We start from the raw sequence: 56,523 nt of genomic DNA on the forward strand, positions 1-56,523 counted from the left end.
TGGACAGGGGCGAAGCGGCGGCCGCGTTCCCGGATCGCGGGGGCGGCGAACGCTGTCATGAGTGAACAGCGCTTACACTCGTGACAGTACGGGCCCGACATGTCAGGAGTCAAGATGGTCTTCATCCGTGACACCGAACTGGTGCTGCGTGCCGCCGTGGAGCTGGTCAACACGCTCCCCCACACCGAGGTGAGCGGCGTCGACACGCTCACGCGGCGGGCCGACCTCGAGGCGTTCGTCACGGCGCACGGGTACACCGGATCGCGCACGCGCGACGAGGACGAGCTGGCCCGGGTCCGCGGCATCCGGAGTCGCCTTCTGGAGCTGTGGCGGGTCGATCGCGACGGCGCCGTCCCGCTCGTGAACGCGATGCTCGCCGACGGGCGGACCCTCCCCCAGCTGGTGCGTCACGACGGGATGGACTGGCACATCCACGCGAGCGATCCCGACGAGCCGCTGGCGATGCGCATCCTCGTCGAGACCGCGCTGGCGTTCGTCGACGTGATCCGCGCCGACGAGTACGCCCGCGTGCGGGTGTGCGACGCCGACGACTGCGAAGGCGTCTACGTCGACTTCTCGAAGAACGGCTCGAAGCGCTACTGCGACGCCGGCAACTGCGGCAACCGCATGAACGTCATCGCGTACCGCAGGCGCAAGGCCGAGACCACCGCGTAGGCCCGCGTGTTCTCGCGCTGAGGTGTCACAGATGTACGCGAGACCCCGCCCGGCGCGTGCATCTGCGCCATAGTCACCGCCCCTGCGACGCCCGACCCTTCTCGCGCTGAGGTGTCGCAGATGTACGCGAGAGCCCGCGCGGCGCGTGCATCTGCGCCACCTCAACGCCCGGCGGTCTCGCGCAGGAAGTCCCGGATGGCGGATGCCGCCGCCTGCGGGGTCTCGTAGTGGATGAGGTGCCCGACGTCGGGGATCTCGACGAGCCGGGCGTCGGGGAACAGCGTCGCGAGGTGGCGCTCGGCCTCGATCGGGGTGATGTCGTCCTTCTCGGCCGCGATGAGCAGCGTGGGCTGCGTGATGCGCGGCGCGGACTCCCGGACGTCGTGCGAGACGCTCGTCACGAACGCCTCGTGCAGCACGTCGCGGTCGGCGAAGCGAGAGAAGTACTCGTCGTGCTGCTCATGCACGAACCGGCGCAGAGCGGGGTCGCGCGTCTTGGCCATCGCGTTGCTCATGACCCGGACGATGAGGCCGTTGCGCAGCAGGGCGTCGCCGAGGCGGCGGGGCAGTCTTGCCCCGGCGAGGTAGTAGAAGACGGCGAGGCGGGTGAGGATGCCGCGGGGTCCCTCGAGCGCGGGGGCGCCGATCGGGTTGACGAGGATCAGCTTCGGCGTCGCGAGCCCCTGTGCGACCGCGGCCGACGCGACGATCGAGCCGAACGAGTGCCCGAGCACGACGGCATCCGGAGCCACCGCCTCCACGAACGCGCGCAGCCAGCGGGCGTAGCCGTCGAGATCGTGCGGCTGCCCGGCGAACGGCGGCGTCTCGCCGAAGCCGGGCAGGTCGGGAGAGATGACGCGGATGCCGCGCAGGTGCGCGACGACGGGCTCGAGGCCGTGGTGCTCGCCGCGGAAGCCGTGCACGGCGACGATCGTCGGGCGGGGGTCGGCCGGAGCGGTGTCGGCGTCGTCGCCGTAGACCCAGTACGCGGTGCGGGCGCCGCCGATCTCGATCTCGCGGCGGGTGACCGGGACCTCGGCGAGGAGGGACACGTACGGGTTCGGCACGCGGTCGAGTTTATGTCGTGCGGCGGCGCGGTCCGGGGCGACGGCTCGCCGCGCCCGTGAGGGTTCCGGGTCCTGTCCTCCCCAGCCGTCGCCCCGCGCCTTCTGTCCACCGATTCGCGCGTCGCCGTCGCGGTGTCGGGGGCCGCCTCTACGGTGGGCCCATGACCACGTGGCAGGCCGAGCCGCTCCCTCTGTTCCAGACGCCCGAGTGGGCGCGGGTGGTGGGTGTGTTCGACCTCGAGACCACCGGCATCGACGTCGTCAGCGACCGCATCGTCACCGCGCACGTGGGCGTCCTCGACGTCGACGGTCAGGTCGTCGACGCGCGCGACTGGCTCGCCGACCCGGGCATCGAGATCCCGGCCGGGGCCGCCGCGATCCACGGCATCTCCACCGAACGGGCGCGGACGGAGGGCGCCCCCGCCGCCACGGTCGTGGCCGAGGTCGTCGAAGCGCTGTCGGCGCTGTTCGCCGCCGGCATCCCGGTCGTCGCCTACAACGCCCCGTTCGACTTCTCCCTGCTCAAGCACGAGGCGCTGCGGCACGGGATCGCTCCGATCGAGAAGCCCTCGCCGGTGCTCGACCCGCTCGTCATGGACAAGACCTACGACCGCTGGCGGCGCGGCAAGCGGACGCTGTCGGTGGTCGCGGCGCACTACGCGGTCCCGCTGGAGTCCGCCCACGAGGCCTGCGCCGACGCCGTCGCGGCCGGGCGCCTCGCCCTGGCCCTCGCCGAGAGGTTCGGGGCATGGATGCCGCCCACGGTCGACGAGCTGCACCTGCGGCAGGTCGCGTGGGCACGGGCGCAGGCGGCGAGCCTCACCGAGTACTTCGTCAAGATCGGGCGCCTGGACGCCACCTCCCCGCCGCTCGACGGCGCGTGGCCGATCCGCTGACGGGCTCCCGCCGCGCGGAGCCCGTTGCTCTCGCCGCGCGGAGCGCGGTGCCCCCGACGCGCCCCCACGCCATCCCCTGACGCGCTCCGGCTGCGCGCACCCCGGAACCCGCGCGTCACGCCGCGGAAACGTGCCGCCCCTACGGTGGCGTCAACGATCCGGGCGGCGGCCGCGTCCGCCTGCCCCCCCCCTCCTCCGAACGGACCCCCGCCCATGCGTCATACCCCGCCAGCCCGCCCTGCGCGACGCCCCGTCCTGCACCGCTCCCTCGTCACCGCCGGCGCCGCCCTGGTGGCGATGGGCCTGGTCTCGTCCTCGGTCATCCCCGCGTTCGCGGCCGACCCCGTCGACGGCGCGCGCACATCCGGCGATGCGATGTTCCCGAACGTCGGCAACGGCGGCTACGACGCGCTCGACTACGACATCGACATCGCCTGGACCCCGGATGCCGTGCAGACGGGCTCCGTGGTGGCCGGCTCCCTCGTCGCGACGTCGACGATGTCCGCCCGCGCAGCCGTGCCTCTCCGCAGCTTCTCGATGGACTTCGAGGGCCTCGAGATCGACTCCGTCACGGTGGACGGCGTCCCGGCGACCTGGCAGCGCGACGTCGACGTCGACGCCATCCGGCACAAGCTCATCGTGACCCCGGCCACCCCGGTCGACGGGGAGTTCCGCGTCACCGTCGCCTATCACGGCGTCCCCCAGGCGCACGTCGACGCGGACGGCTCCTACGAGGGCTGGAACGCCACGACCGACGGCGCGACGATGCTGGGGCAGCCGATCGGCAGCATGACCGGCTTCCCGCACAACAACACCCCCGGCGACAAGGCCACCTACTCGATCGCCGTCGACGTCCCCACGACGCTCGCCGACGCGACCGGCGCGGGAGCCGCCCCGGCCGCCGCCGTCAGCAACGGCGAGCTGGTCGCGAAGACGCCGACGAGCGACGGCGCCCGCACGACGTGGGAATGGCGGCAGACGCGGCAGATGGCATCCGAGCTCGTCATCATCTCGATCGGACGCTACGACGTCATCGAGTCGTCGGTGACGCTCGGCAGCGGCCGGACGATTCCCGCGTGGTCCTTCGTCGACTCGACATCCACCGCCGCGAACAAGGCGACCGTCACGACCGCGGTCGACCAGCTCGGTCCGATCATCCGCGATCTGGAGTCGATCTACGGCCCCTACCCCGGCGGCAGCGCCGGCGTCGTCGTCGACCGCGTCCCGCGTGGCATCAACTACGCGCTCGAGACGCAGGACCGCTCGTTCTTCCCGACCCGCATCGGCTTCAGCACCCTCGTGCACGAGCTGGCGCACCAGTGGTACGGCAACAACGTCTCGCCCACGACGTGGACGGACATCTGGATCGCGGAGGGCATGGCCACCTGGTCCGAGAGCTTCTACAGCGGCAGCGACGGGTTCGGCACCGGTCCGGCGTCGCGTGAGCAGCAGTTCGCGGCGTGGGAGGCCACTCCCGCCGACGACGAGGCCTGGACCATCGCCCCGGGCGCGCAGACCGACTCCGCGAGCCTGTACGGCTTCCAGACCTACGACCGCTCGGCGCAGTTCTGGGCGGCGCTGCGCGTCGCGATCGGCGACGACGCGTTCTTCACCCTGATCGAGCAGTGGCAGACCGACTTCGCCGGCACCAGCCGGACCGGGGCGGACCTGCTCGCCCTCGCCGAGGAGGTGTCCAGCCGCGACCTGACGGCGTTCTTCCAGGACTGGATCCTGGATGCCGACAAGCCGGCGTGGCCCGACGAGTTCGCTCTCTCGCTGTCCGCCGACACCACGGCGGCGCTCGAGCGCGGCGAGGTCACGACGTACACCCTGACCGCCGACAACACCGGTCTGGTCCCGCTCGCCACCTCGACGGCATCCGTCGACCTCTCCGCCGTCCTCGACCGCGCCTCGATCGATCCCGCGGCGCTGGACACGGCGCTGACGCTCGTCGGCGACGAGCTCACATGGACGATCCCCGCCGCAGCCCCGGGCGAGACCGCGTCGGTGTCGTTCCCTGTGACGGTGGACGACGACGCCTCGGGCGGGACCCTCTCGACGACGGCGGCCGCGAGCCTCGGCGGGACCTGCCTGTCGTGCGCCAGCGATCTCGCCGTGCAGGAGTACCCGGTGGACGCGCAGGCGCCCGTCATCGAGGGCGACGCCACGGTGGGCTCGACGCTGACCGCGACCACTCCCGGCTGGACCGCCGGCACCTCGTTCACGTACTCCTGGGCGATCGACGGGATCTCGATCCCGGATGCCACCGCCCCCACCTTCGTCCTCCCCGCTGCCGCCGAGGGGCGCACGGTGACGGTGACGGTCACGGGGTCGCTCGACGGGTACACCGCCCGGACGCGGACGAGCGCGCCGGTCGGTCCCGTCGCCGCGGCGGCGGTCCCCGGTCCGTCCCCGTCGGCGTCGGCATCTGCCTCTCCGTCACCCTCGCCCTCGGCGTCCGCGGTGGCGGTCCCCGGATCCGCGCGCGGGCAGCTCGGCGTCACCGGCACCGAGCTGCCGATCGTCGCGATCGTCGCGGCGGCCGGCGCGCTCGTCGCCGGTGCGGCGCTCTCGGTCGTCACCGTGCGCCGGCGACGTCTCGCACACCAGGCGGACTCGGCCTGATCCTCACGTGACGAACGCCCCCGCCCGCGTGTTCCCGGGCGGGGGCGTTTCGTCGTGGGAGGTGTCGGGAGTCGTCCTGACGGGCCGGTTTCCGGCGTCAGGACGCCGCCGATCCGATGTCGGAGGTCGCCGATAGCGTTCTGTCATGTCCCGCTTCGCCCGTCCCGCCGACCGGCCCTCGCCGGCGTTCCGGGAGTGCGACGGGGCGCCGTGGCCCGCCGACGACGAGCTGGATCTGGATGCCGAATGGGCAGCCCTGCACGACAGCGACGAGGTCGGATGGTGGGTCGACGGCGAACCGCACCCCTCGGTCTCTGCGACGTCGACGTGGGGGTTCCGACCGTCCGACGCGGTCTCCGCGCTCGACGCCCGGCTCGGACACCTGGAGTGCGTCACGGCAGACCGCCGGCGCGCGACCGCGGCGGAGTATCGCCTCATCCTGACGATCCTCGACGAGGCGGCCGCCGACCCGACGCCCTGGGTCGGTCCCGACCCGACCGTCGACCGCGCCTGGCTCGATCCCCGCGGGCGCACCGCGCGCGCCGTGCAGCGCGACCGCGTCGACCTGGCGGAGCGTGCGGCCGTGGCCGAGATCGCCGTCCGCCTGCATCTGTCGGAGCAGACTGTGCGCACCCGCGCCGGTCACGCCCGCACGCTCGCGGACGGCTGTCCGCGGATCTGGGCCGCCTTCGGCGAGGGACGGCTGTCGGAGAAGCACGCGACCGACGCGGCACGCACGGCGTCGACCCTGCCCGCCGGGGACCGCGACGCCCTCTCCCGCTTCGACGAGGAGGCCCTCGTCCCGGCCCTCACCCTCACGCCGGCGACGTTCGCCGTCGCGGCGCGGGCGATCCGCGAACGCGTGCACACGGAGTCCCTCGAAGAGCGGCATCGACGTGCGGCCCAGGATCGAGGGGTCTGGATGTCGGCGGAGCTCGACGGCATGGCATCCATCCATGCCCTGCTCCCCGCCGACCGGGCCCGCGCGGTGATGTCGCGGCTCGATCGGGCCGCCCGGCACGTGCACGCCGCGGAGGACGAGGAGCGGACGCTGGCGCAGCTCCGCACCGACGCGTTCGCCGACCTCGTGACGATGAGCGAGCCCGAGAGCCCCGCGGTCGGGGTCGACGTCGCGGGCAACGTCAAAGACGCCGACGGGCACGCCGTCGGAAACGCCGACGGGCACGCCGACGGTGACGCCGACCGTACGAGCGCACCCGCGCACACCGACGACCCCGGTCCGGCCGCGCCCGTCTCCGCGGCCCCCGACGCTGCACGACGGACCTTCCGGAACGCTCCCCCGGCGACGGTCGTCGTCACCGTCCCCGCGTTGACGCTGCTCGGACGCGGCGATGAGCCCGCGACGCTGGAGGGCTACGGCCCCATCGATCTCGAGACCGCGCGACGGCTCGCCGGATCGGCGACGTCGTGGGTCCGGCTGCTCACGCATCCCGTGTCCGGCGCCCCGCTGGTGCTGGACCGGACGACCTATCGCGTGCCGGTCGCCCTGCGCCGCTGGCTCGGTGTGACCTCCCCCACCTGCGTGTTCCCGGGGTGCGGACGGGCTGCAGGCGATTGCGACATCGACCATCGCACCGCCTGGGCCGACGGCGGGACGACGGACGACGACAACCTCGACCCGAAGTGCCGACATCATCACCGTCTTCGTCACGAGTCGCGGTGGGACATCACCCGGTCCCCCGGCGGCGAACCGGCGTGGACGTCCCCGCTCGGCGGCACCTATGGCTCCGACCCGCCCCCGTTCTGAGGCGGCCGCCCGCCGCGATCCCCTTGTGCCCTCGCGCGACCGTCGCACCACGGGCGAAGACGACGTCGGGCGTCCGCGGTGTTTCCCACCCGCAAAGCACGAAACCCCCCGTCCCGGAGGACGAGGGGCTTCGCGGAAGAGCGAGTCTTACTTGGAACCGAAGTTCTTGAAGCGCTGGTTGAACTTCTCGACGCGACCGGCGGAGTCCATGATGCGCTGCTTGCCCGTGTAGAAGGGGTGCGAAGCGGACGAGATCTCGACGTCGATGACGGGGTACTCGACACCGTCGAGCTCCACGGTCTTGTCGCTGCTCACCGTCGAACGGGTGAGGAAGGTCTCGCCCGAACCGAGGTCGCGGAACACGACGGCCTTGTACTCGGGGTGGATGTCAGTCTTCATGGGAGGTCCTTTGAGAAGTGGTGCCCTGGATTCTGCCAGGACGGTCAAAGTCTGCGGCGCCGACGGCACCAAACGTCGATTCTACCAGGCGATCGGCCCGATCACGACGCGCGGGCCGCGTACCGACCGGCCTCGTGCGTGAGGGCGATCTCGACGCCGAACGTCGCGGTCAGGTTCTCGGCCGTCAACGCCTCGGAAAGGGGCCCGGATGCCACGACCTCGCCGTCCCGCAGCAGCAGCACGTGCGTGAAGCCGACGGGGATCTCCTCCACGTGGTGGGTCACCATGACCATCGCCGGCGTGGTGGGCGCCTGCGCGTACCCGGACAGCAGCGACAGCAGCTCCTCGCGCGCACCCAGATCGAGGCTCGCGGTCGGCTCGTCGAGCAGCAACAGCTCGGGGTCGGTCATGACGGCGCGGGCGATCTGCACGCGCTTCTGCTCGCCGTCCGACAGCGTCCCGAACGTGCGATCGGCGAGGTGGTCCAGACGCCACTCGGCGAGGACGCGCAGCGCGCGTCGCTCGTCGATGTCCTCGTAGTCCTCGCGCCAACGGCCGACGACCGAGAACGCCGCGGTCAGCACGACGTCGAGCACCGTCTCCTCGGGCGGTACGCGGCGCGCCATCGCCGAGGAGGCGAACCCGATCCGCGGACGCAGCTCGAACACGTCGGTGCGACCGAGCCGCTCGCCCAGGATCGTCACCGCACCCGAGGTGGGGTGCAGCAGCGTGTCGGCGAGCTGCAGGACGGTCGTCTTGCCCGCGCCGTTCGGCCCGAGGACGACCCAGCGCTCGTCGTCGGAGACGGTCCAGTCGAGGTGGGAGACGATGTCCCGCGCGTTCCGGCGGACGACGACGTCGGAGAATTCCAGAACCTGCGGCATGCGTCCCAGCCTATCGGGCACCGTCCCGGAACAGCCGTCCGACGCGGCCGAAGCACCCGGCCGGAACCCTGGCCGGGACCCTGCCAGGACCCCCGCCGGAACCCCGCCGGGACCAGCCCCGCCGTACCGCCCTGCCCTATGCCTTCGCGTTCGCCGCGACCTCGGCGTACAGCGCCGCCGTGGTCTGTGCGATCGCGGCCCAGCTGAAGTCCTGAACGGCCCGCTCGCGCCCCGCCTCGCCGTAGCGCTGCGCGGTCGCGGCATCCGTCACGACCTCCGTGAGCACCCGGGCGAGGTCCGCGACGAACCGGTCGGGGTCGACGGGGGTTCCGGTGCCGTCCTGCACCTGCTCGATGGGGACGAGCCGGCCGGTCACGCCGTCCACCACGACCTCGGGGATGCCGCCGGTCGCGGTGCCGACGACGGCCGCGCCGCACGCCATGGCCTCCAGATTCACGATGCCGAGCGGCTCGTACACGGACGGGCAGACGAACGTCGTCGCCGAGGTGAGGATCGCGCACAGCTCGTTGCGCGGCAGCAGGCGGTCGATCCACACGACGCCCTCGCGGGTCTCCTGCAGCCCGCGCACCAGCTCCTCGACCTCCGCGAGGATCTGCGGGGTGTCCGGCGCGCCGGCACAGAGGATGAGCTGCACGTCGGCCGGCAGCTGCTCCGCCGCGCGCAGCAGGTACGGCAGACCCTTCTGCCGCGTGATGCGCCCGACGAACACGACGGACGGCCGCGACGGGTCGATCCCCACCGAGGACAGGAACGCGTCGTCGGACACCGGATGCCACGCCTCGGTGTCGATGCCGTTGTAGATCACCCGCACGGCGGCGGGATCGAGCGACGGGTAGCTGCGCAGGATGTCGGCGCGCATGCCCTCGCTCACCGCGACCACGGCGGCCGCGCCCTCGTAGGCGGTCTTCTCGATGTAGCTCGAGACGGCGTAGCCGCCGCCCAGCTGCTCGGCCTTCCACGGCCGCAGCGGCTCCAGGCTGTGCGCGGTGACGACGTGCGGGATGCCGTGGAGGAGCGACGCCAGGTGCCCGGCGAAGTTCGCGTACCAGGTGTGGGAGTGCACGACGTCGGCGCCGGCGACGTCCGACACGATCTGCAGGTCGGTGCCGAGCGTCTGGATCGCCCCGTTCGCCGACGCCAGCTCGGACGGCACGCCGTAGGAGGTCGTGTCGGCCTCGTCGCGATCCGCGCCGAAAGCCCGCACCTGCACCTCGGTGCCGTCCGCGCGCAGCGCGCGGACGAGCTCGGTGGCGTGCACGCCGGCCCCGCCGTAGATCTCCGGCGGGTACTCCTTGGTGACGATGTCGACGCGCATGAGACGAACCGTAGTACACGCTGTCAACCGACGCGCCGCATGTAGTCGCGGCCCCGAAGGACCCCTAATGTGTAGCCATGCCTGCAGCGCCGAAGGTCTTCGGAATCATCCTCGCCGGCGGCGAGGGAAAGCGACTCATGCCCTTGACGGCGGATCGCGCGAAACCCGCCGTCCCTTTCGGCGGCCAGTACCGCCTGATCGACTTCGCGATCTCCAACCTCATCAACTCGGGGCTGCGACAGCTCGTCGTCCTGACGCAGTACAAGTCGCACAGCCTCGACCGCCACGTCTCGCAGACCTGGCGCATGTCGCCGATGCTGGGCGCGTACGTCGCCTCGGTCCCGGCGCAGCAGCGCCTCGGCAAGCGGTGGTTCTCCGGTTCGGCGGACGCGATCCTGCAGAGCATGAACCTCATCCGCGACGAGAAGCCCGACATCGTCGTGGTGATCGGCGCGGACCACGTCTACCGCATGGACTTCGCGCAGATGCTCGACGCGCACATCGCCTCCGACGCGCGCGCCACGGTGGCCGGCATCCGTCAGCCCATCTCGCTGGCGAACCAGTTCGGCGTCATCGACACCGACCCGGCCGACCCGACGAAGATCCGCGAGTTCCTCGAGAAGCCGCAGAACCCCACGGGTCTGGCCGACGCGCCGCACGAGGTGCTCGCCTCGATGGGCAACTACATCTTCGACGCGGACGCGCTCGTCGAGGCGGTCACGCACGACGGCGAGCTGCCGACCTCCGCGCACGACATGGGCGGCGACATCGTCCCCTACTTCGTCAACCGCGGCGAGGCCGCCGTCTACGACTTCAACCGCAACGACGTCCCCGGCTCCACCGCGCGCGACCGCTCCTACTGGCGCGACGTCGGCACGATCGAGTCGTTCTACGACGCGCACATGGACCTGATCTCGACCCTGCCCATCTTCAACCTGTACAACACGGACTGGCCGATCTACTCGCAGACCGTCAACGCCCCGCCTGCGAAGTTCGTCCGCGACTCCGTCGGCCGCATCGGCAACGCGATCGACTCGATCGTCTCGCTCGGGTCGGTGCTGTCGGGCACGCACCTGGAGCGCAGCGTCGTCGGACCGTGGGCGCTGGCCGGCGGCGGCTCGACGATCACCGACTCCGTCCTCTTCGACGGCGTCCAGGTCGGGGCGGGCGCGCGCATCCACCGCGCCATCCTCGACAAGAACGTCGAACTCGCACCGGGCGCCACGATCGGCGTCGACCGCGAGCGCGACCTCGCCCGCGGCTTCACCGTGACCGACACCGGGATCACCGTCGTCGGCAAGGACGTGCGCGTCGACGCCTGACGAGGGATGCCACGAGGGCCGGTGATCCGTCGGGATCACCGGCCCTCGTCTGTCCGCGGCGGTGCGGCGATGCGATCGGGTATCGCGGCGGTGCGATCGGGTATCGCGGCGGTGCGATCGGGTATCGCGGCGGTGCGTGCGCGGGTCAGACGCCGACCCGCTGGAACGCGTCCTGGCTGATGCCCTGCTCGAGCACGAGCTTGGACCACTCGCGCGCCGTGTGCAGGCTGTGGTCGCGGTAGTTGCCGCAGCTGAAGGCGTCGGTCCCGGGGACGTCCTCCCACTCCACCTCGGTGGCGATCGCGCGCAGCGAGTCGGTCACGGCGGCGACGAGCGCGGCCACCTCCGGCTCGCCCCACATGATCACGTGGAAGCCGGTGCGGCATCCGAAGGGCGAGATGTCGATGAGCCCGTCGATCCGGTCGCGCAGCAGGCTCGCGAGCAGGTGCTCGATGGTGTGGATGCCGGCCGTGGGGATCTCGCCCTGGTTGGGCTGCACGAGACGCAGGTCGAAGTTCGAGATCACGTCGCCGCGGGGGCCGGACTCGGTCCCGATCAGGCGGACGTAGGGCGCCAGAACGGCGGTGTGGTCCAGGGTGAAGCTCTCGACGTCGGCCATGGTGGCGGTCTCCCTCAGTTGGTGCGGCGGCGGAGAAAGCCTACGCGGCGTACGGCGGCAGGGGGCGGGGCGGCGACCACGGGCGTCACGCGGCCCGCGTGTCGTGCGGCGGCGCGCTAGGGTCGAGCGCGTGCCCGCGCCCGTCCGCTTCCTCGTCGTGCTCGACGCCGACTCCACCCTGATCCGCAACGAGGTCATCGAGCTGCTGGCCGACGAGGCCGGCCGCGGTGCCGAGGTCGCCGCCGCCACCGAGGCCGCGATGCGCGGGGAGGTCGACTTCGCCGCCAGCCTCCGCTCGCGGGTCCAGGCCCTCGCGGGGGTCCCGGTCTCCGCCTTCGACCGCGCCGTCGCGCGCATCGAGCCGACCCCGGGCGTCCGCGAGCTGATCGACGCCGTGCACGAGCGCGGCGGACGCGTCGGCGTCGTGTCCGGCGGCTTCCACGAGGTGCTCGACACGGTCGCGCCCGAGCTCGGGGTCGACGTCTGGCGCGCCAACCGCCTCGCCGTCGCGGACGGTCGGCTGACCGGCGAGGTCGAGGGCGACATCGTGGATGCCGCCGCGAAGGCGCGCACGCTGGGGGAATGGGCCGCGGAGGCCGACGTGCTCCCGTCGCAGACCTTCGCGATCGGCGACGGCGCGAACGACCTGCAGATGATGGCGGTCGCGGGGCTCGGACTGGCGTTCAACGCCAAGCCCGCCGTGCGCGAGCGCGCGGACCTCGTCATCGGCCCGGTCGACCTGCGCGAGGTCATCGCCCTGCTCCCCCGCTGACGCGGGCCGGAACCGAAGCCCGACGGCGTTCAGCGGCCGGTGGAGGCGGTCCTGTCGAGACGGGCCTAGTCGATGTCGGAGGCCGGCTCTACGCTCGGGCCATGGACGTCATCCTCATCCCGGGCCTGTGGCTCGACGCCTCCTCATGGGACGCCGTCGTCCCCACCCTGACCGCCGCGGGCCATCGCGCGCACCCGATCACCCTCCCCGGTGCCGACGCCGGCGACATCGGCATCGCCGACTGGGTCGCCGCGGTCGTCGCCGAGATCGACCGCACCGAGGGCCCCGTCGTGCTCGTCGGGCATTCCGGCGGCGGCAACGTCGCCTGGGGTGCGGCCGACGCCCGCGCCGACCGTGTCGCCCGGGTCGTGTTCGTCGACACCGTGCCGCCGCCTCCGGGGGCGATGATCTCGGAGTTCCCCGTCGTGGACGGGCGCGTCCCCTTCCCCGGCTGGGACGCGTTCGACGAGCCCGACATCGCGGACATCGACGACGAGACCCGTCGGCGGATCGCCGCGGGCGCGGTGGACGTACCCGGACGCGTACCCACCGACGGCGTCGCCCTCACGGACGACCGGCGTCACGGCATCCCGGTGACGATCCTGTCGGGTCAGCTCGACGCGCAGACGCTCCCCGCGGTGCTCGCGGAATGGGGGCCGTTCGCCGAGGAGTTCGGCCGGGTCGCCGACGTCGAGGTCGTCCGGCTCGACTCGGGCCACTGGCCGCAGTTCTCGCAGCCCGAGAGCTTCGCCCGGACGCTCGCGGCAGCCGTGCGCTGACGCGCGCGGGAACCGCCGTCGGTCAGTGCCCCATCCCGAGGCCGCCGTCGACGGGGATGACGGCACCGGAGATGTAGGCGGCGTCGTCGCCGGCCAGCCACGTCACGACGCCGGCCACCTCATCGGGCGAGGCGAAGCGCCCGGCGGGGATGTTCTTCTTGTACTCGGCCTGCGTCTCCGGGGCCAGCTCGGCCGTCATATCGGTCTCGATGAACCCGGGCGCCACCACGTTCGCCGTGATGCCGCGTCCGCCGAGCTCGCGCGTGAGCGAGCGGGCGAACCCGACCAGCGCGCTCTTGGACGCGGCGTAGTTGATCTGCCCCGCCGACCCGTAGAGGCCCACGACGCTGGAGATGAGGATGACGCGGCCCCAGCGCGCCTTCAGCATGCCCTTCGAGGCGCGCTTGACGACGCGGAACGCGCCGCCGAGGTTCGTCGACACGACGCTGTCGAAGTCGTCCTCGCTCATGCGCAGGAGCAGGGTGTCCTTCGTGACGCCGGCGTTGGCGACGACGACGGCGATGGGACCGAGCTGCGCCTCCACCTCCGAGAACGCCGCGTCGACGGCGGCGGCGTCGGTGACGTCGGCGCGGACCGTCAGCGAGCCGGCGGGGCCCTCGCCCGAGCGCGCGGTCACGGCGACCTTCCACCCCTCGGCGACGAATCGCTCGGCGATGGCGCGGCCGATGCCGCGGTTACCTCCGGTGACGACGACGACACGGTCCTGTGACATGGGTGAGACTCCTGCGCTGCGAGGGACGGGACCGGCCCAGCCTACCGAGCCCGGCCGGCCCGCTTCGGGCCCCGGTGACCGGCCCGGATCGCGCCCGCCGCGACGTTTATCTCGATGGCGTCGGATTCCGTCTTCCGTGAGACGCTGGGAGGCGCCCGGTCGGGATGCCGGGCGTACCCTGGAAGGACTGTGAAGTCATCGCACCGCGCTCAGTCTGCGACGTCGCTCCCTCAAGCACCGAGGGAGGACGCCGACTCCCGTTTCACCAGGTACATGGTGATGATGGGCATCCGCATCGCGTGCTTCATCCTCATGGCGGTGGTGACCCCGTACGGCTGGTACACGTGGGTGTTCGCCGCCGGCGCGATCTTCCTGCCGTACCTGGCCGTGGTCACCGCGAGCGTCAGCCCCGACGCGCCCCGCGCGGCCGCCGAGAACCCCGAGCGGGTGCTCGAGGCCCCGTCGGCTGCACCGACGGCGCCGGTCTCGGACACGCCGACGGTCATCCGGATCTCCGAGACGCCGCGCGTGGAGCCGCCCCGGGACGAGCGCCCGTGAGCGACGCGACGGCCGAGTGCTCCCGCGCCGGCTGCCGCGACACCGCCGCCTGGGCGATCCTCTGGCGGAACCCCCGGATCCACACCCCCGACCGTCGCAAGACGTGGGTCGCCTGCGACGCGCACGTCGGCTACCTGCGGGAGTTCCTCGCCGCCCGCGACTTCCCCCTCGAGGTGCGCAGCCTGTCCTCGGACACGGATGCCGCTTCCTCCGGCACCGCCCCCGTCGCCCCCTCGCCCGCGGGGACCGTGTCATGAGTCGCCGCGACGCCCCCGCCGCCGTCCGGTGGAGCGCCTACATCGGGATCGCCGTGCTGTTCGCGATCGCCTGCGGCTTCCTCTCGCACTGGCAGTTCTCCCGGAACGAGGAGCGGTCCGCCGCCCTCCGCCTCGTCGCCGACAACTACGACCAGGAGCCCGTCGCCCTCGGCGACCTGCTCGCCCCCGGCGCGGAGCTGGACCCGCTCGACGAGTGGCGTCCCGTGCGTCTGAGCGGCCAGTACCTCGCCGACGAGGAGCTGCTCGTCCGCAACCGCGCCCACGGCGGGTCCGCGGCCTACGAGGTGCTCGTCCCCTTCCGCCAGGACGACGGCCGCGTCCTGCTCGTCGACCGCGGATGGCTGCCCCCGGGCGACCGCCAGTCCGAGCCGGACGCCATCCCGGCGCCGCCGTCCGGGAACGTCGACATCGTCGTGCGGGTGCGCCCGGGCGAGCCCGTGCCCGCCTCCGGCCGGACCGCCGAGGCGGGACAGGTCCCCACGATCAACCTGGGACTCGTGGCCGAGCAGACCGGTCCCCTCGAGCAGGGCGCTTACGGCCTGATCGTCTCGGAGGACCCCGCCGTCGCCGACATGCCGCTCACCATCGAGCCGCCCAGCGACGACCCCGGACCGCACCTGTCGTACGCGATCCAGTGGATCCTCTTCGCCGCCATGGGCTTCGCGTTCATCGCCTACGTCATCGTCAGCGAGCGCCGCATCCGCCGCGAGGAGGCGGAGGAGGCGCGGGAGGCTCACGCCCGCGGCGAGGAGGCCGCCCCGAAGGGCGACGCCGTCGCCGCCCACCGCCGTCGCCGCCGCGTCCGCGACCGCGACGCGGACGACGAGGACGCCCTGCTCGACGCCCGCTGAGCCGACGCCCCGGGACTCCGAAGGCGCGGGACTACGCCAGCGTGATCAGCTCGGCGTAGTCGCGACCCCAGATGTCTTCCACGCCGTCCGGCAGGATGAGCACGCGCTCGGGGTTCAGCGCCTCGACGGCACCCTCGTCGTGCGAGACGAGCACGACCGCGCCCTCGTAGTGCGCGAGCGCCCCGAGGATCTCCTCGCGCGAGGCGGGGTCGAGGTTGTTCGTGGGCTCGTCGAGGAGCAGCATGTTCGCCGACGACACGACGAGCGTCGCGAGCGACAGACGCGTCTTCTCGCCGCCGGAGAGGACGCCGGCGGGCTTGAGCACGTCGTCGCCGACGAACAGGAACGAGCCGAGCACCTTGCGCGCCTCGGTCGCGGTGATGTGCGGGGCCGCCGACATCATGTTGTCGAGGACGGACCGGTCGACGTCGAGGTTCTCGTGCTCCTGTGCGTAGTAGCCGATCTTCAGGCCGTGGCCCGGCTCGAGCTGGCCGGTGTCGGGCTGGTCCACGCCGGCGAGGATGCGCAGCAGCGTGGTCTTGCCCGCGCCGTTCAGGCCCAGGATGACCACGCGCGAGCCGCGGTCGATGGCCAGGTCCACGTCGGTGAAGATCTCGAGCGACCCGTACGACTTGGACAGACCGGACGCCATGAGCGGGGTCTTGCCGCACGGAGCGGGCTTGGGGAACCGCAGCTTGGCGACGCGCTCGTCCTGACGCACGTCGTCCAGGCCGGACAGCATCTTCTCGGCGCGCGCGACCATCTGGTGCGCGGCCGCCGCCTTGGACGCCTTCGCCCCGAACCGGGCGGCCTGCAGCTGCAGCGCAGAGGCCTTCTTCTCGACGTTGGCGCGCTCCTTCTTGCGGCGCTCCTCGTCGGCCACCCGCTGGCGCAGGTAGTTCTTCCAGTTCATGTTGTAGACGTCGATGACCTGCCGGTTGGCATCCAGGTAGAAGACCCGGTTGACGGTCTCGCCGACGAGCTCCACGTCGTGCGAGATGACGATGAGGCCGCCCTTGTAGCCCTTCAGGAACTCGCGCAGCCAGACGACGCTGTCGGCGTCGAGGTGGTTGGTCGGCTCGTCGAGGATCATCGTCTGCGCGTCCGAGAAGAGGATGCGCGCGAGCTCGATGCGTCGGCGCTGACCGCCCGAGAGGGTCTTGAGGGGCTGATCGAGGATCCGGTCCGGCAGCGAGAGGTTGTGGGCGATGGATGCCGCCTCCGCCTCGGCCGCGTACCCGCCCGCCGCTTCGAACTGTTCGGTGAGCCGGGCGTACTTCTTCATGGCCTTCGCGGCGACGGCGGGGTCGTCGTCCCCCATCGCCAGCGACGCCTCGTGCATGCCGAGCGCCAGGGAGCCCAGTCCGCGCGCGTCGAGGATGCGCGTGCGCGCGAGCATCTCGGGGTCGCCCGAGCGAGGGTCCTGCGGCAGGTAGCCGAGCTCGCCGCTCCGGTCGACGCCGCCGTTCGCGGGCAGCAGGTCGCCGGCGAGCACCTTGGTCAGGGTCGTCTTCCCGGCGCCGTTCCGGCCGACGAGACCGATCTTGTCGCCGTCCGAGACGCGGAAGGCGACGTCGGACATGAGGACGCGGGCGCCCACGCGGATCTCGAGGTCGTGCACGGAGAGCACAGCGAACGTCCGTTCTTGAGGCGGGAAGAGGGAGGTGGCCGATGGCCAATCACCCAGTATACGTCGCCGGTCGAACGCTTCCTGGGACCGTGTGCGGGTGCGCGCGGGAGAAGCCGCCCGATGACTGCTTCACCGTCGAGACAACCACCCGGCGTCTCACCCGCCGGGTTTGCAAACCTCGCCTGGCCGTGATCTAAACTAAGCCTATCCTTACTTCACCTCACAGGAGGCTCTCTGTGTCCCGACTCCGCGCGCTGACGGCTCTGACCGTCGGCTCCGCCCTCGTCCTCACCGGCTGCGCCGGCTCCGCCGGCAGCTCCGAGGGCGGCTCGAACGCCGACGCGGGCGCGGGCTTCCCCGTCACCATCGAGCACGCCTTCGGCACGACCACGATCGAGGCCAAGCCCGAGCGCGTCGCCACGGTCGCGTGGTCCAACCAGGAGGTCCCCCTGGCGCTCGGCGTCGTGCCCGTCGGCATGGCGAAGGCGACGTGGGGCGACGACGACGGCGACGGCATCCTCCCCTGGGTCGAGGACAAGCTGGAGGAGCTGGGCGGCGAGACGCCGGTCCTGTTCGACGAGACCGACGGCATCGACTTCGAGGCCGTGGCGGACACGCAGCCCGACGTCATCCTCGCGGCCTACTCGGGCCTGACGCAGGAGGACTACGACACGCTGTCCAAGATCGCCCCCGTCGTGGCCTACCCCGAGGCGCCCTGGAACACGACCCTCGACCAGATGATCCGCCTCAACAGCGAGGGCCTGGGAATGGCCGACGAGGGCGAGGCCCTCATCGAGGAGATCAAGACCGAGTCGCAGGCGGCGTTCGACGCGCACCCGGAGCTCGCCGAGGTGGCGCCGGTGTTCGCGTTCACCGACCCGACCGACCTCAGCTCGGTCACCTACTACACCGAGCACGACCCGCGCGCGGGCTACCTGTCCGAGTTCGGCATGCCGACCGCGGCGCAGGTCGAGACCGCGTCCGGCGAGACCGACGCGTTCTACACGGACATCAGCGCGGAGCAGGTCGACGCCTTCTCCGACGTGGGCCTGTGGATCACGTACGGCCCCGCGGACGGCTCGCTCCAGACCCAGCTGCAGGCCGACCCGCTGCTGTCGCAGGTCCCCGCCATCGCCGAAGGCCGCATCGCCGTCCTCGAGGACGGCACGCCGCTGGCCGCCTCCGCCAACCCGTCGCCCCTCTCCGTGAGCTGGGGCCTGAACGCCTACCTCGACGTCCTCAGCGCCGCGCTGCGCTGACCCGGACCGTCTCCGACCACGTCCCCGTGATGACCCGTACGCCCGTCGCCGACGCGCTCCCGGATGCCGCTGCCCTGCGGCGTCCGGCGGCCCGTCGACTCGTGTGGCTGCTGGTCCTCGCGGTGGGCGTGGTCCTGGCCGTCGTGGCATCCATCGCCTTCGGCACCCGCGACGTGTCGATCGGCGAGATCGTGTCGTCGTTCACCGGCGGGACCGGGGTCGGCGAGGCCGCGATCACCGCGCGTCTGCCGCGGACGGTCCTCGGTCTGCTCGTCGGGGCGGCGCTGGCCATGTCGGGGCTGACGCTGCAAGCGGTCACCCGCAATCCGCTCGCCGACCCGGGCATCCTCGGGGTGTCCGCCGGCGCGGCGTTGTTCGTCGTGTTCGGCATCGCCTTCTTCGGCGTCTCCAGCGCGCTCGGCTACATGGGCTTCGCGGTGGTCGGCGCCGCCGTCGCGGCGGTGTTCGTCTACACCGTCGGTTCGCTCGGTCGCGGCGGGGCGACGCCGCTGAAGCTCGCGCTGGCCGGCGCGGCCACGACGGCGGCCTTCGGGTCCCTGTCCAGCGCCATCCTCCTCCCCCGCATCGACCTGCTCGAGGTCTTCCGCTTCTGGCAGATCGGCGGAATCGGCGGCGCGACCTGGGACCGCATCCAGATCGCGCTCCCCGTCCTCCTCGTCGGCACCGTCATCGTCGTGCTGTGCGCGCGGGGCATGAACTCCCTCGCGCTCGGCGACGACGTCGCCACCGGGCTCGGCGAGCACGTCGCCCGCACGCGTCTGATCGCCACCGCCGGCGCCGTCGTCCTCGTGGGCGCCGCGACCGCGATCGCCGGCCCGATCGCCTTCGTCGGTCTCGTCATCCCGCACGTGTGCCGCCTGCTCATCGGGACGGACCACCGCTGGCTCGTGCCGTTCTCCGCCCTCGGCGGGGCGATCCTGCTGCTCGTCGCCGACGTCGTCGGTCGCGTCATCACGCGGCCGAGCGAGGTCGAGGTGGGCGTGCTGACCGCCGTCATCGGCGCCCCGTTCTTCATCTGGATCGTCCGCCGACAGAAGGTGCGCGAACTGTGACCGCCGTCCTCACCCCGCCGCCCGCCGCCGACGCCGCCCGTCCCGCCGCGGTGCACCGCCTCGTGCGCGGCCGTCGCGAGCGCACACGCCGCCGGATGCTCGTGTCCGCCGTGCTCGGCGTCGTCGTGCTGGCCGTGTTCGTCGTCTCGCTCATGGTCGGTCAGACCTTCTACACCCCGGACGAGGTCGTCCGCGTGCTGTTCGGGCAGACCGTGCCCGGCGCCTCCTTCACGATCGGCGAGCTCCGCCTCCCGCGCGCCACGCTCGGCGTGCTCTCCGGCCTCGCGTTCGGCATGGCCGGCGTCACGTTCCAGACGATGCTGCGCAACCCGCTGGCCTCGCCCGACATCATCGGCATCTCCTCCGGCGCGAGCGCCGCCGCGGTCGTCGCCATCATCTTCTTCTCGCTGTCGGATGCCGCGGTCTCCGTCGCCGCGCTCCTCGGCGCCCTCGGCGCCGCCACCGCGATCTACCTGCTGTCCCGCCGCGGCGGCTTCGCGGGCGCCCGCCTCGTGCTCATCGGCATCGGCGTGGCCGCCATGCTCGACGCGGTCACGACGTACTCGCTCGCCCGGGCGGCGAACTGGAACCTGCAGACCGCGATGCAGTGGCTCACGGGGAGCCTGAACAACGCGTCCTGGGAACGGGTCCTGCCGCTCGCGCTGGCGGCCGCGGTCATCGTCCCGTTGATGATCGGCAACACTCGCGGCCTGGCCGTCCTGCGCCTCGGCGACGACTCCGCCGCGGCGCTCGGCGTACGCGTGGAGCGCACGCGGGTCCTCCTCATCCTCGGGGCCGTCGTGCTGCTCGCCTTCGCCACCGCCGCCAGCGGCCCGATCGCGTTCGTCGCGTTCATGGCCGGCCCGATCGCCGCGCGGCTCATCGGCCCCGGCGGCTCCCTGCTGCTCCCCGCGGGGCTCGTCGGCGCGGCGCTCGTGCTGGTGTCGGACCTCATCGGTCAGTTCGCCTTCGACAACCGCTACCCGGTGGGCGTCGTCACCGGCGTCCTCGGCGCTCCGTACCTCATCTACCTGCTCATCAGGACCAACCGCTCCGGAGGCTCCCTGTGATCTCGCCTGCCGCCCACGGCATCCATCCCGGCCTCTCCCCCGCGACCGCCCGCGGAGGTGCGCGATGACCGCCGACCGCTCGCTCACCGCCGAAGGACTCACCCTCGCCTACGGCGACCGGACCATCGTCGACGGCCTCGACCTCGTCCTCCCCCCGGGCCGGATCACCGCGATCGTCGGCGCCAACGGCTGCGGCAAGTCCACCCTTCTGCGCGCGTTCGCGCGTCTGCTCCCGCCCCGCGCCGGCCGCATCGTCCTCGACGGCAAGGCGCTGCACGAGCGCCCCTCCAAGGAGGTGGCCCGCATCCTGGGCCTGCTCCCCCAGAGCCCGCTCGCCCCCGAGGGCATCGCCGTGGCCGATCTCGTGGGTCGCGGCCGTCACCCGCACCAGCGCGCGCTCGCCCGCTGGAGCGCTCGCGACTACGAGGTCGTCTCCGAGTCCCTCGCCGCGACCGGCATCACCGACCTCGCCGACCGGTCGATCGACGAGCTGTCCGGCGGTCAGCGGCAGCGCGTGTGGATCGCCATGGCGCTGGCGCAGGAGACCGACATCCTGCTCCTCGACGAGCCCACCACCTTCCTCGACGTCGCCCACCAGGTCGAGGTGCTCGACCTGCTGACCGACCTCAACCACGAGCGCGGCACCACGACCGTCATGGTGCTCCACGACATGAACCTCGCCGCGCGCTACGCCGACCACATCGTCGCCCTTCGCGAGGGGCGCGTCGTCGCCGCGGGCACCCCGAACGAGGTCATGACCTCCGAGATGATCGCGGAGGTCTTCGGCCTCGACTCGCTCGTCGTCCCCGATCCCGTGTCGGGGTCGCCGCTGATCCTGCCCCGCGGCCGCCACCACGTCACCCCGCGGCTGCACGCCGCCGAGACCCCCCGGGAGACCCACGATGCCCTCCAGCCGTGAGACCTCGCGCTTCTTCCGCGTCCGCGTCGCCCGCATCACCGACCTGACCCCGAGCTTCCGCCGCTTCACGTTCACCGGCGACGACCTCGACGAGTACGGCGACCCCGGCTTCGACCAGCGCATCAAGATCGTCTTCCCCACCGACGGCGTCGGCATCGACGCCATGCCCACGGGCGACGACTGGTGGACCGCCTGGCGGGAGCTGCCCGACGACGGCCGTCCGCCGTTCCGCACCTACACGACCCGGGCCGTCCGCCGCGACGTGCGCGAGGTCGACGTCGACATGGTCGCGCACGAGGTCCTCGGACCGGCCTCCGCCTGGATCGAGAACGCCCGTCCCGGCGACGAGGTCCTCATCTTCGCCCCCACCGTCGCCCTGACCGAGGTGAGCTTCGGCGTGGACTTCGTCCCGCCCGCCCACACCGGCGACTTCCTCCTCGCCGGCGACGAGACCGCGGCCCCCGCGATCGCCGTCATCCTGGAGCAGCTCCCCCGCGACGCGACCGGGACCGTTGTCCTCGAGGTGCCCACCCCCGGCGACCTCGACTACCTGCCGCGGCATCCCGGCTTCCGGTTCCACCTCGCCCCCCGCACCGGTGCCGACCGGCACGCGCACCTCGTCGCCGCGACGCAGGCCGCCGCCGCCGTCCTCACCCCCGAGGGACACGGCGCGGAGGTGGAGGAGGTCGACATCGACGCCGGCATGCTGTGGGAGGTGCCCCGCACCGCGAAGGGCGGCGCCGCGCTGAAGAAGGCGCCGCTGTACGCCTGGCTCGCCGGGGAGGCGTCGGCCATCAAGGCGCTGCGCCGCCACCTCGTCACCGAGCGCGGCGTCGACCGCCGTGCCGTCGCGTTCATGGGCTACTGGCGGACGGGGCGCCCCGAGGTCTGACCACGGACTCCGGATGCCACGGCCCCGAGGCCGCGGTCCGGTGTCGCGGTCCCGTCAGCGCCGGGCCAGCCGTCCGATGCGCTCGATCGCCTCGGTCAGCACCTCCGGCGCGCAGCCGACGTTGATGCGGACGTGTCCGATGCCCTCCACGCCGAACAACGGCCCGTGGTGCAGGGCGACGCCCGCCTCGCGGCGGATGTACGGCGCGGGGTTCTCGCCCCAGCCGTAGGCGGACACGTCGACCCAGGCGAGGAAGCCGGCATCCGGGATCCGATACCGCGCCAGCGGGAGGTGCTCCGCGAGCAGGTCGGCGAGCAGACGCCGGTTCTCGTCGAGCGCCGCGAGGAGGCCGTCCAGCCAGGCGTCGCTCTCGGCGCTGAACGCCGCACGATTCGCGATCACGCCGAAGAGCCCGGCGCGCCACTCCACCTCCCACGGCAGCGACCGGACGACCGCGGCGGTCTCGTCCGATCCCGTGACGATCACGGCGCACTTCAGCCCCGCGAGGTTGTAGGTCTTGCTCGCGCTGGTCACGGCGTAGCCCACCGCGGCGGCCTCGGGGGCGGCGTCGAGGAACGGCGTGAACACGGACGGCGCGTGGGTGAGCGGCGCGTGGATCTCGTCGCTGACGACGGTGGCACCGTACCGCGCGGCCAGGCGGGCCAGGGCGGCGAGCGATGCCCGGCTGTGGACGGTGCCCGTCGGGTTGTGGGGGTTGCACAGCAGGATCGACCGCGCCCCCGCGGCCAGCGCCGCCTCGATGCCCGGCAGGTCCAGCTCCCAGCCGTCGCCGTGGTCGAGCAGCGGGACGAGCTCCACGACCGCGCCCGCCTCCTCGACGGTGTCGAAGAACGGCGGGTACACCGGCGGCGTGACCACGACCCGGTCCCCGGGCCGCGTGACCGCCCGCAGCACCTCCACGACGCCCATCATGACGTCGCCCGTCCAGCGGATGCGCGCCGGATCCGGACGCCATCCCCAGCGCCGTTCCGCGTATGCGGCGAAGTCGAGGTCGATCCCCGGACGCGGCGGCGTGTACCCCGTGTCGCCGATCTCGACCGCCCGCGTCAGCGCCGCCGTGATGGCGGGCGCGAGCGGGAAGTCCGTCTCGGCGACGAACATCGGGATGACATCGTCCCCGTACGACTTCCACTTGGTGCTGGACCGCTGGCGCAGCAGCTCCAGCGGCAGGGCCTGCAGAGGGGGGACGCTCATCCTGCGAGCCTAACGAGGGACGATGGATGCCACCGGCCCCGACGTCAGACGGGGAAACACGAAAGCCCACCCCGAGCAGGGGCGGGCTTTGTGGTGAGACTTCTCAGATCGCGAAGCCGAGGGCGCGCATCATGTCGCGGCCGTCGTCGGTGATCCGCTCGGGGCCCCACGGCGGCATCCACACCCAGTTGATGCGGAAGCGGTCCACGACGTTGTCGAGGGCCTGCGCCGTCTGCTCCTCGAGCACATCGGTCAGCGGGCAGCCGGCCGAGGTGAGGGTCATGTGGATGACGAGGGCGTCGTTCTCGTCGTCCCACGCGAGATCGTAGATGAGCCCGAGGTCGACGACGTTGATCCCTAGCTCGGGATCCATGACGTCCTTCAAGGCCTCGGTGACCTCATCGTACTTCTCGGGAGCGAGTGTCGCGGTCATGGGACGATCCTACGCGTCGACCGGGGTACCGGCCTCGAGGAAGCGGTCGTAGCCCTCTTCCTCGAGTCGGTCGGCGAGCTCGGGGCCGCCCTCCTCGACGATCCGGCCCTTGACGACGACGTGGACGAAGTCGGGACGGATGTAGCGGAGGATGCGCGTGTAGTGCGTGATGAGCAGCACGCCCAGGTCGGTCTGCTCCTTGGCGCGGTTGACGCCCTCGGACACGATCTTCAGCGCGTCGACGTCGAGGCCGGAGTCGGTCTCGTCGAGCACGGCGATCTTCGGCTTGAGCAGCTCGAGCTGGAGGATCTCGTGGCGCTTCTTCTCGCCGCCGGAGAAGCCCTCGTTGACGTTGCGCTGCGCGAAGACGGGGTCCATGCGCAGGTTCGCCATCGACTCCTTGACGTCCTTGGTCCAGCCGCGGATCGCGGGGGCCTCGCCGTCGATCGCCGTCTTGGCGGTGCGGAGGAAGTTGGTGACGGTGACGCCGGGGATCTCGACCGGGTACTGCATCGCGAGGAAGAGGCCCGCGCGCGCCCGCTCGTCGACGCTCATCTCGAGGACGTCCTCACCGTCGAGGGTGATGGAGCCGCTCGTCACGGTGTACTTGGGGTGACCGGCGATCGTGTACGCCAGCGTCGACTTGCCGGAGCCGTTCGGGCCCATGATGGCGTGGGTCTCGCCGGTGCGCAGCGTCAGGGTGACGCCGTTGAGGATCGGGGTCGTGCCGTTATCCGTCTCGACCGTCACGTGGAGGTCGCGGATCTCGAGGACAGACATGGTGTTCCTTACTCGGTTGTTCGAAAAGCGTGGGGGGCGGCCGTCAGGCCGTCGCCTTGGTGACGGCGGGATCGATGAGCACGTCGTCTCCGTCGATCACGACCTCGTACACGGGCACCGGCTCGAAGGCCGGGAGGTTCAGCGGACGGCCGGTGCGCAGCGAGAACGCGGAGCCGTGAGCCCAGCACTCCAGCGTGTCGCCCTCGACGAAGCCGTCCGAGAGCGAGATGTCGCCGTGCGTGCAGACGTCGCCGATCGCGTGGACGTCGCCGTCGCCGTCGAGGACGACGGCGATCGCGACGCCGTCCACCTCGACACGGCGGGCCTCGTCCTGGACCAGCTCGCTCAGACCGCAGACGCGGGACACGCTCACGCCTCGGCTCCCTCGGCGAGCTCGCGCTCGATGGCCTCGACCAGCTCGGACTCCAGGTCCGGGATGCCGATGCGCTGCACGATCTCGCTCAGGAAGCCGAGCACGACCAGGCGACGGGCCTCGTCCTCGGCGATGCCGCGGGCCTGCAGATAGAACAGCTGCTCGTCGTCGAAGCGCCCGGTGGCGCTGGCGTGACCCGCGCCCTGGATGTCGCCCGTCTCGATCTCGAGGTTCGGGATCGAGTCCGCGCGCGCGCCGTCGGTGAGGACGAGGTTGCGGTTCGCCTCGTACGAGTCGGTGCCCGTGGCATCCGGTCCGATGAGGACGTCGCCGATCCACACGCTCCGGGCGCTCTCGCCCTGCAGCGCGCCCTTGTAGAGGACGTCGCCGACCGTGTGCGGACCCTTGTGGTGCAGGTACACCTGCGACTCGAGGTGCTGGCCGGAGTCGGAGAACGACAGGCCGTACAGACGCCCCTCGCTGCCCGCGCCCGAGAGCTCGACCGACGGGTTCACGCGGACGACCCCGCCGCCGAAGCTGACGACGACGTGGGTGAGCTTCGCGTCGCGGTCGACGCGCGCCTGGTGGGCGGCGGCGTGGACGGCGTCGTCGTCCCAGCGCTGCACGGACACGACCGTGAGGTCGGCGCCGTCGCGCACGAGGATCTCGACGTTCTGCGCGTACTGCGCCGAACCGGAGTGGTACAGCACGATCGTGCCGCGGCTGTGGTTCTTCGCTTCGATGACGAGGTGGGCCGTGGCACGGTCGCCGGTGCCGACGAGGTCGATGCGCAGCGGCTCGACCAGCTCCTCCTCCGCCTTCAGCTGGACGTGCAGGGCGTCGCCGGCGTGCTTGTACGCGATGGCGCTCGGCAGGTCCTCGGGCTTGAAGTGCTCTCCGCGCACGTCCGATCCCGAGACCAGGTGCGCCTGGGCGGCTCCGAGCTCGTACCGGATGCCGCCGCCCGCCGCGTCCTCGAAGAGAGGCGCGATGCGGTCGAGCGGCGTGTGCTTCCAGTTGACCTCGCGGCCGGTCGGCACACCGAAGTCGGTGGGCTCGAACGACCACGGGCGGTCCGAACGGGTCTGGACCGGGACGACGGGCGCGCTGGTGTCGCCCCATCCTCCGTCGGTGTGCGCGGTGCTCCCCGGCAGGGGGGTGGTGGTGGACGACATCTAGCCGACGGATCCTTCCATGCCCATCTCGATGAGCTTGTTGAGCTCGAGCGCGTACTCCATGGGCAGCTCGCGGGCGATGGGCTCGATGAAGCCGCGCACGATCATGGCCATGGCCTCGTCCTCGGGAAGACCCCGGGACTGCAGGTAGAACAGCTGCTCCTCGCTGACCTTCGACACCGTCGCCTCGTGTCCGAGCTGCACGTCGTCGACACGGATGTCGATCGCCGGGTAGGTGTCGGAGCGGGAGATGGTGTCGACCAGGAGGGCGTCGCAGCGGACGGTGTTGGCGGAGTGGTGCGCATTGGCATCCACGCGCACCTCGCCGCGGTAGCCGGCGCGGCCGCCGCCGCGGGCGATCGACTTCGAGACGATCGACGACTGGGTGTAGGGCGCCATGTGGACCATCTTGGCTCCGGCGTCCTGGTGCTGGCCGGGGCCGGCGAAGGCGACCGAGAGCGTCTCGCCCTTGGCGTGCTCGCCCATCAGGTAGATCGAGGGGTACTTCATCGTCACCTTGGAGCCGATGTTGCCGTCGACCCACTCCATGGTCGCGCCCTCGTGGGCGACGGCGCGCTTGGTGACGAGGTTGTAGACGTTGTTCGACCAGTTCTGGATCGTCGTGTAGCGCACGCGGGCGTTCTTCTTCACGATGATCTCGACGACGGCCGAGTGCAGCGAGTCGCTCTTGTAGATCGGCGCGGTGCAGCCCTCGATGTAGTGGACGTAGCTGTCCTCGTCCGCGATGATCAGGGTCCGCTCGAACTGGCCCATGTTCTCGGTGTTGATGCGGAAGTAGGCCTGCAGCGGGATCTCGACGTGCACGCCCTTGGGGACGTAGACGAAGGAGCCGCCCGACCACACGGCGGTGTTCAGCGCGGCGAACTTGTTGTCACCCGCGGGGATGACGGTGCCGAAGTACTCCTCGAAGAACTCGGGGTGCTCGCGCAGCGCCGTGTCGGTGTCCATGAAGATGACGCCCTGCTGCTCCAGGTCCTCGCGGATCTGGTGGTAGACGACCTCGGACTCGTACTGCGCGGCGACGCCGGCGACGAGGCGCTGACGCTCCGCCTCGGGGATGCCGAGCTTCTCGTACGTGTTGCGGATCTCTTCGGGGAGGTCCTCCCACGACTGCGCCTGCTTCTCGGTGGAGCGGACGAAGTACTTGATGTTGTCGAAGTCGATGTCGGAGAGGTCGGCGCCCCACGTCGGCATCGGCTTGCGACCGAAGAGCTGGTAGCCCTTCAGGCGGGTCTTGAGCATCCACTCGGGCTCGGACTTGAGAGCCGAGATCCCGCGGACCACGTCTTCATTGATGCCGCGCTGCGCGACGGCGCCGGCGGCATCAGTGTCGTGCCAGCCGAATTCGTAGACTCCCAGACCCTCGAGTTCTGGACGGTCGATGAGCACATCGGTCATGGTGGTCACTCTCCTTCTCGGGCCTCAACGGTGTCATCCGCCCCGGCATTCCGGACTCCGGTCGAAGTCCCAGGAATGTCGCTGGTGGGCCCGCTCGAAGACGCTGACGTCGCGCCTAGACTGTCACTGATGCGGAACGCGCGAGCGCCGCAGTTCCGGACCTTTCGATTCTACAGGCAACACCCGCCCCCGGCACGGCGACCATCCCCGCCGCGTGCCGGTCCGGGAGCCCGCCGCCAGGAGGCCGCGCGCATGTCCCCCGACACCTCCCCCACCCTCGCCGCCCGCGTCCGGGCGTGGCTCCCCGACCGGGTCGACCGCCGCGTCCGCGTCTTCGCCTGGCTCTCGTTCCTCGCCGAGGTCCTCATCATCGGCACAGGCGGCGCCGTCCGCCTGACCGGCTCCGGCCTGGGCTGCCCGACATGGCCGCGCTGCACCCCGGAGTCGATCGTCAACACCCCCGAGATGGGCATCCACGGGATCATCGAGTTCGGCAACCGCACCCTGACGGGTCTCGTCGGCATCCTCGCGCTCGTCGTCGTCGTGCTCGTGTGGCGGCTGCGCCGGGAGCGGCGCGCGCTCTTCGTCCTGGCGCTCGTCGTCCTCGGCGGCGTCGTCGCCCAGGCGCTCGTCGGCGGCGTCACCGTGCTCACGGGGCTCAACCCGTTCATCGTCGGCTTCCACTACGTGGCATCCGTCTCGCTGGTCGCCGTGTGCGCCGCGTTCCTGACGCTCATGTACCTGCCCGCCGGCCGGCGCCACCTCGCCGTGCCGCGCTGGTTCGCCGGACTGACCCACGCCACCACCGCGGTCCTCGCGGTCACGATCGTGTTCGGCGTCCTCACCACCGGTGCGGGACCGCACTCCGGCGACGACGCCTCCGTCCGCAACGGCTTCGACGCTCAGCTGCTCGAGCACGTGCACGCGTGGCCCGGATACGCCCTGTTCGCCCTCACCCTGGCGCTCGTCGTCGCCGCGTGGCGCCTGCGCCTGCCGGTGCGTCGCTGGGCGACGGCCCTGCTGGCCGTCGAGGTCGTGCAGATCGCGGTGGGGCTCTACCAGGCGCGCAACGGCCTCCCCGAGCTCGCCGTGGGCACGCACATGGTCCTCGCCGCCCTCACGGCCGCCGCGATGACCGTCGTCGTGCTGCGCCTCAAGGAGCCGGCGGCCGTCGTGGTCGAGGCGTCCCGCGCCCGCGAGAGCGTCGCGCGCGGCTGAGCTCACGTGCTCGGGGCTTCATAGACGATTCATCGGGCTCACCGAGGAATCGTCCGGACCCGTGCGAGACTGTGGGACTTCCGGTGCGACCGCGCCGGCCCCCTGAAGGAGTATTCGCATGCGCACTCGTCCCCGCCTGATCACCAGCATCCCGTTCTGGGTGCTCGTCGCAGGCTCCCTCGCCGCGCTCGGCGCCGGCCTCTGGAACGTGTTCCGGGGCATCGGCGCCATGGAGCAGGTGCTGACCAACCCCAACGCGACGGTCGTCGAGGTGTACGTCGGCCAGACGTGGGCGTCGGTCGGTGCCGGGCTCCTCGCCGCCGGCGTCGTGGGACTGTTCATCGCCCTCGCCCTGGGCGCGGCCTCCGTGTTCGCGCACCGGAACGACGTCGCCGTCGAGACGATCGACTGGAACAGCGACGACGAGACCGCGGACGAGCCGGCCACCTCGGTCTTCACCCCGGCCGCCACGGGTGCCGCCGCCGGTACGGCCGCCGCCGGCACCGTCGCGACGCCGACCGCGTCCGCCGAGCCCGCCCCGGTCGCCGTCGAGGATGCCGACGTCGAGACCTCCTCCGACACCCCGGCTCCCCCGCAGGCCGCAGCCGCCGCCCGCGAGGACGCCGCCGAGGACCCCTCGCGTCGCTGAGACCCCCGCTGCACGACGAAGCCGCCCGTCCCCTTCCGGGGCGGGCGGCTTTTCGTCGGTGACCTCGGCCCTCTGAGAAAGCCGCCCGTCCCCGTGCAGGGGCGGGCGGCTTCTCGTCGGTGACCTCAGCCCGGCGAGAGAGCCGCCCGTCCCCGTGCAGGGGCGGGCGGCTTCTCGTCGTGGCGGGAGGTCAGAACGGCAGCAGCGGGTCGACCGCGATGGCGACGAACAGGAGCGTGAGGTACGTGATCGACGCGTGGAAGACGCGCATCGGCCGCGGCTCGCCGCCGCGCACGGCACGCGCGTAGAGACGGTGCGACTCGTAGACGAACCAGCCGCCGAAGACGAGGGCCGACACCGAGTAGACGAGACCCATGGATGCCACCGGGATCAGCAGCAGCGAGCAGGCCACGGTCGCCCACGCGTAGAGGATGACCTGCAGGCCGACCTGCGAGCCGCTGCGGGTCGCGCCCAGCATCGGCACGTCGACGTCGTCGTACTGCTGCGCGTACTTCATCGACAGCGGCCAGTAGTGCGGGGGCGTCCAGAGGAACACGAGCGCGAAGAGGATGAACGGCGCCCAGGCGAGCGAGCCCGTCACCGCCGACCAGCCGATGAGGACCGGGAAGCAGCCGGCGATGCCGCCCCACACGATGTTCTGCTCGGTGCGGCGCTTGAGGATCATCGTGTAGATGACCACGTAGAAGAAGATCGCTCCGGCGGACAGCGCGGCGGCCAGCGGGTTGGTGAACGCCCACAGCCACAGCGTGGAGATCACCGCGAGGGTCCAGGCGAAGATGAGCGCGTTGCGCGGGGTGACCTCGCCCGTCACGAGCGGACGGTTCTCGGTGCGCTGCATGTGCGCGTCGATGTCGCGGTCGAGGTACATGTTGAACGCGGCGGCCGAGCCGGCGCTCAGCGAGCCGCCGACGACCGTGGCGAGGATCAGCCAGAGGTCGGGCAGGCCGCCCTGGGCCAGGATCATGACCGGGACCGTCGTGACCAGCAGCAGCTCGAGGACGCGCGGCTTCGTCAGCGCGACGTAGGCGCGGAGGGTGCGTCCGACGGAGCGGCGATCGGTCGTCACAGTCGCGTGCGACGTCGTCGAGATGTCCATCGTCCCCCGGGGTAGCGCGAGCAAATCCCTCCGATTCTATGCCATCGCCTCACCCGGCCCGGCCCGCTGCACCGACGTCGAGATACCGCCGACCCCGTCGCGCGACGGTCGCCGGGGCTCCGCGCGCGCGCCCGCACGGCAGCCCCGCGCGCACGAGGCGGCGCAGACGCCACGTTACCGCTCACATCCCCGACGGCACCACATCCTCCGCGACCTGTCCACCCCCCGTCACACGCGTGAAGCGCCCCCACCGATCTCGCTATGCTGGCCCTGAACGCGCGCCCTGCGCCGACCCCCTCCCCTCCCACCCCGACGGTGACGAGCGCGGGATTCGGACTCCTCCGGGCGCTGGCATCGAGAAAGGCGACCGTGTTGTCGGACTTCGAATGGGATGAGATCGATCGGCGCGCGGTGGACACTGCGCGCGTACTGGCCGCCGACGCGGTCGAGAAGGTGGGCAACGGCCACCCGGGGACCGCGATGTCCCTCGCGCCGGCCGCGTACCTGCTCTACCAGCGGGTGCTGCGCCACGACCCGGCCGACACCCACTGGCCCGGACGCGACCGCTTCATCCTCTCCGCCGGGCACTCGTCTCTCACGCAGTACGTGCAGCTCTACCTCGGCGGCTTCGGCCTCGAGCTGAAGGACCTCGAGGCGCTGCGCACGTGGGGATCCCTCACCCCCGGCCACCCCGAGTTCGGCCACACCGACGGCGTCGAGATCACGACCGGTCCGCTGGGCCAGGGCCTGGCCTCCTCCGTCGGCTTCGCCTACGCCGCCCGCTACGAGCGCGGCCTCTTCGACCCGGAGACCGCCGCGGGCGAGAGCCCCTTCGATCACTACGTCTATGTGATCGCGGGCGACGGCGACCTCCAGGAGGGCGTGACCTCCGAGGCGTCCTCCCTCGCCGGCCACCAGGAGCTCGGCAACCTCATCGCCATCTACGACTCCAACCAGATCTCCATCGAGGACGACACGAACGTCGCCTTCACCGAGGACGTCCAGAAGCGCTACGAGGCCTACGGCTGGCACGTGCAGACGGTCGACTGGAAGAAGACCGGCGAGTACGTCGAGGACGTCGCCGAGCTGCACCGCGCGATCGAGGCCGCCCAGGGCGAGACGAGCAAGCCCTCGCTCATCATCCTGAAGACGATCATCGGCTACCCCTCTCCCGGCAAGCAGAACACCGGCAAGATCCACGGCTCCGCCCTGGGCGCCGACGAGCTGCGCGCCACCAAGGAGGTGCTCGGCTTCGACCCCGAGAAGAGCTTCGACGTCGCCGAGGACGTGCTCTCGCACACCCGCGGGCTCGTCGAGCGCGGCGAGGCCGCGAAGGCCGCCTGGCAGGAGAAGTTCGACGCCTGGGCCGCCGCGCACCCGGAGCGCAAGCAGCTGTGGGACCGCATCCAGGCCCGCGAGCTCCCCGCCGACATCGCCGACGCGCTCCCCGCCTTCGAGGCCGGCAAGGACGTCTCGACCCGCGCCGCCTCGGGCACCGTCATCAACGCGCTGGCCGCGGAGCTCCCCGAGCTGTGGGGCGGATCGGCCGACCTGGCCGAGTCCAACCTGACGACGATCAAGGATGCCAAGTCCTTCATCCCCGCCGAGTGGTCGACCCACGAATGGTCGGGCGACCCCTACGGCCGCGTGCTCCACTTCGGCATCCGCGAGCACGCGATGGGCGCGATCCTGAACGGCATCGTCCTGCACGGACCGACCCGCCCCTTCGGCGGCACCTTCCTCATCTTCAGCGACTACATGCGCCCGCCGGTGCGTCTGGCCGCCCTGATGAACATCCCGACGATCTTCGTCTGGACGCACGACTCCGTCGCCCTCGGCGAGGACGGTCCCACGCACCAGCCGATCGAGCAGCTCGCGACCCTGCGCGCCATCCCGAACTTCGCCGTCGTCCGTCCCGCGGACGCGAACGAGACCTCGGTGGTCTGGCTCGAGATGCTGCGCCGCACCGCCGGCCCGGCCGGTATCGCACTCACCCGCCAGAACATCCCCGTGTTCGCACGTGGCGACGGCGAGGCGTCCGGGGACGAGTTCGCCTCCGCCGCGGGCGCCGCGAAGGGCGCGTACGTGCTCGCCGAGGCCGCGAACGGCGAGCCCGACGTCATCCTCATCGCCACCGGCTCCGAGGTGCAGCTGGCCGTCGAGGCCCGCGAGACCCTGGCCGGCGAGGGCGTGCACGCCCGCGTCGTGTCGGCCCCCTCGCTGGAGTGGTTCGCCGAGCAGGACGAGGCGTACCGCGAGTCGGTTCTGCCCGCTGCGGTGAAGGCGCGCGTGTCGGTCGAGGCCGGTTCGGCGCTCAGCTGGCAGCGCATCGTCGGCGACGCCGGCCGCTCGGTGTCCATCGAGCACTTCGGCGCCTCCGCCGACTACAAGACCCTGTTCCAGAAGTTCGGCATCACGGCCGAGGCCGTCGTCGACGCTGCGCGCGACTCGATCGCGGCGGCGAAGTAATCCCGAGGAGATCCACGTCATGAGCACTCCCACCCAGCAGCTCTCCGCCGAGGGCGTCAGCATCTGGCTCGACGACCTGTCGCGTCAGCGCATCCAGTCCGGCAACCTCGCCGAGCTCATCGAGCAGCGCGACGTCACCGGTGTGACGACCAACCCGACGATCTTCGCCGGCGCGCTCTCGAAGGGCGAGGCCTACGAGGGCCAGGTCCGCGAGCTCGCCGCGCAGAACGCCGAGGTCGACGAGGCCATCTTCTCGATCACGACCGACGACGTCCGCGACGCGTGCGACATCTTCCTGCCCGTCTTCGACAAGACCGACGGCGTCGACGGCCGCGTCTCGATCGAGGTCTCCCCCGACCTCGCGCACGACACCGAGGGCACCGTCGCGCAGGCGAAGGACCTTGCCGCGCGCGTCGACCGCAAGAACGTCCTCATCAAGATCCCGGCGACGAAGGCCGGCCTGCCCGCCATCACCGAGGTCATCGGCGCCGGCATCTCGGTGAACGTGACGCTCATCTTCAGCCTCGAGCGCTACGCCGAGGTCATCGACGCCTACCTCGCGGGCGTCGAGAAGGCCCGTGACGCCGGGCACGACATCTCGACCCTGCAGTCGGTGGCGTCCTTCTTCGTGTCCCGCGTGGACACCGAGGTCGACAAGCGCCTCGCGGCGCTCGACTCCGAGGAGGCCGCCGCGCTCAAGGGCCAGGCGGGCATCGCCAACGCCCGCCTGGCGTACGAGCTCTACGAGCAGAAGTTCGCCGAGGACCGCGCGAAGGAGCTGCTCGCCGCCGGTGCGACGGTGCAGCGTCCGCTGTGGGCCTCCACCGGCGTCAAGGACCCGGCGCTGCCCGACACCCTTTACGTCACCGAGCTCGTCGCGCCCGGCACCGTCAACACGATGCCGGAGAAGACCCTCGAGGCGACCTTCGACCACGCCGAGGTCGCGGGTGACACCATCACGGGCAACTACGCCGACGCGCACGAGGTGTTCGACCGCCTCGCCGCCGTGGGCGTCGACTTCGCCGACGTCACCCAGACGCTCGAGGACGAGGGCGTGGAGAAGTTCATCGCCTCGTGGCACGAGCTGCAGGACACCGTGAAGACCGCTCTGAACGCCGGAAGCGCACAGGCGGCGCAGTGAGCTTCGCCGTCAAGGTCACCGGCCACGTCAAGTCGGTCGTCGACGAGGAGTTGCCGGTCCTGACGGGCTCGCTCATCGCCTCCGGCATCACCGCGGGCGACGCCACGCTGTGGGGTCCCGCGGCCGAGGAGGAGGCGTCCCGCCGACTGGGGTGGGTGCAGGCGGTCTCCGTCTCGCGCCCCCTCGTCGCGGAGATCACCGCCCTGCGCGACGAGCTCGTCGCGCAGGGCGTGACCCGCGTCGTGCTCGCGGGCATGGGCGGCTCGTCGCTCGCCCCCGAGGTCATCGCGCAGACCGCGGGCGTCCCGCTCGTCATCCTCGACTCGACCGCCCCCGGGCAGGTGCTCGCCGCGATCGACGGCGACGCCGAGTCCGGCGGTCTCGCGCAGACCGTGCTCGTGGTCTCCAGCAAGTCCGGCTCCACCGTCGAGACCGACTCGGCTCGCCGGGCGTTCGAGGCGGCCTACCGCGACGTCGGGATCGACCCGGCCGGGCGCATCGTGGTCGTCACCGACCCGGGCTCGCCGCTCGAGACGTCCGCCCGCGAGGCGGGCTACCGCGTCTTCACCGCCGACCCGAACGTGGGGGGCCGGTACTCCGCGCTGACCGCCTTCGGGCTCGTGCCGACGGGCCTGGCCGGCGTCGACATCGACGCGCTCCTCGACGAGGCCGACGCGACCCTGCTCGAGGTGGCCATCGACTCCCCCGAGAACCCGGCCCTGGTCCTGGCGGCCGCGATCGCCGGCGGCGGCGCCCTCCGGCGCGACAAGCTGGGACTCGTCACCGACGGCACGCACATCATCGGCCTGCCCGACTGGATCGAGCAGCTCGTCGCCGAGTCGACGGGCAAGAACGGCACCGGCATCCTTCCCGTCGTCCTGCTCCCGGTCTCCCCCGAGCTCGAGGACGTCCCCGACGACCTCCGCATCGTGCGCCTGGTCGACGACGCCGAGCAGTTCCACCTGTTCGAGCGTCACCACGACGAGGTGCTCGTGAGCGGCTCGCTCGGCGCGCAGTTCATCGTCTGGGAGTACGCGACGGCGATCGCCGGGCGCCTGCTCGGCATCGACCCGTTCGACCAGCCCGACGTCGAGTCGGCCAAGGTCGCCGCCCGGGGTCTGCTCGACGCCCGGCCCGAGCCTGCACCGCCCGCGTTCGCGCGCGACGGCGTCGAGGTCCGCGTGTCGGACCCGGCCCTCGCGGCCGGCGGGACGCTCGCCTCGGTGCTCGACGCCCTCTGGGCTCGCATCCCGGCCGACGGGTACGTGAGCATCCAGGCCTACGTGAACCGCCTCGAGGTCCCGCAGCTGGCGGGCCTGCGCGAGCTGGTCGCCGCCGACGCCGGTCGTCCGACCACGTTCGGCTGGGGTCCCCGCTTCCTGCATTCGACCGGGCAGTACCACAAGGGCGGTCCCGCGACCGGCGTCTTCCTGCAGATCGTCGAGCGCACGGACGTCGACCTGGAGATCCCGGGTCGCCCCTTCACCTTCGGACAACTCATCCAGGCACAGGCCGCGGGCGACGCCGGCGTGCTGGCGGACGGCCACGGCCGCCCCGTCGTCACGCTCACGCTCACCGACCCGCAGGTCGACGTGCTCTCACTCTTCGAGGCGGCACAGTAATGGTCGTAGACATCTCCCCCGGGCACAATCCGCTCCGCGACCCCGACGACCGGCGTCTCAGCCGCATCGCCGGGCCCAGCGCCCTGGTCATCTTCGGCGTGACGGGCGACCTGTCGCGCAAGAAGCTCATGCCGGCGGTGTACGACCTGGCCAACCGCGGGCTGCTGCCGCCCGGGTTCGCCCTCGTCGGCTTCGCCCGCCGCGACTGGGAGGACCAGGACTTCGCGGAGGTCGTGTACCGCTCCGTCAAGCAGTACGCCCGCACGGAGTTCCGCGACGAGACGTGGCAGGAGCTGCTGCAGGGCATCCGCTTCGTGCAGGGCGAGTTCGACGACCCCGAGGCCTTCCAGCGGCTGCGCGAGACCGTCGACAAGCTCGACACCGAGCGCGGCACGATGGGCAACCACGCCTATTACCTCTCGATCCCGCCGAAGGCGTTCCCGCTCGTGACCACGCAGCTCAAGGCGTCGGGTCTCGTCGGCGAGAACGCGGACGACACCACCGGCTGGCGCCGCGTCGTCATCGAGAAGCCGTTCGGTCACGACCTCGCCTCCGCGCGCGAGCTCAACGAGACCGTCGAGAGCGCGTTCCCGGCCGACTCGATCTTCCGCATCGACCACTACCTCGGCAAGGAGACGGTGCAGAACATCCTCGCGCTGCGCTTCGCCAACGAGCTGTACGAGCCGATCTGGAACCGCAACTACGTCGACCACGTGCAGATCACGATGGCCGAGGACATCGGCGTGGGCGGACGAGCCGGCTACTACGACGGCATCGGCGCGGCCCGTGACGTCATCCAGAACCATCTGCTGCAGCTGCTCGCGCTCACGGCGATGGAGGAGCCCATCAGCTTCAATGCCGCCGACCTGCGCGCCGAGAAGGAGAAGGTCCTCGCCGCGGTGCGGCTGCCCGAGAACCTGGCCGAGGCCACGGCCCGCGGCCAGTACGCCGGCGGCTGGCAGGGCGGCGAGAAGGTGAACGGCTTCCTCGACGAGGACGGGATGGACCCCGCGTCGTCGACCGAGACCTTCGCGGCCATCAAGCTCGAGATCAACACGCGCCGGTGGTCCGGGGTGCCGTTCTACCTGCGCACGGGCAAGCGCCTCGGCCGCCGCGTGACCGAGGTCGCCGTCGTCTTCAAGCGCGCGCCGCAGCAGCTGTTCTCTCGCAGCCAGACGCAGGAGCTCGGGCAGAACGCGCTCGTCATCCGCGTCCAGCCCGACGAGGGCGTCACGATCCGCTTCGGCTCGAAGGTGCCGGGCGACGGCACGCAGGTGCGCGACGTCACCATGGACTTCGGCTACGGCCACGCCTTCACCGAGGCGAGCCCGGAGGCCTACGAGCGCCTCATCCTCGACGTCCTCCTCGGCGACCCGCCGCTCTTCCCCCGCCACGAGGAGGTCGAGCTCAGCTGGAAGATCCTCGATCCGATCGAGGAGTTCTGGTCGGCCGAGGGCGGACCGCTCGAACAGTATTCGCCCGGGTCGTGGGGGCCGGCATCCGCCGACGAGCTCCTCGCCCGCGACGGCCGCACCTGGAGGCGCCCGTGATCATCGATCTGCCCGACACCACCGTCAGCGCCATCTCGAAGCGCCTTGTCAGCGTCCGGGAGGAGGGCGGCGCGGTCGCCCTCGGCCGCGTGCTGACCCTCATCATCGTCACCCGTCACGGTGCCGAGGAGGAGGTCATCGAGGCCGCGAACGACGCGTCCCGGGAGCACCCGATGCGCGTGATCGCCGTGCTGTTCGGCGACGACGACGAGGAGCCGCGCCTGGATGCGCAGATCCGCGTCGGCGGCGACGCCGGAGCCAGCGAGGTCATCGTCCTCCGCGCGCACGGCGCGGCCGGCTCGAACGCCGAGAGCCTCGTCACCGGACTCCTCCTGCCCGACGCCCCCGTCGTGGCCTGGTGGCCCGCCGAGGCGCCCGCCGACCCGGCGGCCTCCCCCATCGGCCGCATCGCGCAGCGTCGCATCACCGACGCGTCGTCGCAGGCCGACCCGGCCGCATGGGTGAGCGACCTCGCCGGGCACTACTCCCCCGGTGACACCGACTTCGCGTGGACGCGCGTCACCCGGTGGCGCGAGCAGCTCGCCGCGGTGCTGGACCAGCCGCCGTTCGAGCCGGTCACCGCGGTCGAGGTGCGCGGCGCCGGCGACTCGCCGTCGACGGTCCTGCTCGCCGCCTGGCTGGGCCTGAAGCTCGAGGTGCCGGTGGACTACGCCTACCTCCCCGCCGACGAGTGGAGCAGCGGCATCAAGTCCGTGCGTCTGACCCGCCCGAGCGGCGACACGCTGCTCGAGCGGCCGGCGCCGGGCGTGGCGGTGCTGACCCAGCCCGGTCAGCCCACCCACGATCTCGCCTTCCCCCGCCGCACGCTGCGGGAGTGCCTGGCCGAGGAGCTCCGCCGGCTGGACCCCGACCTGCTCTACGGGCGGGTCATCACCGAGGGTCACGACCTTCTGGCCGCGTCGGCCGACAGGAGCTCCGATGTCTGAGAACGGCAAGCAGGTCATCATCAAGAGCGACAACGCGTCGCTCGCCGAGTACGTCGCCACCCGGTTCATGAACCGCGTGGTCAAGCGGGTCGCCGAGGGCAAGCGCATGCACGTCTGCCTCACCGGCGGGACGATGGGCGGCGCCGTGCTGCGCGCCGCCGCCCAGGACCCGCGCGTGGGCGACATCGACTGGTCGCAGGTGCACTTCTGGTTCGGGGACGAGCGCTTCGTCGAGCGTTCCTCCCCGGATCGCAACGACACGCAGGCGCGCGAGGCGCTGCTCGACCATCTCGACATCCCCGCCGCGAACATCCACACCGTCGCCTCGACCGACGACGGCATCGACCTGGATGCCGCGGCGATCGCCTACGCCGACGAGCTGGCCCAGTTCGCCCCCGGCGACCGCAGCGAGACCGGCCCCTGGCCGTCGTTCGACATCTGCTTCCTCGGCGTCGGCCCGGACGCGCACATCGCCTCCCTCTTCCCGGACCGTCCGGAGATCTCGGTGACGGACCGCGCGACGGTGCCCGTGCGCGAGTCGCCGAAACCGCCGAGCGAGCGCGTGTCGCTCACGCGGCCGGTCATCAACTCGTCCAAGCGCGTGTGGATGGTCATCGCCGGTGCCGACAAGGCCGCCGCCCTCGGGCTCGCCCTCGCCGGCGCGAGCTACCAGAGCGTGCCCGCGGCCGGGGCGAAGGGCCGCCGGCGCACGGCGTTCTTCGTCGACGAGGCCGCCGCGGACCAGGTGCCGCCGCAGCTCATCGACCGCGAGTACTGAACGCGCGACCGCGATCGAAGAGGGGGGATGGGTGCTGCGGCATCCATCCCCCCTTTTTTCCTTCCCCGGCCGTCATTGTGACCTTTTCGGCATTGTCGCCGCGCGACAGCCGACTTATCCTTCCCGCGGGGGGCATTTCCGGTCCGTCGGGATCACGGTTCCGACACCGACCGGCCGACGCAGTTGGGAGCGTTCGGATGCCATTTTTCGGTCGTCAACGAGAGATCTGGATCGCGCAGAGCATCATCGATTCGCGGGTGGGGGCCGCGTGCCTGTTCGTGGGAGGGCCCGGCGTCGGCAAGTCCGCACTGATGCGGCAGATCGCCGAGGAGCACGACACGGTCGTCGTGGTCGCCAGCCCGAACGAGCGGCTGTGGCCGTACTCCGGCCTGTCCGCGGTGGCCTCGGCGCTCGGCGGCGCACGCGGGGCGGCCGTCGACGGGCTGCTCGGCCGCGGGCGGGACTGGCCCGAGCATCTGCTCGCCGAGGAGCTCAGCCGCACGCTTCACCTCGTCCACGACGAGCCCTGCGTGCTGGTCGTCGATGACCTCGACGACATGGATGCCGCGAGCATCACGGTCCTGTCGTACGTCTTCGGCCGTCTGCGCGGCACCGGCATCAGCCTGCTGGCCACCGTCGGCCGGCTCGAGGGCCGCCACGCCTTCACGGGACTCGCGCACGCGGAGATCGCGCCGTTGGCGTTCGAGGAGTCCGTCGACCTCGCCCGCTCGCTGCTCGGCCCGGGAGCGGTCCGAGCCGTGCTGCACATCGTCGCGGCCTTCACCGGCGGCAATCCGGGGGTGATCGGGCGCGTGCGGCTCACGCCGGACGAGGCGTCCGGCGCGGAGCCCCTCCCCCTGCCCCTCCGCCTGAGCGACGAGGAGGGGGCGCGCGGGCGCCGCGGACGACGGTCGTCCCCCGCGGGCGTCGCGGGCGACGTGATGGACCTGCTGTCGATCGGGCCGGTGTTCGACCTCGATCGTCTGCGCGACGAGGCGGGCACGATGGACGCCGAGCTCGACGACCTCATCGAGAGCGGGGTCGTCGCGGTGCGGGGCGGCCTCGCGCGCATCGCCGACCCCGCCGAGAGGCTGCGGCTGCACGCCGCGCTGCCCGCGGAGGAGCGCAGGCGTCTGCACGCCCGGGCGGCGTCGGCCCACACGGTGGCGTCCCCCGCGACCCGCCGGTGGCATGAGAGCTTCCTCGCCCCCGCCGCCGGCGCGGGGGTCGCCCTCCTGGAGGCCGCCGCGGACCTGGCCCGACTCGGGGACCCCTCGTCCGCGGTGGAGTTCGCCGAGCGCGGCCTGCGGGACAGTCTGGACACGGACGGGCGGACCCGGTGCCTCGTCGACCTCGGCGATGCGCTGGTGCGGCACGGTCATTTCGTCCTCGGCCAGCACTACCTGCGGCGCGCCGACGACCCGGCCGACGCGCACGCCCGCGCCCGCGCGGCGCTCGCTCAGCTCCGGGCGACGGCCGTCGTGGACCACGTGGTGGACGACACCGTCGTCGACCACGCCCTCGGCGGCAGCAGCGCGGGGGACGCCGAGCGGATCCTCGCCGAGGCCGCCGGTCTGCGCATCGGCCGGGGCGAGCTCGATCAGGCCACCGAACGCGTCGCCGAGGCGCACGAACGCGGCGTCGCCTCGCTCGAGATCGCGCTCCTGACCCGCATCCTCGAGGAGACGGGATGCCTCCCCCCGCCGACGGACGCCGCGGGCTCCGCCGCGATCGCCACCCCGGTCGGACCGGATGCGCCGATCGAGGAGGCGCACCTCATGATCACCGTCCACGAGCTGGCCGAGGACTACGCCGCCGCGCGCCACCTGGCGTGGGCGCTGCTGGACCGGACGCCCCGGCTCCCCCCGCTCTGGCGCGAGCGCGTCCTGGCGAGGCTCGTGTCGACGGAGGTCCGTGCCGGCGACGCGTCCGCCGCCCGCGACGCCGTGTCCGCGTGGCGGCGCGAGTGGCTGCCGGGCCGTTCTCCCGACGCGGCGAGCGTGCTGCTGCTGGCGGGGGCCGCCGCGCTCGATCCGGACGGCGGCGACGTCGACGGCCTCGTCCGGCGCGGGCGGGCGCTGTGCCGACGGGAGGGGACGCCGGCCCTTCTCCCGGCCTTCGGGGTGATCGACGGCGGCCGGGCACTGGCCGACGGGCGGTACGCGGATGCGGTGCTCGCGCTGCAGGCCGCCCGCGACGCGTCGCCGTGCGACGACCCGTCGATGGTGCGCGTGGACGCGGATCTCATCGAGGCGCTGTGGCTCGACGGCCGCCGGGCGGAGGCCCGGGTCGAGCTGACGCGCTTGGAACGGGATGCCGCCCGCCACCCCCGCCGGTGGACCACTCTCGCCGTGGCTCGCGCCCGTGCCGTCTGCCGCTCCGCCGAGGCCGGATCGACCGCCTTCCGGGAGGCCGAGGACGTCTACCGCACGGACGACGCACCCGACGAGCATCTGCGCCTGATCGCCGCGCGGGAGCGCTGCCTGCCGTCCGAGTCCCGCCGGCCCGCGCCCGCCGCCCGGGCGCCGCACACGCGCAGCCTCACCGCGCAGGAGCAGGAGGTCGTCGTCCTCGTCGGCCGTGGCATGCGCAACCGCGAGATCGCGTCGACGCTCTTCGTGTCGCTGCGGACCGTCGAGCTGCGGCTGACGAACATTTACCGCAAGCTGGGGGTGTCGTCGCGGGTGCAGCTCGTGTCGCGGGTCAGCCGCACGGCCGCCGAGGAGTGATCGGGCGCGGCGTCAGCGGGTCGGCACGGCGGGCGACGGTGCGGACGGCGACGGTGCGGCCGGTACGGCGGGCGATGGCACCGGGCCGCCGGACGGCGGCGGGGCCGGCGCGGCGTCCGCGACGGCGGCGCGACGGTCGGGGCTCCGCCACCGGCCGTCGGAAGGACGCCCCGGCGCCGTGACCAGCGCCCGGAGGCACAGCACCGCATCCCACACCCGCATCGCGGGATAGAGCAGCATCGACGGCCGCGGCCGCTCGCGCGCGAGGACGCAGACGAAACCGGTCATCGTGAGGTCGACGAGCACGAAGCCCCCGGCGAGCGCCCCCGACGGGATCACCGCTGCGACGGCCGCCGCCCCCGCTCCCGCCGCGCCCGGCAGCATCGCCGCCGCGAGGGCGGCGAGCGCGTCGAGCGCGATCACGGGGAGCACGGCTGCCAGCACGACGCTGGAGACGACGGTCTCGACGGCGAACACGCCCACGGACGCCCAGAACACCCCGCGGCGGAGCCCGTGACGCCGCACGGTCTGCCAGAACCCCAGGCTCCAGCGGCGCACCTGCGCCGAGTAGTCGCGGAGGACCGCGGGGTCCTGGGTCTCCGCGATCGCGCACTCCGGGTGGAAGGCGATCCGGCCGAGGCGCTTGGCGTGCACCTCGAACGTCATGTTGAAGTCCTCGATGGACAGGCCCGGCGCGTCGATGTCCACGCGGTCCAGGATGTCGGTGCGGTACAGGCTCGCGAACCCGGGCACGATCGCCACGGCATCCGTCGCCCGGGCCGCCTGGCCGAACTTGTGCAGGTACTGGGTGCAGACGTACGTGCGCTCGCGGTACGCCGTGAGGAACGCGCCCATGCGGGTGGCGGGAGCGTCGGCCGCGGTGGTCGCGCGCCCCGCCACGGCCACGACGCCGTCGTCGGTGAACAGCGGCAACCCGGTCCGCAGGTAGTCGGGGCGGGGGCGGGAGTCGGCGTCCAGCAGCATGAGCAGCGGGAAGCGCTCGGCGATGCGGAACTGCTGCAGGCCCGCGCGGATGGCGCCGGCCTTGCCGCGGTTGGGGAAGAGATCCCACGCGGTCGCCCCCGCCGCGCGGGCGACCTCGACCGTCGCATCGTTCGAGCCGTCCGACACGACGAACACGTTCCGGGCGGGCACCAGACGACGGGCGGCGGCGACGGCGTCGGCGATGACCAGCTCCTCGTCGTGCGCCGCGATGAGGATCGCGACCTCGTCGGCGCGGTAGTACATCGACGGGGTGAGCAGCCCCGGCTCCCGCGTCTCGCGCAGCAGCCGGCACATGGCGGCGACGCCCCACACCAGCGTCGACACGCCGACCGTGCAGACCGCGACGAGCAGGGCGAGGCCGGCGGTCATGGCATCCCTCCCTTCCGATCACGACGACGGTACGCGACGCCCGGCGCCGCGCGACCACAGAGGCGGTTGCGGTTTCACGCACGTCCGGATGCGGTCTTCGGCAACCCGCACGATGTGCCGGCGGACGTTGACCGCCGGCCGGTGACGGGATCAATGTGAGCGGCGGGCCGTCACCCGAATCGGACGGCCCCGCCGCATACCACCCGATCGTCCGAGGGGGCGCTGCTTTCCCCCGCGCTCCCTCGGACCCCGCCAGAAGGATGAGCATGTCCACTCTCGATGTCCGCGCCGACGTTTCGATCGACGCCCTGCCGCCCACTCTGACCGTCCGTGAGGCGTTCGACTTCGACGTCGCGATCGTCGGCCTCGGCTACGTCGGGCTTCCGACCGCCCTCGCGTACTTCGCGGCGGGGTCGCGGGTGCTCGCGCTGGACGCCTCGCCGAAGCGGCTCCGGGTCATCGCGTCGCGGGCGGCCGACCTCATCGACTCCGACCGGGGCCGGCTCGAGGACGCGCTCCGCACCCCCAAGGGGTTCCGCCTGACCACCGACGCGACGGAGCTGTCGCGCGCCGCGGCCGTCATCGTCTGCGTCCCCACCCCCGTCGACCACCAGCAGGTGCCCGACCTCGTGCCGCTGCGGGCGGCGTGCGCCACCGTCGTCGCCGCCGCCCGTCCCGGTCAGCTCATCATGCTGACCTCGACCACCTACGTCGGCTGCACCCACGACCTCGTCGAGGAGCCGCTGCGCGCCCGCGGGCTGCACATCGGCAGCGACGTGTTCGTCACCTTCAGCGCCGAGCGCATCGACCCCGGCAACATCGGCATCGCTCAGGAGGCCGTGCCCCGGGTGGTCGGCGGCGCCACGCCGCAGTGCGAGGAGGAGGGGGCGAGACTGCTGTCGCGGTACGCCGCTCGGGTGCACCGCGTGTCGAGCCTCGCGACGGCCGAGATGACCAAGCTGCTCGAGAACACCTTCCGCGCCGTGAACATCGCGCTCGCCAACGAGTTCGCCGACATCTGCGGCGCGCTGGACGTGCCCATCACCGAGGTGATCGAGGCGGCGAGCACGAAGCCGTACGGGTTCATGGCGTTCTACCCCGGCCCGGGGGTCGGCGGGCACTGCATCCCGTGCGACCCGCACTACCTGCTGTGGCAGCTGCGCGCGCTCCGCGTCGACGCGGGCGTCATCACGCAGGCCATGACCCGCATCGCCGCCCGGCCCGGTCGCGTGGTCGACCGGGTCCGGGACGTCCTCGGGCGGGCGGGCAAGGGCACGCTCGGGGCGCGGGTGCTCGTCGTCGGGGTGACCTACAAGCCCGACGTGTCCGACCTGCGCGAGTCGCCCGCGCTGGAGATCATCGACGGCCTCCTCGACCTCGGCGCGGAGGTGCAGTACGTCGACACCCACGCCCCGCATGTCGATCTCGCCTCCGGCCGCGCCCGGGACTCCCTCGCCGACCCGGGCGTCTTCCACCCGGACGTCGTGCTCGTGCACACCCGCCACCAGGACGCCGACCTCACTTGGATCGAGGCCGACGCCGTCGTCCTCGACGGCACCTACCGCAGCGACGACCTCGTGGGACGGGTGCTGCTGTGACCGACGACGTCCTTCCCCCCGACGCGGACCCGGCTCCCGCCACCGCGCCCATCCCCACCTCGGAGGAGATCCGCATGAGAACCCTCGTCACCGGAGGCGCCGGCTTCGTCGGCAGTCACCTCGTCGAGCACCTGCTGCACCTGGGCGACGACGTCGTCGTCCTCGACGACCTGTCCACCGGGTCCGCGCGCAACCTGGCCGCGGTCGCCGACCACCCCCGACTGCAGATGATCCACGGGTCGATCCTGAACCCGCAGACCGTGCGCTCGGCGATGGCGACGTGCGACCGCGTGTTCCACCTCGCCGCCGCCGTGGGCGTGAAGCTCATCGTCGAGCAGCCGCTGCGCGGCCTGCGCATCAACATCCACGGCACCGAGAACGTGCTGACCGCCGCGATCGAGCAGGAGGCGTCGGTCCTCCTGGTGTCCACGAGCGAGGTCTACGGCAAGAACACCGCGGACCGCCTGCGCGAGGACTCGGACCGGATCCTCGGGGACCCGCTGCTGTCGCGGTGGACGTACGCCGGCGCCAAGGGCATCGACGAGGCCTTCGCGAAGGCGTATTGCGACCAGGAGGACCTCGATGTGTCGATCGTCCGCCTGTTCAACACGGTCGGGCCGCGGCAGACCGGTCGCTACGGCATGGTGTTCCCCAACCTCGTCGGACAGGCCCTGCGCGGTCAGCCGCTGACGGTGTTCGGCGACGGACGGCAGACCCGCTGCTTCTCCGCCGTCGAGGACGTCGTGCCGGCGATGGTCCGGATCGAGCGCGACCCCCGCGCCCGCGGCGAGGCGTACAACCTCGGCGGGGCGCGGGAGATCTCGATCCTCGACCTGGCGCAGGAGATCGTCCGCACGCTCGACAGCCGCAGCGAGATCTCGCTCATCCCCTATGCACAGGCCTACGCGCCCGGTTTCGAGGACATGCGCCGCCGCGTGCCCGACAACAGCAAGGCGCATGCGCTCGTCGGGTACGAGCCGCACACGTCCCTCACGACGACGATCATGCGCGTCGCCGCCGACCTGCTCTCGCGGGAACGGCTCGGATCGGATGCCATGCCGTTGGCCGGCGCCGGCGCGTTCCGGGGAGTGATCTGATGGAACAGCGTTCCCCCCGGGCCCGGATCGCCGCGTCCCGTTCCCCCGGCGCCCGGCTCGCCGCGGCGCTGGCCGCCGTCGCCGCGCTCGCCCTGAGCGTCGGCGGGCTCACCGTCCTCGCCCCCGAGCCCGCCGCGGCGGCGACGCGGACCGTCGTCAGCCTCACGTTCGACGATGCCAACGCCTCGCAGCTGAACGCCCTGCCCGCCCTGCGGAGCACCGGGCTGAAGGCGACGTTCTACGTCCCCTCGGGCTTCATCGGCGCCGCCGGGTACATGACCCGCGCGGACCTGACCGGGTTGAAGAACGCCGGGCACGAGATCGGCGGCCACACCGTCAACCACCCCGACCTCGCCCAGATCAGCGTCGACGAGGCGAGACGGCAGATCTGCACCGACCGCAAGAACCTCGCATCGTGGGGGTTCACGGTCCGCAGCTTCGCCTACCCCTTCGCCTCGAGCACGCCGCAGGTCGAGCAGGCGGTGGCCGACTGCGGATACAGCAGCGGACGACTGCTCGGCGACATCCGCAGCCGGTTCGGCTGCGACCAGTGCAGCTACGCGGAATCGATCCCGCCGGCCGATCCCCGCGCGCTCCGCGCCCTGGATCAGGTCGACAAGACCTGGACCCTCGCCGACCTGAAGCAGGGTGTGCTGAACGCCGAGCGCAACGGCGGCGGCTGGGTGCAGTACACCTTCCACGACGTCTGCGCGAACGCCTGCAGCGACCTGGCCGTCACCCCGACCGTGTTCGCCCAGTTCGCGGCGTGGCTGAAGGGCCGTCAAGCGGCCGGCACCGTGGTGCGGACCGTCGGCGACGTCGTCGGCGGGGCCGCGAAGCCGCTCGTCGACGGGCCGGCCGTGCCCGCCCCGACCGGATCGACCAACGGCGTCGTCAACCCCGGCCTGGAGACGCTCGGCGCCGACGGGCAGCCGAGCTGCTGGATGCGCGGCGGCTACGGGTCGAACTCCCCCGCCTTCTCCACCGGGGCGCCCGCCCACGGCGGGAGCGTCGCCAGCGGCATCACCATGACGGGGTACGCCGACGGGGACGCCAAGCTGCTGCCGCAGTTCGACCTGGGGCAGTGCTCCCCCACCGTCACCGCCGGCCGGACGTACGCCCTGCGCAGCTGGTACCAGTCCAGCGGGGTGACGCAGTTCGCGGTGTACCTGCGGTCGAGCACCGGTGCGTGGTCGTACTGGACGTCGAGCCCCTGGTTCGCCGCGTCGGCGGGCTGGAGCCAGGCGGACTGGACCACACCGGCGATCCCGTCCGGCTCGACGGGGATCAGCTTCGCGCTCACCATCTTCGGCAACGGCACGCTGCGCACGGACGACCTGGCCCTCTACGACAGCGCGGGCGCGCCACCCGTCGTCGCGGCCACGCAGACGGCGCCGCAGGCCCGGACGTCGGCGCCGGCCCCGAGCACGCAGGTGGAGGTCTTCCGACCCACCGAGAGTGACCTGACCGAGTGAGGAGGCGACTCGCCCGGACGGCGGCGGCATCCCTGGTGATGCTCGCCGCCGTTCCGGCGTCCGGGTGCGGGGCGACGCCGCGGGACCTCCCCGACACCGGCTACCCCTGGCACACGGACATCGTGGCCACGACCTTCTGGGTCGGCGAGGTGTTCGACCCGGCAGCCGACGACGGCAGCCAGCGCATCTCCGCGTACGACACGGACTGGCTCGAATCCTACGGCGGCTGCGACGGCGTCGAGGTCGACGGGGAGTGCCGCACGGAGCCGCGCACCGCCGAGGACGGCTTCTTCCCCACCCGTATGACCCCGCGCGAGAACCCGTTCTACCTCGATCTGCCGTTCGACGACGTCAACGACGACGAGGCGTTCGCCGCGCGTGGCGACGTCGTCCCCTGGGCGGGTGAGCCGGCGTACGCGGACGACGTCGACGACCGCTCCGTCAGCCTCATGAAGAACCGCTGGGTGGCGCTGCACAAGGACGGTCGGCTCTGCTACGCGCAGATCCAGGATGCCGGCCCCGGCGAGTACCGCGACGCGGCCTACGTCTTCGGCGACGACGACCGCCGCCCCGCCAACGCGCGCTACAACGGCGCGGGCCTGGACGTCTCCCCCGCGGTGAACGGCTGCCTCGGTTTCGCGGAGCTGAACGGCGAGGACGACCGGGTCGACTGGGCATTCGTCGACGAGCGCGACGTCCCGCCCGGTCCGTGGACCCGTGTCGTCACCCGGACCCCGGTGCGCTGACGCCGGAGACGGCGAAGGGGCTGGATGCCATGGCATCCAGCCCCTTCGAGATACGTCTTACTGACCGCGGCGCTCGCGCAGCTGCTGCAGGGCGTCGTCCAGCAGGGACGCCGCCTCCTCGTCCGTGCGACGCTCCTTCACGTACGCGAGGTGCGTCTTGTACGGCTCGGTCTTGGACAGCGCCGGCGGGTTGTTCTTGTCGCGCCCGGCCGGAAGGCCCGAGTGCGGGGAGTCGATCGTCTCGGGGATCTCGTCGTCGGGGATGCCGGCGGCGAAGTAGCGGACGGTCTCGTTGCCGAGGGCGTCCCAGTACGACACGGCGACGCGGTCGGCGTGGAAGCCGTGGTCCTGCTCGCCCATCGGACCGGCACCGACGCGGGTGCCGCGGATCGCGTTGCCACCAGTAGCCATGTCAGATCCCTGCGAACTTGGTGATGAGACCGAGGCCGACGATGGTGGTGAACCACACCAGCGCGAGCACGATCGTGAACCGGTTGAGGTTGCGCTCGGCGAGACCGGACGACCCGAGGGCCGAGGTCATGCCGCCGCCGAACATGTCGGACAGACCGCCGCCGCGCCCCTTGTGGAGCAGGATGAGCAGGGTCAGCAGCAGGCTGGTGATGCCGAGGAACACCTGCAGCACGAACTCGAGAATCTGCACTTCGAAGCCTTTCGCAGCGGTTCCGTCGGAACCGCACAAGCGTCAAGTATACGGGGGATGCACAGGAACGCCCGCGGCGCGACGCCGCGGGCGTTCCGGATCGGGATCGGTCAGACCCCGACGTGCTTCTGGTAGCGGATGATCGCGGCGAACTCGTCGACCACGAGGCTCGCGCCGCCGACGAGCGCGCCGTCGACGTCGGGCTCCCGCATGAAGCCGGCGATGTTGCCCGACTTCACCGATCCGCCGTAGAGGACGCGCGTGCGCGCGGCCGCGTCGGCGCCGAGCTTGTCGGCGACGACGGCGCGGAGCTTCGCGCAGACCTCCTGCGCCTGGTCCGGCGTGGCCGCCTGGCCCGAGCCGATGGCCCAGACCGGCTCGTACGCCACGACGACGTCGGCATCGGATGCCACGCCCTCGAGCGCGACCTCGAGCTGACCCACGGGCACGGCGCTGGCGCCGAACTTCTCGAGGTCCTCCGAGGTCTCGCCGACGCAGATGACCGGCACCAGACCGTGACGGAGGGCCGCCTGGGTCTTGGCGGCGACGACCTCGTCGGTCTCGTGGTGGAACTGACGACGCTCGGAGTGCCCGATGATGACGTACCGGGCGTCGAGCTTGGCCAGGAACTGACCCGAGATCTCACCGGTGTAGGCACCGGAGTCATGAGCCGACAGGTCCTGACCGCCGAGGGCGAACGGGATCTTGTCCGCGTCGACGAGCGTCTGGACGGTGCGCAGGTCGGTGAACGGCGGGAAGACCGCGACCTCGACGCTGTCGACGTCGTGCTGGGCCTCCTTCAGCGTCCAGTGCAGCTTCTGGACGAACGCGACCGCCTGCAGATGGTCGAGGTTCATCTTCCAGTTGCCGGCGATGAGGGGGGTTCTGGTCACTGCCATCCGAGGACCTCCAGTCCGGGGAGCTTCTTGCCTTCGAGGAACTCCAGGCTCGCGCCGCCGCCGGTCGAGATGTGACCGAAGGCGTCGTCCGCGAAGCCGAGCTGGCGCACGGCCGCCGCGGAGTCGCCGCCGCCGACGACACTCAGGCCGTCGACCTCGGTCAGCGCCTGCGCCACCGTCTTGGTGCCGGCCGCGAAGGCCTCCATCTCGAACACGCCCATCGGGCCGTTCCAGAAGACCGTCCGCGAGCCGCGGATGGCCTCGGCGAACTGCTCCGCCGTGCGGGGGCCGATGTCCAGGCCGAGGCCGGACGCGCCGAAGGCGGTGTCCTCGAGGGCATCGGCGTCGGCGACGACGTGCTCGGCGTCCGCCGAGAACGAGGCCGCGACGACCGCGTCGACCGGGAGGACGATCTCGACGCCGCGCTCCTTCGCCGTGGCGATGTAGCCCTTCACGGTGTCGATCTGGTCCTGCTCCAGCAGGCTCGCACCCACCTTGTGACCCTCGGCCACGAGGAAGGTGAACATCATGCCGCCGCCGACGAGGAGCTTGTCCACGCGCGGGAGCAGGTGCTCGATGACGCCCAGCTTGTCGCTGACCTTGGAGCCGCCGAGGACGACCGTGTACGGCCGCTCGGGGTTCTCGGTCAGGCGGTCGAGGACCTCGAGCTCCTTCTGGATGAGGAGTCCCGCGGCCGACGGCACGATCTGCGCGAGGTCGTAGACGCTGGCCTGCTTGCGGTGCACGACGCCGAAGCCGTCGGACACGAGCGCGTCGCCGAGGGCGGCGAGCTCGCGGGCGAACGCCTGGCGCTCGGCCTCGTCCTTCGAGGTCTCCCCTGCGTTGAAGCGGAGGTTCTCGATGACGGCGATCTCGCCGTCCTCCAGCGCCGCGACCGCGTCGCGGGCCGACTCGCCGACCGTGTCGCGCGCGAACGCGACCGGCTGGCCGAGGAGCTCGGAGAGGCGCTGCGCGACCGGCTCGAGGGAGTACTTCGGGTCGGGCGCCCCGTCGGGGCGGCCCAGGTGCGAGCACACGACCACACGCGCGCCGGCGTTGATCAGTGCGTTGAGGGTCGGCAGCGACGCGCGCACGCGGCCATCGTCCGTGATGATCCCGTCCTTCAGGGGGACGTTGAGATCACAACGGACGATGACACGCGTGCCGGCGAGCGACCCCAGCGAATCGAGGGTGCGCAGAGCCATGAAGGGTTACAGGCGCTCGGCGACGTACTCGGTGAGGTCGACGAGGCGGTTCGAGTAGCCCCACTCGTTGTCGTACCAGGACGACAGCTTCACCTGGTTGCCGATGACGCGCAGCAGACCGGCGTCGAAGATCGACGAGTGCGGGTCGGTGACGATGTCGCTCGAGACGATCTCGTCCTCGGTGTACTTGAGGATGCCCTTGAGCGGGCCCTCGGCGGCGGCCTTGTACGCGGCCTTGACCTCGTCGAGGGTGACCTCGCGCGAGGCCTCGACCGTCAGGTCGGTGATCGAGCCGGTGGGGATCGGCACGCGCAGCGCGAAGCCGTCGAGCTTGCCCTTGAGCTCGGGCAGGACGAGGCCGATGGCCTTGGCCGCACCGGTCGAGGTGGGGACGATGTTGACCGCGGCGGCGCGGGCACGGCGCAGGTCGCTGTGCGGGCCGTCCTGCAGGTTCTGGTCGGCGGTGTACGCGTGGACCGTGGTCATCAGACCGCGCTCGATGCCGAAGGCGTCGTTGAAGACCTTGGCCAGGGGCGCGAGGCAGTTGGTGGTGCACGACGCGTTCGAGATGATGACGTCGGTCTCGGGGTTGTACGTGTCCTCGTTCACGCCCATGACGATCGTGGCGTCGTCACCGGTCGCGGGGGCCGAGATGAGCACCTTCTTGGCGCCGCCGGCGATGTGCTTCTTCGCGTCCTCGGCCTTGGTGAAACGACCGGTCGACTCGATGACGATGTCGACGCCCAGCTCGCCCCAGGGGAGGTTGGCGGGGTCGCGCTCCTCGAAGACCTTGATGGTCTTGCCACCGACGGTGATCGAGTCCTCGTCGTACGAGACCTCCTGGTCGAGACGACCCGTGATGGAGTCGTACTTCAGCAGGTGGGCCAGCGTCTTGTTGTCGGTGAGGTCGTTGACCGCGACGATGTCGAGGTCAGCACCCTGCGCGAGAGCCGCGCGGAGGTAGTTGCGTCCGATACGGCCGAAGCCGTTGATTCCGATCTTGACGGTCACGGAATTTCTCCTGAATCAGTCATGCGCGAGAGTGCGCGAGAGTGCGATATTCGCGGGAGGGAACGGCGTCCCGGCGGGGTGTCCACCGGGACGCCCAGCCGTTTACGACAGTACCAGCAGACCCGACGTCTTCTCGCGGGCGGCGGCGAAGCGCTCCTGCGCGTCGGCCCAGTTCGCGATGTTCCAGAACGCCTTCACGTAGTCGGCGCGGACGTTCTTGTAGTCGAGGTAGTAGGCGTGCTCCCAGACGTCCAGGAGGAGCAGCGGAACGGTGCCCGCGACGATCTGACCCTGCTGGTCGAAGAACTGCTGGATGACCAGGTTCTCGCCGATCGAGTCCCAGAACAGGCCGGCCCAGCCGGAGCCCTGGACGCCGAGCGCGGCGGCGGTGAACTGCGCGCGGAACGCGTCGAACGAGCCGAACTGGTCGTCGATGGCCGACTCGAGGTCGCCGGTCGGCTTGTCGCCGCCGTTGGGCGAGAGGTTCGTCCAGAAGATCGAGTGGTTGGTGTGACCGCCGAGGTTGAACGCGAGGTCCTTCTGCAGGCGGTTGATGTTGGCGAAATCGTTCTTCTCGCGGGCCTCGGCGAGGAGGTCGAGGGTGGTGTTCGCCCCGTTGACGTACGTCTGGTGGTGCTTGCTGTGGTGCAGCTCCATGATGGTCGCGCTGATGTGCGGCTCCAGCGCGGAGTAGTCGTAGGGCAGTTCGGGCAGCGTGTACTTCGCCATGTTCTCTACTTCCGAATCGGCGCTGCACCGAGACCTCGGCGCAGCGAGGGTGACGTGTTCATCCTAGTGACGGCCAACGCACCGACCACGGGGTTGCTTCCCCGCATGACGGTGGTTAACGACGAATGGATGCCTCGGGCGGGAGGCATCCATTCGGGGAGGGCCGGGTCAGTCGGAGGCGCCGACGGGGACGGCCGCCTCGGTGCCGGGGATGCCCTCGACCTCCGCCTTCTTGTCGGCCATCGCCAGGAGTCGGCGGATGCGTCCGGCCACGGCGTCCTTGGTCAGGGGCGGGTCGGCGTGGTGGCCGAGCTCGTCGAGGCTCGCGTCGCGGTGCGCCAGGCGCAGCGCGCCGGCCTGCTGCAGGTGGTCGGGGACGTCGTCGCCGAGGATCTCCAGCGCCCGCTCGACGCGCGCGCATGCGGCGACGGCGGCCTGGGCGGAGCGGCGCAGGTTCGCGTCGTCGAAGTTGACGAGGCGGTTCACGCCCGCCCGCACCTCGCGGCGCTGACGCATCTGATCCCACTCGCCGGCGGTGCGACGGGCGCCCATCTCGTACAGGGCGCCGCGGATGGCCTCGCCGTCGCGCACCACGACGCGCGGGACGCCGCGCACCTCGCGGGCCTTGGCTGGGATGCCGATGCGGTGGCCGGCGCCGACGAGGGCCATCGCCGCCTCGGACGACGGGCAGGAGATCTCGAGCGCGGCCGAGCGGCCCGGGTCGCTGAGGGAGCCGGTCGCGAGGAACGCGCCGCGCCAGATGGCGGCGAGGTCGGGGCGGGAGCCGGTGGTCAGCTTGTTCGGCAGGCCGCGGACGGGTCGGCGACGCTGGTCGAGCAGACCGGTCTGACGGGCCAGGGTCTCCCCCGCCTCGATGACGCGGACGGCGTAGTGGCCGCCGGTGCGTCCGCCCGACCCCTGCACGTGGTGCAGCTCGGGACGGACGCCGTAGAGCTCCATGAGGTCGCGGGCGACGCGGCGCGCGAGGATGTCGGAGTCCAGCTCGGCCTCGACGGCGACGCGGTTGGCGATGGAGTGCAGGCCCCCCGAGAAGCGCAGGATCGCGGTCAGCTCCGCCACGCGGGCCGTCGGACGCGGGTCGCGTACGGTGGTCAGCTCGGCCTTCACGTCGGCGGTCAGGGGCACGGTACTCCTCGGGTCGGGGGGTGCGGGGGCAAGGGTACAGCCTACTCGCGACCGAGGTCCCGGTGAGCCACCCGCACGGCCACGCCCGGCACGTCCTCCAGTCGTGCAGCCAGTTCCCGCGTCATCACGACGGAGCGGTGCTTGCCCCCCGTGCAGCCGATCGCGATGACCGAATGGCGCTTGTTCTCGCGCTGGTACCCCTCGAGCACGGGACGTAGCGCCGCCGCGTACGCCTCGAGGAACGCCTCCGCGCCCTCCTGCCCCAGCACGTACTCGCGAACGCGCGGGTCCTCCCCCGTGAGCGGGCGCAGGTCCTCGCTCCAGAACGGGTTCGGCAGGAAGCGCATGTCGGCCACGAGGTCGACGTCCGGCGGCAGTCCGTACTTGAAGCCGAAGCTCATCATGGTGACGGTGTGGCGCGCCGCGCCCTCGTCGCCGAAGAGCGCCACGGTGCGCAGCGACAGCTGGTGCACGTTCGAGGTCGACGTGTCGATCACGACGTCCGCCGCCTCGCGGAGCGGCGCGAGCCGTTCGCGCTCTCGTCGGATGCCGTCCAGGATCGTGCCCTCGCCCTGCAGCGGGTGCGGGCGACGCACGGCCTCGAAGCGTCGCACGAGCACGTCGTCGGCGGCATCCAGGAACACCACGCGCACCTGCCGACCGCCCTGCAGGGTCCGCACCGCCTCGGGGAGGTCGCCGAAGAGGGTCCGCCCGCGGACGTCGACGACGACGGCGACGCGCGGCACCGCCCCGGCCGCCATCTCGGACAGCTCGAGCAGCGGGCGCAGCATGCGCGGCGGGAGGTTGTCGACCACGTACCAGTCGAGGTCCTCGAGGGCGTTGGCGACGGTGGACCGGCCGGCCCCCGACATGCCCGTGACGATCAGCACCTCGCCGGGGTCGTCGTTCGCCGACTCCATGGTTCCGCTCCTCTGGTCGAGTGCGCCCGCTCGGCGCTCCGTCGGGTGCGCGACGCCGCGTGCGCCGTTCCCGTCGTCGGAGTGCCCGTCGCGCGTGTCCGCGCCGTGTCAGCCTACCGAGACAGACGCTCGTGGATCGACTCGGCGAGCTTCGGTCCGATGCCGGGCAGGGCCGTGATCTCCTCGGGTGCGGCGTTCTTCAGAGCCGTGACCGAGCCGAAGTGGCGCAGCAGCGCCTTGATGCGGGCGTCGCCGAGGCCGGGCACCTCCGCCAGCACGCTGGAGATGTCGCGCTTGCGCTTCTTGCGCTGGTGGGTGATGGCGAACCGGTGCGCCTCGTCGCGGAGGCGTTGCAGCAGGTACAGCGCCTCCGACGTGCGCGGCAGGATGACGGGGTATTCCTCCCCCGGGAGCCAGACCTCCTCGAGGCGCTTCGCGATGCCGCAGAGGGCGATCTCCTCGTGTCCCGCGTCGGCGAGGGCGCGGGCGGCGGCGGCCACCTGCGGCTGCCCGCCGTCGACGACGAGCAGCTGCGGACGGTACGCGAAGCGGGGACGCTTGCGGGTCGTGACGACGTCGCCGTCGGCGGTGGCCGCGTCGCTCTCGGGGTCGGCGACGATGGCGCCGTGGATGGTCTCGGGCTCGTCCTCCTCATCCGGCCGGTCGAGGTACGCCAGCCGACGGGTGAGCACCTGGTAGAGCGAGTCCGTGTCGTCGGTCGTCTCGGCCACGCCGAACGAGCGGTACTGGTCCTTGCGCGGCAGACCGTCCTCGAACACGACCATGGATGCCACGACGTTGGTGCCCGCGAGATGGGAGACGTCGTAGCACTCGATGCGCAGCGGCGCCTCGGCGAGACCGAGCGCCTCCTGCAGGTCGGTGAGGGCCTGCGACCGGGCGACGTAGTCGCTGGTGCGACGGGTCTTGTGAAGCATGAGCGCCTGCTGCGCGTTGAGCGTCGCCGTCTTGAGCAGGTCCGCCTTGCGGCCGCGCTGGGCGACCTGCAGCGAGACGGGACGGCCGCGGCGCTCCCGCAGCCAGGCCTCGAGCTGCTCGGCGTCGTCGGGGAGCTCGGGGACGAGCACCTGCCGCGGGATGTCGGAGGCCGCGGCATCCCCGTAGGTGCGCTGCAGCACCTGATCGACGAGGTCGGCGCCGGAGATGTCGATCTCCTTCTCGATGGTCGTCGCCCGCACCCCGCGGACGCGGCCCCCGCGGACGACGAAGTGCTGCACCGTCGCGGCGAGCTCGTCCTCGGCGATGCCGAAGAGGTCGGCGTCGGTGTCGGAGGCCAGGACGAGCGCGCTCCGGCCCAGGACGGCGTCGATCGCCTGCAGCTTGTCGCGGTAGCGGGCGGCCGCCTCGTAGTCCATCGCGGCCGACGCCTCGTGCATGCGCGCGGTGAGGGCCTTGGCGAAGCGCTGGTCGCCCCCCGCCATGAACGCGACGAAGTCGTCGACGACCGCGCGGTGCTCCTCGATCGTGACCTTCATCGAGCACGGTCCGCCGCAGCGGCCGATCTGGCCCGGGAAGCACGGCCGCCCGGACTGCATCGCCTTCTTGTAGGAGGAGTCGCTGCAGGTGCGGATGGGGAAGACCTTGATCATCAGGTCGATCGTGTCGTGCACCGCCCAGACCTTCG

The 56,523-nt window shown here is 71.8% G+C and carries 52 protein-coding genes (1 of these 52 cut by a window edge); 28 read left to right on the top strand and 24 right to left on the bottom strand.

The genetic code is table 11. From position 1 onward, the window contains the following. Positions 1-114 precede the first annotated feature (114 nt). Positions 115-675, top strand: coding sequence for a CGNR zinc finger domain-containing protein (locus tag MRBLMI1_RS04755; protein WP_367727005.1), 561 nt, complete (start codon positions 115-117; stop codon positions 673-675). 161 nt (positions 676-836) lie between these two features. On the opposite strand, the gene MRBLMI1_RS04760 is transcribed toward MRBLMI1_RS04755, so the two are convergent. Beyond that, entirely contained in the window at positions 837-1,742 is a 906-nt protein-coding gene (locus MRBLMI1_RS04760; protein ID WP_367727006.1) for an alpha/beta fold hydrolase, read from the bottom strand. A 161-nt stretch (positions 1,743-1,903) separates the two neighbouring features. On the opposite strand from MRBLMI1_RS04760, the gene MRBLMI1_RS04765 reads away from it, so the two are divergent. The 3 genes from MRBLMI1_RS04765 (at position 1,904) to MRBLMI1_RS04775 (ending at position 7,031) form a co-directional block, all read left to right on the top strand. Next, entirely contained in the window at positions 1,904-2,638 is a 735-nt protein-coding gene (locus MRBLMI1_RS04765) for an exonuclease domain-containing protein (protein ID WP_367727007.1), read from the top strand. Between the two features lie 213 nt (positions 2,639-2,851). Next, complete coding sequence (locus tag MRBLMI1_RS04770) at positions 2,852-5,263, top strand: M1 family aminopeptidase (protein WP_367727008.1); 2,412 nt, start codon at positions 2,852-2,854, stop codon at positions 5,261-5,263. 145 nt (positions 5,264-5,408) lie between these two features. Then, a complete protein-coding gene (locus MRBLMI1_RS04775; protein ID WP_367727009.1) occupies positions 5,409-7,031 on the top strand; it encodes an HNH endonuclease signature motif containing protein in 1,623 nt (540 codons plus the stop codon). Positions 7,032-7,178: 147 nt separating this feature from the next. On the opposite strand, the gene MRBLMI1_RS04780 is transcribed toward MRBLMI1_RS04775, so the two are convergent. The 3 genes from MRBLMI1_RS04780 to glgA form a co-directional block, all read right to left on the bottom strand. Then, positions 7,179-7,430, bottom strand: a complete 252-nt coding sequence (locus MRBLMI1_RS04780; protein WP_367727010.1) for a type B 50S ribosomal protein L31 — start codon at positions 7,428-7,430, stop codon at positions 7,179-7,181. 101 nt (positions 7,431-7,531) lie between these two features. Next, entirely contained in the window at positions 7,532-8,314 is a 783-nt protein-coding gene (locus tag MRBLMI1_RS04785; protein ID WP_367727011.1) for an ABC transporter ATP-binding protein, read from the bottom strand. A 136-nt stretch (positions 8,315-8,450) separates the two neighbouring features. Next, entirely contained in the window at positions 8,451-9,650 is a 1,200-nt protein-coding gene (glgA, locus tag MRBLMI1_RS04790) for a glycogen synthase (RefSeq protein ID WP_367727012.1), read from the bottom strand. Between the two features lie 77 nt (positions 9,651-9,727). Between glgA and glgC the strand changes: the two genes are divergently transcribed. Next, entirely contained in the window at positions 9,728-10,972 is a 1,245-nt protein-coding gene (gene glgC, locus MRBLMI1_RS04795) for a glucose-1-phosphate adenylyltransferase (protein ID WP_367727013.1), read from the top strand. A gap of 145 nt (positions 10,973-11,117) precedes the next feature. Here the strand turns inward: glgC and MRBLMI1_RS04800 are convergent, their stop codons facing one another. Then, positions 11,118-11,591 (bottom strand): S-ribosylhomocysteine lyase, encoded by a 474-nt coding sequence (locus MRBLMI1_RS04800; protein WP_367727016.1) that lies wholly within the window; start codon positions 11,589-11,591, stop codon positions 11,118-11,120. Positions 11,592-11,721: 130 nt separating this feature from the next. On the opposite strand from MRBLMI1_RS04800, the gene serB reads away from it, so the two are divergent. Together serB and MRBLMI1_RS04810 are read left to right on the top strand one after the other, a co-directional pair. Beyond that, positions 11,722-12,363 (top strand): phosphoserine phosphatase SerB, encoded by a 642-nt coding sequence (gene serB, locus MRBLMI1_RS04805; RefSeq protein WP_367727019.1) that lies wholly within the window; start codon positions 11,722-11,724, stop codon positions 12,361-12,363. Positions 12,364-12,464: 101 nt separating this feature from the next. Continuing rightward, positions 12,465-13,142: an alpha/beta fold hydrolase gene (locus tag MRBLMI1_RS04810; RefSeq protein ID WP_367727025.1), complete on the top strand. Its 678-nt coding sequence runs from the start codon at positions 12,465-12,467 to the stop codon at positions 13,140-13,142. Between the two features lie 22 nt (positions 13,143-13,164). Here the strand turns inward: MRBLMI1_RS04810 and fabG are convergent, their stop codons facing one another. Next, entirely contained in the window at positions 13,165-13,875 is a 711-nt protein-coding gene (gene fabG / locus MRBLMI1_RS04815) for a 3-oxoacyl-ACP reductase FabG (RefSeq protein ID WP_367727026.1), read from the bottom strand. Positions 13,876-14,154: 279 nt separating this feature from the next. On the opposite strand from fabG, the gene MRBLMI1_RS16045 reads away from it, so the two are divergent. Genes MRBLMI1_RS16045 through MRBLMI1_RS04830 form a run of 3 tightly spaced genes read left to right on the top strand, consistent with a single transcriptional unit; the run spans position 14,155 to position 15,562 of the window. Continuing rightward, entirely contained in the window at positions 14,155-14,433 is a 279-nt protein-coding gene (locus MRBLMI1_RS16045; protein ID WP_387054593.1) for a DUF3099 domain-containing protein, read from the top strand. Then, on the top strand, positions 14,430-14,690 hold the full coding sequence (locus MRBLMI1_RS04825) for a hypothetical protein (protein ID WP_367727028.1): 261 nt from the start codon (positions 14,430-14,432) through the stop codon (positions 14,688-14,690). The genes MRBLMI1_RS16045 and MRBLMI1_RS04825 overlap by 4 nt, the downstream gene beginning before the upstream one ends. Beyond that, on the top strand, positions 14,687-15,562 hold the full coding sequence (locus tag MRBLMI1_RS04830) for an SURF1 family protein (protein ID WP_367727029.1): 876 nt from the start codon (positions 14,687-14,689) through the stop codon (positions 15,560-15,562). Before MRBLMI1_RS04825 ends, MRBLMI1_RS04830 begins: the two co-directional genes overlap by 4 nt. A 31-nt stretch (positions 15,563-15,593) precedes the next feature. Here MRBLMI1_RS04830 and MRBLMI1_RS04835 read toward each other — a convergent pair whose 3' ends face one another. Then, complete coding sequence (locus tag MRBLMI1_RS04835) at positions 15,594-17,192, bottom strand: ABC-F family ATP-binding cassette domain-containing protein (RefSeq protein WP_367727030.1); 1,599 nt, start codon at positions 17,190-17,192, stop codon at positions 15,594-15,596. A 236-nt stretch (positions 17,193-17,428) separates the two neighbouring features. Here MRBLMI1_RS04835 and MRBLMI1_RS04840 point away from each other — a divergent pair, with 236 nt between their 5' ends. From MRBLMI1_RS04840 to MRBLMI1_RS04860, 5 genes are all read left to right on the top strand, one after another. After that, positions 17,429-18,451, top strand: coding sequence for an iron-siderophore ABC transporter substrate-binding protein (locus MRBLMI1_RS04840; RefSeq protein WP_367727031.1), 1,023 nt, complete (start codon positions 17,429-17,431; stop codon positions 18,449-18,451). 29 nt (positions 18,452-18,480) lie between these two features. Further along, positions 18,481-19,524 carry a FecCD family ABC transporter permease gene (locus MRBLMI1_RS04845; protein ID WP_367727032.1) on the top strand — a complete coding sequence of 348 codons (1,044 nt, stop codon included), beginning with the start codon at positions 18,481-18,483 and terminating at the stop codon, positions 19,522-19,524. Next, positions 19,521-20,594, top strand: a complete 1,074-nt coding sequence (locus MRBLMI1_RS04850; protein ID WP_414685780.1) for a FecCD family ABC transporter permease — start codon at positions 19,521-19,523, stop codon at positions 20,592-20,594. Before MRBLMI1_RS04845 ends, MRBLMI1_RS04850 begins: the two co-directional genes overlap by 4 nt. 64 nt (positions 20,595-20,658) lie before the next feature. Continuing rightward, positions 20,659-21,513, top strand: a complete 855-nt coding sequence (locus MRBLMI1_RS04855) for an ABC transporter ATP-binding protein (RefSeq protein ID WP_367727034.1) — start codon at positions 20,659-20,661, stop codon at positions 21,511-21,513. After that, positions 21,497-22,405 carry a siderophore-interacting protein gene (locus MRBLMI1_RS04860; RefSeq protein ID WP_367727035.1) on the top strand — a complete coding sequence of 303 codons (909 nt, stop codon included), beginning with the start codon at positions 21,497-21,499 and terminating at the stop codon, positions 22,403-22,405. The genes MRBLMI1_RS04855 and MRBLMI1_RS04860 overlap by 17 nt, the downstream gene beginning before the upstream one ends. A 54-nt stretch (positions 22,406-22,459) precedes the next feature. Here MRBLMI1_RS04860 and MRBLMI1_RS04865 read toward each other — a convergent pair whose 3' ends face one another. From MRBLMI1_RS04865 to sufB, 6 genes are all read right to left on the bottom strand, one after another. Next, positions 22,460-23,620: a MalY/PatB family protein gene (locus tag MRBLMI1_RS04865; protein WP_367727036.1), complete on the bottom strand. Its 1,161-nt coding sequence runs from the start codon at positions 23,618-23,620 to the stop codon at positions 22,460-22,462. Positions 23,621-23,723: 103 nt separating this feature from the next. Further along, positions 23,724-24,053 (bottom strand): metal-sulfur cluster assembly factor, encoded by a 330-nt coding sequence (locus MRBLMI1_RS04870; RefSeq protein WP_013586729.1) that lies wholly within the window; start codon positions 24,051-24,053, stop codon positions 23,724-23,726. A gap of 9 nt (positions 24,054-24,062) precedes the next feature. Continuing rightward, complete coding sequence (sufC, locus tag MRBLMI1_RS04875) at positions 24,063-24,833, bottom strand: Fe-S cluster assembly ATPase SufC (RefSeq protein ID WP_367727037.1); 771 nt, start codon at positions 24,831-24,833, stop codon at positions 24,063-24,065. A 43-nt stretch (positions 24,834-24,876) separates the two neighbouring features. Continuing rightward, positions 24,877-25,206, bottom strand: a complete 330-nt coding sequence (locus MRBLMI1_RS04880) for a non-heme iron oxygenase ferredoxin subunit (RefSeq protein ID WP_367727038.1) — start codon at positions 25,204-25,206, stop codon at positions 24,877-24,879. Continuing rightward, positions 25,203-26,381, bottom strand: a complete 1,179-nt coding sequence (gene sufD, locus MRBLMI1_RS04885) for a Fe-S cluster assembly protein SufD (RefSeq protein ID WP_367727039.1) — start codon at positions 26,379-26,381, stop codon at positions 25,203-25,205. Before sufD ends, MRBLMI1_RS04880 begins: the two co-directional genes overlap by 4 nt. Further along, on the bottom strand, positions 26,382-27,800 hold the full coding sequence (sufB, locus tag MRBLMI1_RS04890) for a Fe-S cluster assembly protein SufB (protein ID WP_367727041.1): 1,419 nt from the start codon (positions 27,798-27,800) through the stop codon (positions 26,382-26,384). It abuts the gene before it with no gap. Between the two features lie 252 nt (positions 27,801-28,052). Between sufB and MRBLMI1_RS04895 the strand changes: the two genes are divergently transcribed. Further along, on the top strand, positions 28,053-29,018 hold the full coding sequence (locus MRBLMI1_RS04895) for a COX15/CtaA family protein (RefSeq protein WP_367727042.1): 966 nt from the start codon (positions 28,053-28,055) through the stop codon (positions 29,016-29,018). 118 nt (positions 29,019-29,136) lie between these two features. Next, positions 29,137-29,667 (top strand): dinucleotide-utilizing enzyme, encoded by a 531-nt coding sequence (locus MRBLMI1_RS04900; protein ID WP_367727043.1) that lies wholly within the window; start codon positions 29,137-29,139, stop codon positions 29,665-29,667. Positions 29,668-29,857: 190 nt separating this feature from the next. On the opposite strand, the gene MRBLMI1_RS04905 is transcribed toward MRBLMI1_RS04900, so the two are convergent. Then, a complete protein-coding gene (locus MRBLMI1_RS04905; protein ID WP_367727044.1) occupies positions 29,858-30,784 on the bottom strand; it encodes a heme o synthase in 927 nt (308 codons plus the stop codon). 372 nt (positions 30,785-31,156) lie between these two features. Between MRBLMI1_RS04905 and tkt the strand changes: the two genes are divergently transcribed. From tkt to MRBLMI1_RS04940, 7 genes are all read left to right on the top strand, one after another. Beyond that, entirely contained in the window at positions 31,157-33,253 is a 2,097-nt protein-coding gene (gene tkt / locus MRBLMI1_RS04910; RefSeq protein ID WP_367727621.1) for a transketolase, read from the top strand. Positions 33,254-33,272: 19 nt separating this feature from the next. Next, entirely contained in the window at positions 33,273-34,394 is a 1,122-nt protein-coding gene (tal, locus tag MRBLMI1_RS04915; RefSeq protein ID WP_367727045.1) for a transaldolase, read from the top strand. Then, a complete protein-coding gene (locus MRBLMI1_RS04920; protein WP_367727046.1) occupies positions 34,391-36,016 on the top strand; it encodes a glucose-6-phosphate isomerase in 1,626 nt (541 codons plus the stop codon). Before tal ends, MRBLMI1_RS04920 begins: the two co-directional genes overlap by 4 nt. Continuing rightward, positions 36,016-37,566 (top strand): glucose-6-phosphate dehydrogenase, encoded by a 1,551-nt coding sequence (gene zwf / locus MRBLMI1_RS04925; protein WP_367727047.1) that lies wholly within the window; start codon positions 36,016-36,018, stop codon positions 37,564-37,566. Before MRBLMI1_RS04920 ends, zwf begins: the two co-directional genes overlap by 1 nt. Continuing rightward, positions 37,563-38,513, top strand: a complete 951-nt coding sequence (locus MRBLMI1_RS04930; protein WP_367727049.1) for a glucose-6-phosphate dehydrogenase assembly protein OpcA — start codon at positions 37,563-37,565, stop codon at positions 38,511-38,513. Before zwf ends, MRBLMI1_RS04930 begins: the two co-directional genes overlap by 4 nt. Further along, complete coding sequence (pgl, locus tag MRBLMI1_RS04935) at positions 38,506-39,291, top strand: 6-phosphogluconolactonase (protein ID WP_367727052.1); 786 nt, start codon at positions 38,506-38,508, stop codon at positions 39,289-39,291. The genes MRBLMI1_RS04930 and pgl overlap by 8 nt, the downstream gene beginning before the upstream one ends. 197 nt (positions 39,292-39,488) lie before the next feature. Further along, complete coding sequence (locus MRBLMI1_RS04940) at positions 39,489-42,020, top strand: helix-turn-helix transcriptional regulator (RefSeq protein ID WP_367727055.1); 2,532 nt, start codon at positions 39,489-39,491, stop codon at positions 42,018-42,020. Between the two features lie 12 nt (positions 42,021-42,032). Here the strand turns inward: MRBLMI1_RS04940 and MRBLMI1_RS04945 are convergent, their stop codons facing one another. Further along, entirely contained in the window at positions 42,033-43,394 is a 1,362-nt protein-coding gene (locus MRBLMI1_RS04945) for a glycosyltransferase family 2 protein (RefSeq protein ID WP_367727056.1), read from the bottom strand. 266 nt (positions 43,395-43,660) lie between these two features. Here MRBLMI1_RS04945 and MRBLMI1_RS04950 point away from each other — a divergent pair, with 266 nt between their 5' ends. The 4 genes from MRBLMI1_RS04950 to MRBLMI1_RS04965 are packed head-to-tail and all read left to right on the top strand — an operon-like array spanning position 43,661 to position 48,310. Next, positions 43,661-44,992, top strand: coding sequence for a nucleotide sugar dehydrogenase (locus MRBLMI1_RS04950; RefSeq protein ID WP_367727058.1), 1,332 nt, complete (start codon positions 43,661-43,663; stop codon positions 44,990-44,992). Further along, complete coding sequence (locus MRBLMI1_RS04955; RefSeq protein ID WP_367727059.1) at positions 44,989-46,089, top strand: NAD-dependent epimerase/dehydratase family protein; 1,101 nt, start codon at positions 44,989-44,991, stop codon at positions 46,087-46,089. The genes MRBLMI1_RS04950 and MRBLMI1_RS04955 overlap by 4 nt, the downstream gene beginning before the upstream one ends. Further along, on the top strand, positions 46,089-47,564 hold the full coding sequence (locus MRBLMI1_RS04960; protein ID WP_367727060.1) for a polysaccharide deacetylase family protein: 1,476 nt from the start codon (positions 46,089-46,091) through the stop codon (positions 47,562-47,564). Before MRBLMI1_RS04955 ends, MRBLMI1_RS04960 begins: the two co-directional genes overlap by 1 nt. Further along, positions 47,561-48,310, top strand: coding sequence for a hypothetical protein (locus MRBLMI1_RS04965; protein WP_367727061.1), 750 nt, complete (start codon positions 47,561-47,563; stop codon positions 48,308-48,310). The genes MRBLMI1_RS04960 and MRBLMI1_RS04965 overlap by 4 nt, the downstream gene beginning before the upstream one ends. A 57-nt stretch (positions 48,311-48,367) precedes the next feature. On the opposite strand, the gene MRBLMI1_RS04970 is transcribed toward MRBLMI1_RS04965, so the two are convergent. From MRBLMI1_RS04970 to uvrC, 9 genes are all read right to left on the bottom strand, one after another. Further along, the gene (locus MRBLMI1_RS04970) at positions 48,368-48,721 is read right to left on the bottom strand and encodes an RNA polymerase-binding protein RbpA (RefSeq protein ID WP_138172458.1); all 354 of its coding nucleotides are present in this window, start codon (positions 48,719-48,721) and stop codon (positions 48,368-48,370) included. Position 48,722: 1 nt separating this feature from the next. After that, entirely contained in the window at positions 48,723-48,971 is a 249-nt protein-coding gene (gene secG / locus MRBLMI1_RS04975; RefSeq protein WP_367727062.1) for a preprotein translocase subunit SecG, read from the bottom strand. 110 nt (positions 48,972-49,081) lie between these two features. Next, positions 49,082-49,870, bottom strand: a complete 789-nt coding sequence (tpiA, locus tag MRBLMI1_RS04980; protein ID WP_367727063.1) for a triose-phosphate isomerase — start codon at positions 49,868-49,870, stop codon at positions 49,082-49,084. Then, positions 49,861-51,075 carry a phosphoglycerate kinase gene (locus tag MRBLMI1_RS04985; protein ID WP_367727065.1) on the bottom strand — a complete coding sequence of 405 codons (1,215 nt, stop codon included), beginning with the start codon at positions 51,073-51,075 and terminating at the stop codon, positions 49,861-49,863. The genes tpiA and MRBLMI1_RS04985 overlap by 10 nt, the downstream gene beginning before the upstream one ends. A 6-nt stretch (positions 51,076-51,081) precedes the next feature. Then, positions 51,082-52,086, bottom strand: a complete 1,005-nt coding sequence (gene gap / locus MRBLMI1_RS04990; RefSeq protein ID WP_367727066.1) for a type I glyceraldehyde-3-phosphate dehydrogenase — start codon at positions 52,084-52,086, stop codon at positions 51,082-51,084. A gap of 102 nt (positions 52,087-52,188) precedes the next feature. Next, positions 52,189-52,815 (bottom strand): superoxide dismutase, encoded by a 627-nt coding sequence (locus tag MRBLMI1_RS04995; RefSeq protein WP_367727067.1) that lies wholly within the window; start codon positions 52,813-52,815, stop codon positions 52,189-52,191. Positions 52,816-52,983: 168 nt separating this feature from the next. Further along, the gene (gene whiA / locus MRBLMI1_RS05000; protein ID WP_367727068.1) at positions 52,984-53,961 is read right to left on the bottom strand and encodes a DNA-binding protein WhiA; all 978 of its coding nucleotides are present in this window, start codon (positions 53,959-53,961) and stop codon (positions 52,984-52,986) included. Positions 53,962-54,002: 41 nt separating this feature from the next. Further along, positions 54,003-54,881, bottom strand: a complete 879-nt coding sequence (gene rapZ / locus MRBLMI1_RS05005; protein ID WP_367727069.1) for an RNase adapter RapZ — start codon at positions 54,879-54,881, stop codon at positions 54,003-54,005. Positions 54,882-54,994: 113 nt separating this feature from the next. Then, positions 54,995-56,523, bottom strand: the 3' portion of a protein-coding gene (uvrC, locus tag MRBLMI1_RS05010; RefSeq protein WP_367727070.1) for an excinuclease ABC subunit UvrC. Its footprint extends 418 nt past the window's final position; the window shows 1,529 of its 1,947 coding nt (coding positions 419-1,947); its start codon lies off the right edge, out of view; its stop codon occupies positions 54,995-54,997.

Origin of the sequence: Microbacterium sp. LMI1-1-1.1 (assembly GCF_040815675.1) — a bacterium.
In the GTDB taxonomy this organism is placed as follows: domain Bacteria; phylum Actinomycetota; class Actinomycetes; order Actinomycetales; family Microbacteriaceae; genus Microbacterium.

Bases quoted from the DNA above. Each gene is read 5' to 3' on its own strand.
- MRBLMI1_RS04755 (WP_367727005.1), top strand. From the start codon at position 115: ATGGTCTTCATCCGTGACACCGAACTGGTGCTGCGTGCCGCCGTGGAG.
- MRBLMI1_RS04765 (WP_367727007.1), top strand. From the start codon at position 1,904: ATGACCACGTGGCAGGCCGAGCCGCTCCCTCTGTTCCAGACGCCCGAG.
- MRBLMI1_RS04770 (WP_367727008.1), top strand. From the start codon at position 2,852: ATGCGTCATACCCCGCCAGCCCGCCCTGCGCGACGCCCCGTCCTGCAC.
- MRBLMI1_RS04775 (WP_367727009.1), top strand. From the start codon at position 5,409: ATGTCCCGCTTCGCCCGTCCCGCCGACCGGCCCTCGCCGGCGTTCCGG.
- MRBLMI1_RS04780 (WP_367727010.1), bottom strand. From the start codon at position 7,430: ATGAAGACTGACATCCACCCCGAGTACAAGGCCGTCGTGTTCCGCGAC.
- MRBLMI1_RS04785 (WP_367727011.1), bottom strand. From the start codon at position 8,314: ATGCCGCAGGTTCTGGAATTCTCCGACGTCGTCGTCCGCCGGAACGCG.
- glgA (WP_367727012.1), bottom strand. From the start codon at position 9,650: ATGCGCGTCGACATCGTCACCAAGGAGTACCCGCCGGAGATCTACGGC.
- glgC (WP_367727013.1), top strand. From the start codon at position 9,728: ATGCCTGCAGCGCCGAAGGTCTTCGGAATCATCCTCGCCGGCGGCGAG.
- MRBLMI1_RS04800 (WP_367727016.1), bottom strand. From the start codon at position 11,591: ATGGCCGACGTCGAGAGCTTCACCCTGGACCACACCGCCGTTCTGGCG.
- MRBLMI1_RS04810 (WP_367727025.1), top strand. From the start codon at position 12,465: ATGGACGTCATCCTCATCCCGGGCCTGTGGCTCGACGCCTCCTCATGG.
- fabG (WP_367727026.1), bottom strand. From the start codon at position 13,875: ATGTCACAGGACCGTGTCGTCGTCGTCACCGGAGGTAACCGCGGCATC.
- MRBLMI1_RS16045 (WP_387054593.1), top strand. From the start codon at position 14,155: ATGATGGGCATCCGCATCGCGTGCTTCATCCTCATGGCGGTGGTGACC.
- MRBLMI1_RS04830 (WP_367727029.1), top strand. From the start codon at position 14,687: ATGAGTCGCCGCGACGCCCCCGCCGCCGTCCGGTGGAGCGCCTACATC.
- MRBLMI1_RS04845 (WP_367727032.1), top strand. From the start codon at position 18,481: ATGACCCGTACGCCCGTCGCCGACGCGCTCCCGGATGCCGCTGCCCTG.
- MRBLMI1_RS04855 (WP_367727034.1), top strand. From the start codon at position 20,659: ATGACCGCCGACCGCTCGCTCACCGCCGAAGGACTCACCCTCGCCTAC.
- MRBLMI1_RS04860 (WP_367727035.1), top strand. From the start codon at position 21,497: ATGCCCTCCAGCCGTGAGACCTCGCGCTTCTTCCGCGTCCGCGTCGCC.
- MRBLMI1_RS04865 (WP_367727036.1), bottom strand. From the start codon at position 23,620: ATGAGCGTCCCCCCTCTGCAGGCCCTGCCGCTGGAGCTGCTGCGCCAG.
- MRBLMI1_RS04870 (WP_013586729.1), bottom strand. From the start codon at position 24,053: ATGACCGCGACACTCGCTCCCGAGAAGTACGATGAGGTCACCGAGGCC.
- sufC (WP_367727037.1), bottom strand. From the start codon at position 24,833: ATGTCTGTCCTCGAGATCCGCGACCTCCACGTGACGGTCGAGACGGAT.
- sufD (WP_367727039.1), bottom strand. From the start codon at position 26,381: ATGTCGTCCACCACCACCCCCCTGCCGGGGAGCACCGCGCACACCGAC.
- sufB (WP_367727041.1), bottom strand. From the start codon at position 27,800: ATGACCGATGTGCTCATCGACCGTCCAGAACTCGAGGGTCTGGGAGTC.
- MRBLMI1_RS04895 (WP_367727042.1), top strand. From the start codon at position 28,053: ATGTCCCCCGACACCTCCCCCACCCTCGCCGCCCGCGTCCGGGCGTGG.
- MRBLMI1_RS04900 (WP_367727043.1), top strand. From the start codon at position 29,137: ATGCGCACTCGTCCCCGCCTGATCACCAGCATCCCGTTCTGGGTGCTC.
- MRBLMI1_RS04905 (WP_367727044.1), bottom strand. From the start codon at position 30,784: ATGGACATCTCGACGACGTCGCACGCGACTGTGACGACCGATCGCCGC.
- tal (WP_367727045.1), top strand. From the start codon at position 33,273: ATGAGCACTCCCACCCAGCAGCTCTCCGCCGAGGGCGTCAGCATCTGG.
- zwf (WP_367727047.1), top strand. From the start codon at position 36,016: ATGGTCGTAGACATCTCCCCCGGGCACAATCCGCTCCGCGACCCCGAC.
- pgl (WP_367727052.1), top strand. From the start codon at position 38,506: ATGTCTGAGAACGGCAAGCAGGTCATCATCAAGAGCGACAACGCGTCG.
- MRBLMI1_RS04940 (WP_367727055.1), top strand. From the start codon at position 39,489: ATGCCATTTTTCGGTCGTCAACGAGAGATCTGGATCGCGCAGAGCATC.
- MRBLMI1_RS04945 (WP_367727056.1), bottom strand. From the start codon at position 43,394: ATGACCGCCGGCCTCGCCCTGCTCGTCGCGGTCTGCACGGTCGGCGTG.
- MRBLMI1_RS04950 (WP_367727058.1), top strand. From the start codon at position 43,661: ATGTCCACTCTCGATGTCCGCGCCGACGTTTCGATCGACGCCCTGCCG.
- MRBLMI1_RS04960 (WP_367727060.1), top strand. From the start codon at position 46,089: ATGGAACAGCGTTCCCCCCGGGCCCGGATCGCCGCGTCCCGTTCCCCC.
- MRBLMI1_RS04970 (WP_138172458.1), bottom strand. From the start codon at position 48,721: ATGGCTACTGGTGGCAACGCGATCCGCGGCACCCGCGTCGGTGCCGGT.
- tpiA (WP_367727063.1), bottom strand. From the start codon at position 49,870: ATGGCAGTGACCAGAACCCCCCTCATCGCCGGCAACTGGAAGATGAAC.
- MRBLMI1_RS04985 (WP_367727065.1), bottom strand. From the start codon at position 51,075: ATGGCTCTGCGCACCCTCGATTCGCTGGGGTCGCTCGCCGGCACGCGT.
- MRBLMI1_RS04995 (WP_367727067.1), bottom strand. From the start codon at position 52,815: ATGGCGAAGTACACGCTGCCCGAACTGCCCTACGACTACTCCGCGCTG.
- rapZ (WP_367727069.1), bottom strand. From the start codon at position 54,881: ATGGAGTCGGCGAACGACGACCCCGGCGAGGTGCTGATCGTCACGGGC.